The sequence below is a fragment of the Rhodococcus sp. IEGM 1372 genome (assembly GCF_030056835.1).
GTDB lineage: Bacteria > Actinomycetota > Actinomycetes > Mycobacteriales > Mycobacteriaceae > Rhodococcoides.
The window spans coordinates 286135-342833 of sequence record NZ_JASHKS010000002.1; the positions used below are offsets into that span (position 1 = coordinate 286135).

The following is a 56699-nucleotide window of genomic DNA, read 5'->3' on the forward strand; positions in this document are numbered from 1 at the left end:
CGTTGCCCGTCGGCCACTGCCGGAAGCACCAGCAGCACAACCAGAATCACGATGACCGGAAGCAGCGGGAAGAGAATTGCGGAGGCAACGGCCACAAGAGTCAGCACCACGCACCACACCAGGACGCGCGGCCGTCGCCATGCCCGACCCCACACACCGCGGACGTTGCCGTCCACCACATCGAGTGCCGTCGACGCGGTGATCCACAGTGCCAGCACCACGGTGACGGCCGAAACGACGACCAACGCGGCGAAACCGAGAGACGCCGTCGGCACCGGATCCCCGGCCACAGTCAGCGCCTGAATCAGAGCCGATACGACGACTACGGCAACAAGAACTGCACTTCCTCTCACGGTGCACCGACCGTCGAGTTGCGGTCGAGCACGTCCTGCACGGAGCCCGAGTACAGGACGTTCGTGCCGACCCTCACCTCGACGGTGCTCGCGTCGTCCGACGTGGCCGAACCGGTGATCGTCTCGTTGTCGGTGGTCTTCCCGACACATTCGATGTCGGCTCCGGTACCCGAGCACACCGGCGCGACCAGTATCTCGATTCCCTTCTCGAACAGGACGTCGTTGACGGCGTAGCGGAGGTCCCCGAGTTCGGCACCGCCGACCGGCGCGAGCGCAGCAGTCTGCGAGCACCCCGCGCTCGCCACCAGGACCGCACACACCAGAAGAACTTTCCCGCGAAATCCGCTCATCGGCCCTGCCTCGTCTCGTAGGCGATCAGTCGCGCATGCTCGTCCAGGTGCTGCTGCTCGAGGGCGGCGTCGGTGATGGCACTCAGATCGAACGGTGCCGGCAAGAGCAATTCGGTGTTGCGATCCAGACGCGACCCTCGACGCATCAACGGATTCTCGGCCCAGTCGTTGGCCGCCAGTTCGCGACTGCGCGACGCCAGATCCAGGTAGCTGCCACTGTTTCCGGGTGTGATCGGCGACGCGTGATCGAGCACCGTGGTGAACAGCGACAGAGTTCCGTCCCGATTGTCGACGATCTCGACCACCTGCTGCTGCTGCGGGAAATCTATGCACGACGCGGTGGTGATCTCCCAGAATCCGCGTCCGCCGCTCGAATGCGCCAGAATCTGGTTCTGATGGGTGTGGCCGTTGAGCCAGCCGATCACCACGGGATACTTCAACATCAGATCGATGAATTCGTCTGCGCCGTAGAGCTTCACCGATTGCCCTGGCCTCTGTGCTCGGTTCTCCAGCGTGAGACTGTTGTGATGGGTGTAGATCAGCACGAGCTTGCGCTCGGCCTGCGCTTTCTCCAATTGCTGAGTGAGCCAGTCGAATTGATTCTCGGGCACCGCACCGTCGGGGCCGGCGACGGCGTTGCAGGTGTCGAGTCCGAACGTTCGGATGTTCGGGGTGGGGTCTGCCGCCCACCACGTCTCACCGGAATCGAGATTGTGCTGGGTGAAGCCATGACCGATCGGACCCGGCGTCGGAGTGGTCTCGAAATGCTCCTGCATGAACTCACGTTGCTCGAACAGGTACCGTGCCGGGTCGGCCGACACCGCCCGAAACCCCGATCGCGCACCCGATCCCACGCCGAGCGCATCGACCATCCGCTGCAGTGGACTGGCAGTCGAGGCATAGCCGGCGAGGGCCGAGGTGGCCGTCGCCTCGAGGGTGTACGCCTTGCGACCCCCGACGGCGAGCGCATGCAGTTGCGCGGACAGATCGAATGTGCCGAGCAACAGCGTGTCGTGGTTGCCGTAGACCGAGTACCACGGCACGGGCAGCCCCACCGATTCGACGGTTCCCGACATCGCCTGGGTGAGAAGGTCGGGAAGCGTCGGGAATCCGTAATCGCCGAACGACCCTCCCGAAGGATCACCGGGTCGGTAGGCCCACTGCGCCTCCGGCCAGGCCTGAACACCCTCGAAGATGTCCGCGGCCCCACTCGTCGGCCGGACCGGTACGCCGTCGAGAACGTCGATGTACCAGCGTAATTCGAGGTGCGAATGCATGTCGGCACTGTCCCCGGTGACCACGGCAGCCCCCATCGGTGCGCCGGTGACCGGGCTGATCCGCGCGTCCGCGAATGCCTTCACCATCGCCGCGGTGACGTGCACGGTCAGCGGGTCCTGCGGATGGAACGCCGAACCCCAAGCGGCGTGGTCGGAGACGATCATGGGCTCGATGCGGCCGGGCGATTGGGCGTCGATGACGTGCATGTCCGACAGGTGCCCGAGGTAGAGCAGCGACCGTCGCGACTGCACCCTCGACGGGTTCGGCGCTCGTCCGAGAACGTCGAGGCGTGCGACGTACGGCTCCCCCGGACCGGCACCGAGCACGCGGTACTTCCCCGGCCCTGTCGAGGATCGCAGGATCGTCTGCGCGAGAGTTCCGGTTCCGCCCGCGTCCACGGGCTGGGCGTGCGCCGCAAGAGCCTGACCCAGCACGTGGGGTGCGATCCCCCACACCGCCGCGAGTGTCCCCACTCTCGCTACGAATTGTCTACGCGACAGCCCGGTCATGGAACTCCTCGGATCCGAAAACGGCACCACGTGCGCCTCGCATCCGACGAGGTGACTGCCTATTTTTACAGGGCAGACCGCAGATCGGCTCGATTTCGCCGCGTTCAGGGCACGACGGTCACCGGCCACCGTCCCGCTTTGACCAATCGCACCGCCACCGAGCCGGCGATTCGGTGTCCGGCAGTCTCGGACGCCCCCACCACGACGGCGTCGGTACGCAATTGCTCTGCCACGGCGATCAGCCCGTTGTACGGGTCGCCCTGTGCGGTTCGGAACTCCCACCGCACGTGCTCCCGATCCCCGAACCGGGCGGCCGACGTTCTGATGTAGTCGAGCAGTTCGTCGGCTATCTGTTGACCGGTTTCGACAAGTGAAATGCCTGCCTGGCCCCACGAGGCCGTCGCAATGGGTTGCACGTACACCAGCACCAGCAGCGACCGCTGCCTACGGGCGAGCCCTGCCGCATAGGCAGCAGCGCGCCAGGACGAATCGGACCCGTCGACGCCCACCACGATCGATTTCGGTCCGTCGTGGCCGTACTCGAACCCGGTGGACTCCTGCGCATCGCTCACGACCTGAGGCTACTGCCGAGACCCGACTGTTCGTACCCCCAGCCGCCTGGCGGTACGGTAAGGAGCACCTACGCCCGGTTATCGGGGAGACGGTTCCACACGCGACGGGAGAAGCAATGAACGACGACCGACAGTTCGACGCCCCGTCCACCGACCCGGCTACTGTGTTCGCGGCCCTGGCCGACATCGTGTACCGAGGCACCACCGCCGAAGAGGTCTACACTGCACTGTGCAATGCGGCCACGCTGTTGGTCCCGCATTGTGACCACGCCAGCTTGATGTTGATGCGCCATGGAAAGGCTGTCACGGTCGCAGCCTCGGACGACATCGCGCGTGTCGTCGACGATATCGAGCGCGCTACCGGCGAAGGACCGTGCCTGGACGCGATCACCAGCGAGGCAGCCCAGCTCGAAGCCGACTTCCGCACTCCCACCCAGTGGCCGGCGATGGCTCGCGGTGTGTTGAACCGGACGCCGGTACGAGGCGCGATGGGATTTCGGCTCAAGGTCGACGAACAGAAGGTGGGCGCGCTCAACCTGTTCACCGATCGTCCCGGCGTCTTCGGCTCGGACAGTGTGGACAAGGCAGTCATTCTGACGGCTTTCACCTCCATCACCGTCGCCGCCGTCATGAACGGCGAAGAAGCGTCGACGCTGCGCGCCGGCCTCGAGAGCAACCGTGAGATCGGCAAGGCGATCGGCTTGATCATGGCCCTGCACGACGTGAACGGCGACGAGGCGTTCGCGTTGTTGCGCAAGTCTTCCCAGGATCTGAACGTCAAGATTGCCGATCTCGCGTCCACCGTGGTCGCGCGACACAGCAAAGGCCTGAAGGGCTGATCGGCAGCGCTCAGTGTGCGCCCTGAACCTTTTTGGGAAGCGCGAAGACCAACGCCAGCGCAATCACACTGAACGCTGCGCTGACAGCCATTGCCATGGCTGCTCCGTGTAGAAAGCCCGACCCGACGGTGTCGGGCCCGGTGATCTCGAGCGACCCGAACAGCACGCTGCCGATCACTGCGATGCCGATCGCCGAGCCGACGCGCTGCATCGTGGAAATGACGCCGCTCGCGGCTCCCGCGTCGTCGCGATCGACGGTCGCGACGATGAACTGCGCGTTGGGTGCGATGAACGCACCGTTGCCGAGACCCGCGATGAACAGTGGCACCATCAGCGTCCAGTGCGAGATCGTGTCGGCGGAGCTGGTCGCGAGGATGATCCACAACCAGATGAGCCCGATCGAGACGAGGGACGCGCCGAGTATCAGAACGGTACGCCCGAGTCGGATCGTCAGCCTGTTGCTCTGCGAGGCGGCGATGATGCTGCCGATCGCGAAGGGTATGGACACCAGGCCCGATGCCAGTGCCGTGTTGCCGAGTCCGGTCTGCCACAGCAACGAGATGGTGAAGAAGATGCTCGTGAAGGCAGCGAAGTAGACGAGCGCGAGGATCACGCCTCCGGTGAACGCCGGACGGGTGAACAATCGCGGTGGTACCAGCGGATTCTGTCCGCGGCCCGTCCGAATCACTTCCCACCAGCCGAACAACGCGATCAGACCGAGTCCCGCTGCGATCGTCAGGTAGGTCCACAGGGGCCAGCCCAGTTCCTGGCCCTCGATCAGCGGAACGAGCAGCGCGATGAGACCCGCGGAGATGAGCACCAGTCCGAGCCAGTCGATTCCTGGGCGCGCAGCCGGTTCGGTATCGGTCTTGCCCGGAAGTAGCACTGCAGCCGCGACGAGACCGACGATCCCGATCGGCAGGTTGACCCAGAACACGAGCCGCCAGCCGTTCTCGTCGCCGAAAGCCTGGATGATCAGGCCGCCGGCGATGGGACCGAGCGCGGTCGACACTCCGATGACGGCACCCATGATGGCGAAGGCCTTGCCCCGCACCGGCCCTGGGAACAACAGCTGGATGAACGCGGTGACGGCGGGAACGAACATGCCGCCCGCCAAGCCCTGAACGACTCGCGCGACGACCAGTTGCAGATCGTCCTGAGCCAGCCCGCACGCGAAACTCGCGAGGGTGAAGAGTGCCAGACCGGTGAAGAAGACCCACTTGTGACCGATGCGGTCGCCTACCTTGCCCGCCGGGATGAGAGCCAATCCGAACGCAAGTGCGTACCCCGAGATGATCCACGACAGAACCGATTCCGACGCTTCCAACGTGGTGCTGATCGTCGGCAGTGCCACGTTGACGATGGTGGTGTCCAGCAGCGCCATGAACATGCCCAACAGCAGGACCACGAGCGCTTTCCAGGCACGTGCGGGCACCTCCGTCGAGGGTGGTGTTGCTGAGGCAATGCTGTCGGTCACAGTGCTGTCCTTCGTCGTTGTCGCCGAGCAGTATCGGCCGACCGATTCTCGGTCACTGTCCGATCATTGCCGACGCGACGAAGACCCACGACAGTCCTGTGGCCAGAACCACGAACCCCGATGCCACTATCCGGCCGCCCCACACTGTCTCCACGAGAGCAGTCTCCGCGTGAGCGGTCACCCCTGCCGTACCCGTAGGTGTCATGATCTGTTTCCCACTCTGCATCCGCGACTCTCGCCATTTCCGGCCGGTGGATACCCCGGGAACCCGCACCGAAACTACGGTGCTGCGACAACCGCCTCCACCGCGTCCAGAAAGGGGTGCTGGGAGGCGAGCAGTTTCGTTCTCGCCTGCGCCAGCGGAAACCACTCGACGCGATCGACCTCGGGAAACGACTTCATGAGACCGGATTTCGGCGGCCATTCGATCTCGAATGTGTTGCTCACCGCATTCGAGACATCCAGATCGGCCTCGACGCCGAACGCGATGACGATCTTGCCGCCGCGCTGCCTGACGGTGCCGAGTTCGATGTGTTCTCCGGCCGGCACATCGACACCGACTTCCTCTCGGAATTCCCGTCGGGCCGCCGTCCAGGGGTCTTCACCATCGGTGATCAGCCCCTTGACGATGGACCAGGCTCCGTCGTCCTTACGCGCCCAGAACGGTCCTCCGGGGTGAGCGATCAGGACTTCCGGACCGTCGACACCGACGCGATACAACAGAATTCCTGCACTGGTGTGGACCATCGCCTCAGCCTGCCATCAATTCGGAGGGAGAAGTCCTTCGCGCCGTCGTGCCGCGAACCCGGGTAACAGTTATTGTCTACCGATGCAGGAGCGTGCAGCGTCCACCAGGCAGGCCGTACTCCAAGGAGCCGCCGCCAGTTTCGAGAAGTTCGGTTACGGCACAGCAAGTTTGAGCACGATCATCGCCCATGCCGGGGTCAGCAAAGGCGCGATGTACTTTCACTTCTCGTCCAAGGAAGATTTGGCGCAGGCAGTTATCGACGCGCAACTGTCCATGGCGGCGAGCGCGAGTGCCCTCATCATGGAGCGGACGCCGAAGGCATTGGATGCCTTGATCCTGGTGAGCAAGGAATTGGGACGCCAACTGCAGACCGAATCCATCGCCCGCGGGGGTATGCGGTTGACGCTGGAGTCGGCCATCGCCGACAGCCCCAATGCGCGCGCATTCGAGGACTGGATCGGCAAGATGGGTGATCTGGCCGCACGTGCTCAGGCCGAGGGCGACATCGTCGACGGTATCGACGCGCACACGCTCGGTCGATACATCGTCGCCTCGTTCACCGGCGTACAGACGGTGTCGGAGATGTTGACCGGACGCGCCGATCTACAGCAGCGGCTGACCGAGATGTGGCAGATGTTGCTGCCCTCGGTGGTGCCGCGCCGACGCCTCCCGCGCGTGATGACAGTCGCCGAAGACGCCCTTATCGACTGGAGCGATCGGTAGGGGCCAACCACGGTTCGGACGTCACCGTGACGGACATCGCCGACAGCACCTCGCCGTCGTGCTCGAACTGAATACGAAAGACGCCGTCGGTGGAGTCCGTGTCGACGATCACCGTGCACGGGTTGGTCCACTCGGCGAATCCCATGAATCTCACCTCGCAGGAGGTGAAATCCAACGTCGGTGTTTCGGTCGCCAGACGCAGAGCCTGACGGGCCGCCTCGAGCATCGTCACTCCCGGCAGATACTCGACCGAATGGTCGAACATCGCCAGGTTTCGCGGATCCGGCGCGACGACGATGGTGCCGTCGGATGTGTGCCGTGCCAGCACCACGTCGGACGGATCGAGACGGCCGACGGAGGACGCCGGGACCACCTCGGTTCCGGCCGGCAGGAAACGGAAGTGGGGGTCGGCAACGGTCGACTTGCGGAACTGCGAATACACCTCGGGTCCGATGGTCCGCACAGACGCCGTCCCCGACGCGACGAGGTGGGTGCCGTTCAGTAGTCGGGCAGACAGCTTCATGTTGTCCAGCGACTCGTTCTCGAACGTCACGTCGGTCGTGATCGACTCTGCGACAAGCGAATCGTCGATGTCGTCGACCGAGAGCGGGTCCAGGATCTCGAAACGGGAGTGCTCGATGAACACCACGTGATCGAGTGGCACCCCGTGGTTGACGTGGCAGAAGAGGCTGATCGCTTGGCGCAGAGCCTCGGCCACCATCAACGAGTCGTGGGTTCGGCGCACCGGCGCGAACATGCGATGCGACGTGGGGAACTGAACGGCCGCCCGATGGGTTCCCTCGACGGTCTCGTAATCGGTCAATAGAACGTCGCCCGGCGACCTCCGATGCACGAGGTGCCGTGGAACTGTTGCTGCGTAACTCAAACTCATGAAGCCCCTTAAAACCGACCGACCCGGCTTTTTATAGCACTGTTGAGCCACCGGGATCGCTCGTTCAGTATGTCGCGGGAGACCGACAAAACTGGCATCGGTCGAAGGGATTCATTCAATCGATATACAGAAATAACCGTCACGATCTGTTAACTAACTCGAACTCTCGGTACCACTTGTTTCGGTACGTTCACGAGCAGTGCCGGGCGGCTCGTGCGGCTCACTCCGGACAGCAAAAATCCCCGCCCGGGCGAACCGAACGGGGACTGCGCTCCCCCACCTGGACTCGAACCAGGAACCCTTCGATTAACAGTCGAATGCTCTGCCAATTGAGCTATGGGGGATTACCACGCGGCGTCACACTCTCGTGCGAGCCGTTGGAAACAATAGCGCACACCCCCTGCCGAGTACCAAATCGCCCTGCTCGAGGTTCGTCGGGCAAGATGGAAGAACAGCCGCACGCTCTATGGAAGGACCTACTGATGATTCGTTTGGTACTGGCGGCTGGAGCTGCTTATGTGCTCGGCGCCAAGGCAGGACGGGGCCGGTACGAGCAGATTCGCAAGACTGCGAACGCCGTTGCGTCGAGCCCCGCCACCAAGAAGGCGATCGAGGTCGGCCGTCAGAAGCTGTCCGATTCCCTGAACACGCAACCGCGGCTCGAGCCGATGCAGCCGATCGACGACGAGACCCAGGTCTTCGTTCCCCGCGATCAGCTGCGGCGCTAACCGACCTCGGCCACACTTCCGACGGCGAGCTCGAGCAGACTGCGGCGGTACTGCTCGAGGGCGATGAGGTCGCCGAACAGCGCGTTGTAGTCGTCGGGCTTCTCCACCGGTGACATGCGCTGCAGTTTCGATTTCAGTTCGGCCACCTGTTGGCCGACCCACACCTCCTGCAGCCGTGCGAGTACGCCCGAGATGTAGCGGGTGAGAGCGTCGTCGGCCACGCGCATCGGGTCGACGGCCAACTCGGTCACCAACGACACGACAACGGCGTCCTTGGCTTGTTTGGCCACGGCGTCGACCCACTCCCCTCCGCCCAGGCCTGCAGCGGTGCCGCCGGCAGCGGCCACCGCGTCGCGCACGGCCGAGTACGCCGGGTGATGAAAGCTTTCCGGCGGGAGCGAATCGAAGACCGTGCCTGCCATCGCAGGCATCTGCAGTACCGCCTTGAGGGCTTCGCGCTGCGGCCACAGAGACGGATCGGTGGGGTTGGGACGTGGAGGTCCCGTGGGGGCCTCCACGGGAGCAGCCTGACGCTTCTCGAACGGGACGCGTTTGCCGCTCGTGTCGCCCCTGGCACCCTTCTTCGCCTCGTCGCGCACTCGGGCGAGCACCATTGCGGTGTCGTCCCAGCCGGTCCACCCGGCCAACTGCCGGGCGTACTCGTCCCGCAACGACGCGTCCTTGATGCGGGCGACCACCGGGACGGTTCGCTTCAACGCCTCGACGCGTCCCTCTGGCGTGTCCAGATCATGCTCTCGCAGAAGTGATTTGACCACGAAGGCGAACATCGGGGTACGCCTGGCGACCAGATCGCGAACGGCGTTGTCGCCGGACTTCAGCCGTAGGTCGCACGGGTCCATTCCGTCCGGGGCGACTGCTACGAACGTCTGACCCGCGATCTTCTGATCACCCTCGAACGCCTTCATCGCGGCGGCCTGGCCGGCTTCGTCGCCGTCGAAGGTGTAGATCACTTCGCCGCGAAAGTAGCTGTCGTCCATCATCAGTCGACGCAGCATGGCCAGGTGGTCCTCGCCGAATGCGGTTCCACAGGACGCCACCGCAGTCTTGACGCCTGCCAGATGCATCGCCATCACGTCGGTGTAGCCCTCGACGATGACGGCCTGATGGGACTTCGCAATTTCCTTGCGCGCAAGATCGAGGCCGAACAACACCTGAGACTTCTTGTACAGCATGGTTTCCGGGGTGTTGATGTACTTACCCGGCATCGTGTCGTCGTCGAACAGCTTGCGCGCACCGAAGCCGATGACGTCGCCGCTCTGGCTGCGAATGGGCCACACCAGCCGGCGCCGGAAGCGGTCGATGGGCGTTCCGCGCTTGCCGGGTGTGGCCAGCCCGGCGTCGACGATCTCCTTGGCCTCGAAACCCTTGCCCAGCAGATGTTTGGTGAGGGTGTCCCAGCCGTCGGGTGCGTACCCACAGCCGTAGGCCAGGGCAGCGTGCCCGTCGAAGTTGCGTTCGGTGAGGTAGTCCCGAGCGGCCTGGGCGTCGGGACCGCTGAGCCTGCCTGCGTAGAACTCCTGCGCTGCCGCGTTGGCGGCGATCAGGCGCGCGCGGGTGCCGCGGTCGCGCTGAACCGACGGACCTCCGCCCTCGTAGGAGATCGAGTAGTTCAGCCGGTCGGCCAGTTGCTCGACGGCCTCGACGAACGATATGTGCTCGATCTTCTGCAGGAAGGAGTAGGCGTCACCGCCTTCGCCGCAGCCGAAGCAGTGATAGTGACCGTGATTGGGGCGAACATGGAACGACGGGGATTTCTCGTCGTGGAAGGGGCACAGCCCCTTCATGGAGTCGCCGCCCGCGCGCTTGAGCGAGACGTAGTCGCCGACTATGTCCTCGATCCGTGTGCGTTCGCGAATGGCGGCGATGTCGCGTTCAGGAATTCGGCCGGCCACGAAGGGCAGTCTAGTCCCGATCCGGACCTACCCACATTCGGTCGGCGGAGCGATCAGCCCCAGCTGGCCTGAGCTCCGAGTGACCGCTTGTCGATCAGTTCGAGTCGACTTTCGGTGTACGAGGCGATCTGGTCGACGACCACACGAGTGCGTTCCGCATCGCTGTCGGCCCGCTGCCACGCAGGCACCAGAATGGGGTCCAGTTCGCCAGGAGCAGAGCGCATCAACCACTCGGCGACGCGGTGGATACGGTCGCGTTGGCGCTCCTGGCGGATCTTGTGTCCGGCATCGGACATCACGTACCGCAACGCCATCGTCTTGAGCAGTGCAACTTCCGAGCCGACGATCGACGGCACCACCAGATCGGCGTCGTATCGGCTCAGCGGCGCAGTGCCGTACTTCTCGTGGGTGCCCTCGATGGCGGCGGTGGCGAAGCGGCCTACCAGTTCGCTGGTCATGTGCTTGAGCGCCACGGACGCAGCGAGAGTGCCGTCGTAGCGTCCGACCGCAACCACGACGGGCATCCTGGACAGTCGATCTGCGGCCTCGATCAGTTCCTCCACGTCGAGTCCGCGGAATTCCGAGACGCCGAGTTCGGCGAGGGCGCGTCGCTCGATCGGATCGGACAGCGCCCGTAGGTCGATGCGGGCGTCGATCACACCGTCCTCGACGTCGTGCACCGAGTACGCCACGTCGTCGGACCAGTCCATACTCTGCGCTTCGAGGCACTTGTGCTTGTCCGGAGCGCCGTCACGTACCCAACCCAAGATGGCGGAGTCGTCGTCGTAGGCACCGAACTTCGCGCCGGGGGCGGGCCTGATCCATGGATACTTGGTAGCGGCATCGAGCGATGCCCGGGTCAGGTTGAGTCCTGCGCTGCGGCCGTCGGAGTCGAGGATCTTCGGCTCGAGACCGGTCAGGATGCGCAGATTCTGCGCGTTGCCCTCGAACCCACCGCAATCCTGAGCCACTTCGTCGAGGGCGCGTTCGCCGTTGTGTCCGTACGGCGGGTGGCCGATGTCGTGCGCCAGCCCGGCGAGGTCCACCAGATCCGGATCGCTGCCGAGCCCCTCGGCGATACTGCGGCCGATCTGCGCGACTTCGAGCGAGTGCGTCAATCGCGTGCGCGGGGTGTCTCCGTCTCGAGGACCGGTGACCTGAGTCTTGTCGGCGAGCCTGCGCAATGCGGCGCAATGCAACACGCGCGCTCGATCACGTGCGAACGCGCTTCGATGCGAGGCGTTGTCTGCCCCGGCCCGCAGTCCCGCAGTCTTCGGGGGTTCGGTGACGAATCGTTCGACGTCGTGCGCCGAGTACGTGCCGGTCATCTACTGGCCCGCCGTGTAGGAGAAGTCCGCGGTGAAGTGGGTCAGCTGATACCACAGCAGAGCGCCTGTCTCTCTGGCGATCCCGTGCGCCTGCGATTCTCTGGTGTAGACCGCGGGCCCGGTGCGCGTGGGCGAAGTCCAGGCATCGAGACCGGCGTCGCGCGCCATGGTTCGGGTGCGTAGTGAATGCCACGGATCGCTGACCAACACCACCGACGAACTCCCCTGCTCACGCAAGACGTTGCTCACCGCCTCGATGCTCTCGAGGGTGTCCGAGCCGGTCTCGACGGCAATGATGGCGTCGGCAGGAACTCCCTGATCGATCAGATAGTTGCGGCCCGACGCGGCCTCGGTGAACAGGTCGCCCTCCTGCTTGCCACCGACGGTGACGATCTCGGGGGCGATTCCCTGCTCGTACAGCGACGCGGCCTGGGACAGTCGTGCCTCGAACACCGTCGAGGGCGTGCCGCTGTACTGCGCAGCGCCGAGTACGACGATGGCGTCGGCCTTGGAATAGTCGTCGATGCGCGCCACCTGCCATACCCGCACCGCTGTTCCCGCGACCAGCACCAACGACATCAGTACCACTCCCGCGACCAGCCGACCGGTCCAGCGGCCGAGCGTTCCGAAGAAGCCGAGGCGCTCGGGACCTGGGTCCGGGGCATACCGGTCGTCGTACGGATCGCCGTACGAATCTCGGTCGAGAGTTGAATTCACTCCTCGAGTTTGCCAGGCCCAGGCATCGGAACCGTCACGGCGCGCCTCGAACGACCTACAGCCACCCTCGATCCTCGGCCACCCGGACCGCCTCGGCCCTGGTACTGGTGCCGGTCTTTCCGATCGCCGACGACAGATGATTGCGCACCGTGCCCTCCGAGAGGTGGACCTGAGCAGCGATGGACCCAGCGGTCCCGCCCCTGGCAGCCGCGCGGAGAACCTCCTGCTCTCGGGCCGTCAGCGGAGACACGCCATCGGTGAGGGTTTCGGTCGCCAGCGTCGGATCGACGACGCGAAGCCCCATGTGTACGCGACGAACGGCGTCGGCCAGCTGCTTGGCGGGAGTGTCCTTGACCACGAAACCCGACGCACCCGCATCGATGGCGCGTCGCAGGTAGCCGGGTCGCCCGAACGTAGTGACGATCAGCACCCTCGACTGCGGGGCCACGAGCGCCAGTTCGGCGGTGACCTCGATACCGTTCTTGCCGGGCATCTCGACGTCGAGCAGGACGACGTCGGGTCGATGTTCGAGAACGGCGGCGGCAACTTCGTCTCCACGTCCCACCTCGGCGACGACCTCGAGATCGTGTTCGAGCCCCAGCAGGGCCGCAAGTGCGCCGCGCACCAGGGCCTGATCGTCGGCCAGCAACAACGTGATGGTCATCGCGCCTGCGTCCTATTCACCGTGTACCTCCACCCTGAACCCACCGGTCGGCACCCGGGCGATCGTCAGTGAACCACCCGCTGCCGTCACCCGTTCACCGAGACCGCGCAGACCGTTGCCGCCGGACTGCTGGTCTGCCGGTCCCACCCCGTCGTCGACGATGGAGATGCTCGACGCCGTCAGCGTCACCCGGCACTGCCGTGCACGCGAGTGTCGAACCACGTTGGTCACCGCTTCCCGGAGCACCCAGCCGAAGAGTTCTCGATGCCGCAGCGGCACCACGTCGGCGTCGCAGGGCAGATCTGCTTCGATCCCCGCCGCGGTCAAAGCCGTTCGTGCACTGGCCAACTCGGATCCGACGTCGACCTGGCGCATGCCCCCGACGGTACTGCGCACATCGGCGAGCGCTTGCCGAGCAAGGGTTTCCAACTCGGCGATCTCGACGGCCGCGCGGGCGGGGTCGATCTCGATGAGCCTGCCCGCCAGTTCGCTCTTGACGGTGATAACGGTCAGCGAGTGGCCCAGGATGTCATGCACGTCCCGGCTCATGCGCTCGCGTTCGGCCACGATGGCCAGATCGGCCAATTGTTGCCTGGCGACGGCCAATTCGTGATTGCGTTGGAAGACCTGCGTGATCCCCCACGCCGCGGCCGCGCTGATCAGCAGCTGAAATGCGAAGAAGGTGTCGGGCTCCCAGGACGAGATGAAGCGTGGCACCGCTTCGACGAGCGCGACCATCACCAACACCAAAACCCACGCTTGCCTGACCGGCAGGGTCATCATGGCCAGTACTGCGATGTAGACGGTCGCGCCGAATGCGGTAGTTCCGATCCATACGCTCATGAACACGGTCAGCGTGATCATGACTCCGAGCGCGATCCACGCCTGGGAGACCGGCAGCGGCTTTCCTCGGCGGTGTCCGTTGCGAAAACGCCAGAAAGTGGACGTGAACACGGCACCGAAGGCAACGATCGTCATGACCCCGGCAACCTTCGCCGGCGTGTATTCCAGAGCGAGGATGTCGTTCAACGGATAGATCAGGTACACCAGCCAGATGGCACCGAACATCCAGCCGAACCGCCAGATCCGTCCCTCGGGAAGGTCGGCGGTGAACGTGGTCATGTCGCCCACGGTATCTCTGTGGACGACATGATCAGCGGTTTCGGTCTCACGCACGCTTGGTGTCTTTCCGGAACAGTAGCGCCGCTCCGGCGACGAACACCGTCGCCCACACCACCAGGTTCACCACGGCGATCACCAGGGTGCCGGTGTCGGCCGAGGTGAACGGTGCCCTGGACACGGTCGCCAGGCCGTAGAGCGGGGTGAACTGGGCCAGCATCGGAAACCAGCCGCTGTCACCGAGCGGGACGAACAGTCCGCCGGCCAACGCCAGGAAAGCCAGCACCGGTCCGAGGATCTGCATGACGTTCTCCGAGGGCAGCAGGTAGCCCATGAACAGCCCGAACGCGGCGAACACTGCAGAGCCGAGCCACGCGATCACTCCGCAGCTGATCCACACCCAGATCGGCATGTCCGCTCCGAAGAACTTCGCGACGACGAACACCACGACGATCGCGGCGGCACCCATCGTCATGGCCACCAGGACCTTGGTGATGATGTAGGCCACGGGCTTCAACGGCGTCAGGCGGAGCTGCCTACTCCACCCCTGCGCCCGTTCGACCGACACCATCGCTCCCCCGCTCGTGGTCGCGAGCATCGCGCCGTAGACGGCCATGCTGATGGCGATGTAACCGGTGACGTTGCCGTGCGCGAACGGGTAGTTGGTCCGGTAGTCGGACTGCGTGCCGAAGATGACGAAGAACACCGGCGGCATCACCAACGTGAAGATCAGAGTTCGCTTGTTCCGGAAGAGCCTGCGGATCTCGAGTCCGAGGAAAGTCGGCGAGAATCCGCCCCAGGCAACAGCTCTGGCGGAGGTGCGGGTGGCTGCGGAGTGTGCGGTCGTGGTCATCGAATGCTCCCGGCGAGGTCGTTTGCGGCTGTGTCGTTTTCGGCTCTGTCGTTTTCAGAATCGGTGGTCAGGGCGAGGAATGCGTCTTCGAGGTTGCGCGAGACGATTTCCAGATCGGTCGCGTGCGCGTCGTTGAGTAGGTACCGGGCCACGGCGTCGGAGTCGCGTCCGTGCACGATCACCCGATCGCCACGTGTGTCGACGCGGTCCACCCCCGGCAGAGCCAGCAGCACCGACTGGTCGACGCCGGGCAGCGTGGCGGTGACGGTGCGTCCTGCCGCCAGGTTCTTCACCTCGGCGGCGCTGCCGTCGGCAACGATCTTGCCGTGCCGCACCAGCACGATGCGGTCTGCGTACGCGTCGGCCTCGTCCAGATAGTGCGTTGCGAACAGCACCGTGCGGCCGGTGCTGGCGTCCTGGCGAATGGCGTTCCAGAAGTCGCGGCGCCCCTCGACGTCCATGCCGGTGGTCGGCTCGTCCAGCACCAGCAGATCCGGATCGGGCAGCAGAGCGAGCGCGAATCGAAGCCTTTGCTGCTGACCGCCGGAGCATTTCGCCACTCGACGGTCTCCGATATCGGCGATGCCGGCCCGGGTGAGGACCTCCTTCACCGAGCGGGTGTGGGAAACAGCGCGGAGGTCAGCTCGACGGTTTCGCGGACGGTCAGATCGCGAAGCAGCCCACCGGTTTGCATGACGGCCGAGATGCGCCCCTGCGCGATGGCGTCGGCGGGCGTTCCCCCGAACACCGAGACCGTTCCGGTGGTGGGTGTCGCCAGGCCGAGCATCATGTCGATGGTGGTCGTCTTTCCCGCTCCGTTCGGTCCGAGGAATGCGACGACCTCGCCCGGTTCGATGGACAGGCTCAGCCCGTCGACAGCCCGGACCGAGCCGTAGGTCTTGGTGACGCTTCGCAGTTCGACTGCTTTCGTTGTGGTCATGGGAATCACTCTGCTGCGGCCGAGCGGCTCCGACCTCGTTCGGGCGTCACGATTGCGAGGTGACAACTGTCATGCATCCGGATCGACCTGCTCGATCTCACGGGCGCGCAGCCGGTAGATTTCAGGCCATGGCAGTCCAGCACCGGCGGCACACCAGCGCCCCAGTCGTTCGAGAAGCAATCCATCGATTTCGTCGTCTCGCCGCCGTGGGTGCTCTGACCCTCTTCGCCGCGGTCCTGCTCGCGCCGGGAGTTGCATCCGCCGAGGCTCCGTCGCGCCTGGCCACACAGATCACCGACAACGTCCAGGCCCTCGACCCGGATGCACTCGCCGAGGTGCAGACCACGATCGACGATCTCTACGGCAGCAGCCAGGTTCGGTTGTGGGTCACCTATGTCGCGGACTTCGACAACATGTCGGCGGCGAACTGGGCCGAGCAGACGTACCAGAGAAGTGACCTCGGTCAGCGCGACGTTCTGCTCGCCGTGGCCACCGTGGACCGTTCGTACTACCTCGCGGTGAACACCGGCCTGTCTCAGATCACCAGCTCCGAGCAAGATTCGATCCGCGTCGACGATGTCGAACCTGCACTGCGCGAGGAAGATTGGTCCGGTGCGGCCATTGCGGCAGCTGGTGCACTCGGCGACGCGTATGCCTCGAGCGGCAGCGGTGGCTCGTCGGCACCGCTGCTGATCGGCGTCGGCGCACTGGCCGTGGCAGGCGGCGGAGCCGTCGTCTACTCGTCGCGCCGCAAGAAGGCCCGAGTCGCGGCAGAGGTCGAGGCCGTGGCGAAGATCGACCCGAGCGACCCGGCCGCACTGGCCGCCTTCCCCATCGACGTCCTCGACACGCGGGCCAAGGAAATTCTGATCGAGACCGACAACGCGGTGCGCGCCAGCGAAGAGGAATTGAACCTCGCCCGTGGAGAATTCGGAGATTCCGCCGCCGCGCCGTTCATCACCGCCTACGACAACGCCAAGAAGGCCCTGGCCTCGGCGTTCGAGATTCGTCAGCGCCTCGACGACGCCATTCCGGAAACACCCGATCAGCGTCGCGCAATGCTCGTCGAGATCATCTCCTCGTGTGGCCAGGCCGATCGCGAGCTGGACTCGCGGGTGGAGGAATTCGACGGGTTCCGCGATCTTGTGATGAACGCCGACGCCCACCTCGACGAGCTGACCCAGGCTGTCGTCGGCTTGACGGTGAGAATTCCGCAGTCCGAATCGGTCCTTGCTCAGCTGCATTCGGACTTCTCCGAATCGGCGCTGAACTCGATTGCCGACAACGTCACGATGGCCAAGGAGCGCATGGCGCTGGCCGAGGAGAACATCGAGGCCGGACGCTCTGCGGCGGCACTCCCGCCCGGCAAGCAGGGGCCGGCGGTCACCGCGATTCGCACGGCCGAGCGAGCCGTCGACCAGGCCAAGACCCTGCTCGATGGCGTCGACCATGCCCGTGACGACATCAGGCATGCCATCGCAACCCTGCCCGACGCCATCGCGGACGTGCGACGCGACATCGAGCAGGCTCGTGGATTGGCCGAACACGGCGGGGCCGAACTGCAGGCAGCCATGACAGCCGCACAGACGGCATTGAAGAACGCGGAGACGGCGCAGTCCTCGGACCCTCTCGGCAGCTACACCGCCCTCGCCGAAGCCGATGCCGAACTCGAGAAGATCGTCGACGAGGCGTCGGCAGACAAGGCCGCCGAGGACCAACTTCGGGCCCGCCTGGATCGCGATATCGCGGCCGCTCAGGCGCAGATCACCGCCGCTGCGGACTACATCTCGACGCGCCGCGGCGGAGTGGGTGCCGACGCCAGAACGCGCCTGTCCGAGGCCGAACGACACCTCGGTGCGGCGCGTCAGCTCGAACCCGAAAACCCGGACGAGGCCCTCAAGCACGCGCACGCTGCCAGCCAATTGGCCTCGCGCGCATCGCAGATCGCCCAGTCCGACGTGCAGAACTGGGAGAATCGCCACGGTCCGCGCGGTGGCAGCAGCGGCGGCAACGTCGCCGGTGCAGTCCTCGGCGGCATCCTGATCAACAGTGTGCTGCGCGGTGGGGGTGGCGGCGGCTTCGGTGGCGGATTCGGCGGTGGCGGGGGCTTCGGCGGCGGTGGTGGCGGCGGCGGATTCGGCGGTGGCGGCGGCCGCTTCTAGTTTCTCGACAGACACACGACAGGGCCCGATCTCATCGCGAGATCGGGCCCTGTCGTATGTGTGAGGTTCCTACGCGCCGATCAGACGAGACGCGATGTAGCCCTCGACCTGATCGAGTGCCACACGCTCCTGCGCCATGGTGTCGCGCTCGCGGATGGTGACGGCGTGATCGTCGAGAGTCTCGAAGTCGACGGTGATGCAGAACGGGGTGCCGATCTCGTCCTGACGACGGTAGCGGCGACCGATGGCTCCGGCGTCGTCGAATTCGACGTTCCAGTACTGACGCAGTTGCTGCGCAAGATCTTTCGCCTTGGGCGTCAGATCGGCGTTACGCGAGAGCGGGAGCACCGCGACCTTCACCGGGGCCAGACGACGGTCGAGCTTGAGCACGACGCGCTTGTCGACGCCACCCTTGGCGTTGGGTGCCTCGTCCTCGGTGTACGCGTCGACGAGGAACGCCATCAGCGAACGCGTCAGACCGGCCGCCGGCTCGATGACGTACGGGGTGTAGCGGGTGTCGGTGGCCTGCTCGTAGTAGCTCAGATCCTGGCCCGACGCCTTCGAGTGCACCGAGAGGTCGTAATCCGTGCGGTTCGCGACGCCCTCGAGCTCACCCCACGCGCTGCCCTGGAAGCCGAACTTGTACTCGATGTCCACGGTGCGCTTGGAGTAGTGCGACAGCTTTTCCTTGGCGTGCTCGTAGAGCCGCAGGTTCTCCGGATCGATACCGAGGTCGGTGTACCACTTCATGCGGTAGTCGATCCAGTACTGATGCCACTCGTCGTCCTCGCCGGGCTTGACGAAGAACTCCATCTCCATCTGCTCGAACTCACGGGTGCGGAAGATGAAGTTTCCGGGCGTGATCTCGTTACGGAAGCTCTTGCCGATCTGGCCGATGCCGAACGGCGGCTTCTTGCGTGAGGTGGTCAGCACGTTGGCGAAGTTGACGAAGATGCCCTGTGCGGTCTCGGGACGCAGGTAGTGCAGGCCCTCTTCGTTGTCGACCGGGCCGAGGAAGGTCTTGAGCAGGCCCGAGAATGCACGCGGTTCGGTCCAGGAGCCGGGCTCACCGGTTTCCGGATCGCGAATGTCGGCGAGGCCGTTCTCCGGCGGGTGGCCGTGCTTTTCCTCGTAGGCCTCGATGAGGTGGTCGGCGCGGTACCGCTTGTGCGTGTGCAGCGACTCCACCAGCGGGTCGGAGAACGTCTCGACGTGGCCCGACGCCTCCCACACCTCGCGCGGCAGGATCACCGAGGAGTCCAGCCCGACGGTGTCGTCACGGCTGGTGATCATGTTGCGCCACCACTGCTTCTTGATGTTCTCCTTGAGCTCGACGCCCAACGGACCGTAATCCCAGGCCGACCTGGTACCGCCGTAGATCTCGCCGCACGGGTAGACGAGGCCTCTGCGCTTGGCGAGGTTGGCGACGGTTTCGACTTTGGACTTGGGTGCCACTGGCGGAGCTCTCCATCTTCGGTTACATCGTGTAAGAGGTGACGTGGGCGTTTTCGCCCTGATCAGACTATCTGGCTCGGCGGTCGAATCCGAACAGCGGTCGAGTGCGGAAGTTGACATGCGCACTTGTGCATATCACAATGAATACGATTTGCAATAACAACTACTGCACTAACCTGGTGCCATGACGTCGATCGTGCAGGGAGAGTCCGCCGGCAACGAACCGGCGGCCGAAGGAGCCGCAACCGTGTCCACGGACTCGACAGTGGAAGCAAGTTCGCCCCACCGGCAAGACCCCGAGCATCCGTTGCACTCCGGCGATCCGTTCGCCGACGCTCCCCCGGCTCACATTCCGCCGAAGGAAACTCTGGCTGCGGCAGGCGACATCCTGCGGGCACTGGCGGCCCCAGTACGCATCGCCATCGTGCTGCAGCTGCGCGAGTCCGAGCGGTGCGTTCACGAACTCGTCGTCGCCCTCGGTGTCACGCAACCGTTGATCAGCCAGCACCTTCGGGTACTCAAGGCAGCGGGTGTGGTGCGCGGAGAACGCAACGGACGCGAGGTCCTGTATCGGTTGGTCGACGATCACCTCTCCCACATCGTCGTCGACGCCGTGGCCCATGCCGAGGAAGGCCGGAACCTGTGACCGACAAGTCCACCGACACCGCCACCCCCAGACGACCCGTCGTCGTCGGGGTGCGAGCCACCAAGCAGCGCAGCGCGATCTCGGACCTGCTCGACACCATCGAAGAGTTCAAGTCAGCACAGGATCTGCACGACGAATTACGCAAGCGCGGTGAGGGTATCGGCCTCACCACGGTGTATCGCACGCTTCAGACCCTGGCGGACGCCGGGACGGTCGACGTACTGCGCACCGACAACGGGGAGTCCGTCTACCGGCGCTGCTCCTCGGGGCATCACCATCACCTGGTGTGCCGCTCGTGCGGCTTCACCGTCGAGGTGGAAGGTCCCACTGTCGAGAAGTGGTCGCAGAGCGTCGCCGAATCCAACGGTTTCAGCGACGTCAGCCACACGATCGAGATATTCGGCACCTGCAGTCAGTGCAGCGCTGCCGCTCGCTGAATCCGCTCAGGCGACGGCGTCGGCCACGCGAGGCACCACCGCGTCGATGGCGAACGGAATCGACAGCACCGAGTTGTACGTGATCGCTCCACGCTGATCGATGGACAACGGAACGATCGCATCGTTTCGGGCGGCTGTCAGCGTTCCGAAGATCGGGTTCTCGGCCACGACGTCGATGTCCTCGCCGGTACCGAGGTAGAGAACCACGTCGGCGTCGAGCTGCGAGATGTTCTCTGCCGAGACCGGAACGAAGAAGTTGGTGCCGTCGTCCTGGGCCAGAATCGGTTCCGGAATCTCGAAGCCCAGCGAGGTGACGAACGTGCCGCGGGCATCACCGGGCAGATATGCACCGAATTGGCCGTCGTACGGAAGCACCACGGCTGCAGTCTTACCCGCGAACTCCGGATGTGCGGCTCGCACCTGCTCGAGCGCAGCGGTGGTCTGCTCGTTCAGCTCCTCGCCGCGTTCTGATTCGCCCATCGCTCGAGCGATGGTGTCGGTGGCCACCTCACGATCGACGGCGTAGGCGGCCGATCCGGCCGGTCGAGCGACCGTCGGGGCGATGTCACTGAGCCTGGCGTACGTGGCCTCGTCGAAGCCCGCGTTGAGCCCGGTGATCAGATCCGGTGCCAGCGAGGCGATCAGCTCGAAGTTCGGCTCGGACTCGGAGCCCAGCAGCGTCAACGGTGCATCACCGACCAACTCGTCGGTCCACGGACCCAGTCCGGTCTCGTAGAACGTGTACCCGGCGTTACCGACGGGAACTGTGCCGAGCGCGATGACGGCGTCGGCGTCGGACACCCCGAGTGTGACGATGCGCGTGGGCTTCTCGGCGATGGTCGTGCTGCCGTAGATGTGATCGATGACGACCGGAAATACACCGTCAGCCGATTGCGTCGCCGTGTCGCCGTTGTCGGCAGTCGAACAAGCTGTCCCGGCCACACCGAGGGCGATCACCGCCACCACCGCCGTGAGCATTCGGGTCCACCGCACAGTCATCGCATCCGCCTCTACTGGGAAGTAAGTACAGGCAAACCTTAGCTGACCGATCAGGGAAGTAGGCCCTCACGCGCCTTTTCGACTCCGGCGAGCACCAGGATGAGCATCGTCAGCATGGCCTCGTCGTCCAGACCGTTCGCAGGAAAGGTGTAGCGCAACAGCACATCCGCGAGCTTGTCGTGGGTGTTGACCGAGATCGCGCCGAACTGCGAATCCGCATTGCGGTCGGCGACGTTCTTGTGCAGAGCCGGCTTCAACGGCCGGTCCCACGCCAGGACTGCGGTGAGCGAGAGAACCTCGAGCTCGGGCGAGAGTCGCACGGCACGCAGCGAGCACAGAGCACCCGCATAGTCGAAACCGAGAGAACCCTCGTCACCGAGTGTGACCGTCGCGAACTGCGAGAGCGCCAACTGGGCACGGGCCTGCAACGAAAGCCCCTCGTCCGGCGTCCCGTTCGCGGTGTCACTCATACTTGACTCCACCGAACCGTCGGTCCCGCGAGGCGTATTCGATACACGCCTCCCACAGATCCCGTCGGTCGAAATCCGGGAAGAGCTTCTTCTGGAACACGAACTCCGCATAGGCCGACTGCCAGAGCAGAAAGTTCGACGTCCGCTGCTCCCCCGACGGACGCAGGAACAGATCCACGTCGGGCATATCCGATTCGTCGAGGTACTTGGCGACGGTGGCCTCGGTGATCTTCTCGGGGTTCAGCTTGCCCGCAGCCACCTGCCTGGCGATTTCCCTTGTGGCATCGGCAATCTCGGCCCGGCCACCGTAGTTGACGCACATCGTCAGCGTCATCACGGTGTTGTGCTTGGTCAACTCCTCGGCGACTTCGAGTTCCTTGATGACACTGCCCCACAACCTCGGTCGTCGGCCGGCCCAGCGAACCCGAACGCCCATCTCGTTCATCTCGTCGCGTCGACGACGAATGACGTCACGATTGAAGCCCATCAGGAACTTGACCTCGTCGGGACTGCGCTTCCAGTTCTCCGTCGAGAATGCATATGCGGACAGCCACTGCACCCCGATCTCGATGCACCCGCAGACGGTGTCCATGAGTACCGCTTCACCCTGCTCGTGCCCTGCGGTGCGCGGCAGACCGCGATCCTGTGCCCACCGACCGTTGCCGTCCATCACCAGTGCGACATGGCGAGGAATCAGTTCCGGCTGCAGGATCGGCGGACGAGCGCCCGACGGATGCGGATCGGGAGGGCGCACCGTCGACTGTTCGTCAGGCCGAGGCCCCTGCTCTCGTCGTCGAATCACGGTCCCCATCCTGCCCGACGGTGTCGGCGAACACGGAGTCAGGTTGCGCCAGCGGTACCTGATGCGGGTGCGAGCGTTCGATGAGCGGAAGCGTGCGCAGCTGTCGTTCCAGATGCCATTGCAGATGAGCCGCCACCAGTCCACTGGCCTGCTTGCGGACCGCATCGGAAGTGGTGACGGTGTAATCCCACTCCCCCCGCTCGAGCGCGACCATCAGATCGAGAACCCCGGTAGACGGCGTCGCCGAACCCGGCGGTCGGCAGTGCACACACACGGCTCCACCGGCCGCGACATGGAACGCTCGATGTGGGCCCACCGCTGCGCACCGCGCGCAGTCGGTCAGTGCGGGAGCCCATCCGGCGAAACCCATCGCGCGCAGCAGGTACGCGTCGAGCACCAGCTCGGGAGGTCTGACGTGCTGCGCGAGGGCACGTAGGGCACCGACGGTCAACTGATGAAGCCGCTGCGCGGGTGCATGCTCCTCGCCTGCCAGCCGTTCGGCAGTTTCGAGAACCGCGCAACCGGTGGTGTAGCGACCGTAGTCGGCCACGATGTCTCCGCCGAACGCGTCGACCGTGTGCACCTGGGTGACGATGTCGAGGTTGCGCCCCGGATAGAGCAGAACGTCGATGTGCGCAAACGGTTCCAGCCGCGCACCGAACTTGGATTTGGTGCGGCGAACCCCCTTGGCAACGGCCCGCACGATTCCGTTCTCCCTGGTCAACAACGTGACGATGCGATCGGCCTCACCCAGCTTGTGCTGGCGCAGGACGACTGCGTTGTCACGGTATGGCCTCACGTCACCCAGTGTCCCACGCGGGCTGCGGCGGTGACCATTCCCGCGCTGACGAGGAGTCGATACTGTGCAGGCGTGGATTTCCATCGGTCGACTCTCGTCGCTCAGGCTACCGCTCTCGCGTCGGGTCGCATCACGTCGGTACAGGCGGTTTCCGAATCACTCGATCGCATCGAGAAGAGCCAACCCACGCTCAACGCGTTCCGCATCGTGCGCCGCGATGCAGCCCTCGCCGAGGCGGCCGAAGCGGATCGTCTGCGCGCCGCCGGCACCACCGCTCCCCTGCTCGGCGTTCCCGTCGCCGTCAAGGACGACGTGGACGTCACGGGCGAACCGACCGCCTTCGGATGCGCGGGCGACTTTCCACCTGCTACCGCGGATTCGGAGGTGGTACGCAGACTGCGTGCGGCCGGAGCCGTCATCGTCGGAAAGACCAACAGCCCGGAACTCGGCCAGTGGCCGTTCACCGGCGGCACCTTCGGGCACACCCGCAATCCGTGGGACCGTGAGCGCACCCCAGGCGGCTCCTCGGGTGGCAGTTCTGCCGCGGTGGCTGCCGAATTGGTCTCTGCCGCTCTGGGTTCCGACGGTGCCGGCTCGGTGCGGATTCCGGCCTCGTGGACCAATCTCGTGGGGATCAAGCCGCAACGCGGACGCATATCGTCGTGGCCGGAGCCCGAGGCGTTCAACGGCATCACCGTCATCGGCCCGCTCGCGCGCACCGTGGCCGACGCGGCACTGCTCCTCGACGTGGTCTCGGGCAGTCACGACGGAGATCTGCATCGTCCGACGCCGCTGACCGTCACCGATGCCGTCGGACGCAACCCCGGTTCGCTGCGGATCGCGCTGAGCCTGCGTAAGCCGTTCATTCCGACGCCTGCCCCGCTGGACCCGGAGATCGCCGGTGCCGCTTACCAGATGGCCGCGGTACTGCGGCTACTCGGGCACCGAGTGGTCGTCGACGATCCGGCATACGGAATGTTGTTGGGGCTCAACTTCTTACCCCGCTCGCTGGCGGGTGTGGCCACCTGGCTCGACCGTCTCCCCGATCCGTCTCTCGCCGACCCACGCACCCGAGCCAACGCCAAGACCGGCCGGGCTCTGGCCGGAGCGCCACTGCGCGCAGCGCGCGCCGCCGAACCTCGCATCGGGCGTCGTGTCGGCCGGTTCTTCGACGAGTACGACATCGTGCTCGCCCCGACGACCGCCACCCCGCCGCCCCGGATCGAGGCCATCGACGGCATCTCCAACGCCGACACCGATCGAGTCATCACCGAGCACTGTCCCTACACGTGGCCGTGGAACGTGCTGGGGTGGCCGAGCGTCAACGTGCCCGCAGGATTCACCGCCGCCGGCCTACCCATCGGCCTGCAGTTGATGGGCCACGAATCCTCCGAGCCACTGCTCGTTTCGGTTGCCGCTCAACTCGAGAACGTGCTGCAGTGGCACCGCAAGCGCCCCGATCCCTGGTGGACCCAGGTGAGCGAAACCTCGTAGCCCACTACGGGACAGGAGTGAAGCCTGCGGAACGACCGATGGGTCCAGCCGTGCACATGCGGCGAAGCCGCTCCAGGTCAGAACCCGAGCTTGCCCATTTGCTTCGGGTCGGTCTGCCAGTCCTTGGCGATTTTGACGTGCAGGTCCAGGTAGATCCTGGTACCGAGTAGCTTCTCGATCTGCAGTCGCGACGCGGTGCCGACCTCTTTGAGTCGCGAGCCACCCTTGCCGATGATGATGGCCTTTTGACTCGACCGCTCGACGTAGAGGATTGCGTGCACGTCGAGCATGTTGTCGTGGCCTTCGCGGGGCAAGACCTCGTCGATGACGACGGCAAGAGAGTGCGGCAGCTCGTCGCGGACGCCTTCGAGCGCGGCCTCACGGATGAGCTCGGCCATGAGGACTTCCTCGGGCTCGTCGGTGAGCTCACCGTCGGGGTAGAACGCCGGGCCCGGTGGCAGTTCCGACGCCAACAGGTCGACGAGCTTCTCGATCTGCTCGCCCGATTCGGCGGAAACCGGGATGACGTGAGAATTCTCGCCGAGCAGCTTCGACAGCGACATCAGCTGCTGTACGACGCGTTCCTTCTTGACCTTGTCGATCTTGGTGATGATTCCGATGAGCGTCGTCTTGGGCGCGATGTGCCGCACCTGTTCGAGGATCCACCGGTCGCCGGGCCCGATCTTCTCGTCCGCGGGGATGCAGAGTCCGATGACGTCGACCTCGGAGTAGGTGTCCTGCACCAGGTCGTTGAGGCGTTGCCCCAGTAGCGTTCTCGGTCGGTGCAGGCCGGGGGTGTCGACCAGGATCAGCTGCGCGTGCTCTCGGTGCACGATCCCGCGAATGGTGTGCCGCGTCGTCTGGGGACGCGAGGACGTGATGGCGATCTTCGATCCCACCAACGCATTGGTCAACGTGGACTTGCCGGTGTTCGGTCGGCCTACGAAACAGACGAATCCGGATCGGAACTCACCGTTGTTCTGCTCGGACAAGAGCACCTCCAGATTTCAGTGTTGACGAGTGGCCTCGGACGAGTCGTCGTCCTCGGTGGAATCTTCTTCGGGTTCGAGCTTTTCGACCAGGACCGTGGCGATGCGGACGCGCCCCTTGGGATCTGCGCCACCTTCTCCACGCAGCAGCAGGCCGTGGGTGATCACCTGCGAACCGGGCAACGGTACTCGGCCGAGTTCGTAACCGAGGAGTCCGCCGACGGTGTCGACTTCCTCGGATTCGATCTCGATGCCGAAGATCTCGCCGAGGTCTTCGAGCGGCACCCGCGAGGACAGCCGATAGCGTCCGTCGTCGAGTTCCTCGATGGGCGCGACTTCGTCGGAATCGTATTCGTCGGCGATCTCGCCGACGATCTCCTCGATCACGTCCTCGATGGTCACCAGCCCGGCGATGCCCCCGTACTCGTCGACGAGCAGGGCCATGTGGTTGCGATCGCGCTGCATCTCGGCGAGCAGACTGTCGAGTGCCTTGGAGTCGGGAACGAAGACGGCCGGACGCATCAGGTCGGACACCTGCACTCCGCGGCCGCCGTCGGTGGAGTAATACGTCTGCTGCACAAGGTCTTTGAGGTACACGACGCCGACGATGTCGTCCACGTTCTCGCCGATCACCGGAATGCGGGAGTGGCCGCTGCGCACAGCCAACGAGGTGGCCTGTCCTGCTGATTTGTCGGACTCGATCCACACCATCTCGGGGCGCGGGACCATGACCTCGCGGGCGGAGGTGTCACCCAGCTCGAACACCGATTGGATCATTCGCCGTTCGTCGTCGGCCACGACGCCGCGCTCGCGGGCCATGTCCACCAGTTCCCGGAGTTCGATCTCGGAGGCGAAGGGGCCGTTGCGAAATCCCTTACCGGGGGTGATCGCGTTGCCGATGAGGATGAGCAGTCTGCTGATCGGTCCGAGGAGCCACCCGAGTGCACGCAGGGGCAATGCGGCCGCCAACGCGATCGAGTACGCGTTCTGCCGACCGAGGGTTCGCGGACCGACACCGATCACGACGTAACTGACCAACACCATGGCCACCGCGCTGATCACCAATGCGGTGGTCGAGTCGATCAACTGCGTCAGGCCACCCGCGAGCAACACGGTGCCGCCGATCTCGCACAGAATGCGCAGCAGCACCATCAGATTGACGTATCGCGGGCGGTCACCGACCACGACGACGAGGCCGGTGGCACCGGGGCGCTCGTCCTTGACCATGTCGTCGATTCGCGCACGTGAGACCGTGTTCAGCGCGGAATCGACGGCAGCGAACAGGCCGCCGAGAGGCACGAGAAGGACAGCGAACACGATGAGCGCAACAGCACTGCTCACGCGCTAGGACCCCACACTTGCACCTGTTCGACGACGCAGATCATCGGTCGAGTCCGTCCACGAAACCGGCCTTGCCGAGTAGCCTGGCGTCGCGGGCGGCCTGTTCGGCGGCCTCCTCCGCACGCCTGGCGTCCTCGTACCATTCGGCCAGCAGCCGGTTCTGCAGCTCGAACATTTCCTTCTCTTCGTCCGGCTCGGCGTGGTCGTAACCCAGCAGGTGCAGCACACCGTGCACGGTCAGCAGAGCGAGCTCGTGTTCGAGCGAATGCCCCGCTGCGGCAGCCTGATCCGCGGCGAACGACGGGCACAACACGATGTCGCCGAGCATCGCCGGCCCGGGCTCGGGCGCATCGGGACGACCGCCCGGCTCGAGCTCGTCCATCGGAAACGACATCACGTCGGTCGGGCCGGGCAGATCCATCCACCGCATGTGCAGATCTGCCATCGTTGCCGAATCCACCAGCACCATCGACAGTTCCGCAGCGGGATGCACGTCCATGCCGGCGATCGCGAACCGCGCGACCGAGACCAGCTCGGGTTCGGAGATGTCCATCCCCGACTCGTTGGACACTTCGATACTCATCTAGCCACTACCCACGCTCTCGTTGCCTGCATCTGTCGGTCCGTATGTCTGAATCATCTTCTCGCCGAACGCGGTCCACCGGTGCGGCGTTGCGCCCTGTTGGGAATGACGCCTTCCGATGTCGACTCGAACCGCTCGTACGCGTCGACGATCTCCGAGACCAGGCGGTGGCGCACCACGTCGCTGCTGGTGAGCTGCGCGAAGTGGATGTCGTCCACGTCGGTGAGGATCTCCGAGGCTGCCCGCAACCCCGATCGCGCACCTCCGGGAAGGTCGACCTGGGTCACGTCGCCGGTGACGACGATCTTCGACCCGAATCCGAGTCGGGTCAGGAACATCTTCATCTGCTCGGCGGTGGTGTTCTGCGCCTCGTCGAGAATGATGAATGCATCGTTGAGAGTGCGTCCGCGCATGTAGGCGAGCGGGGCGACCTCGATGACCCCGGCCTGCATCAGCTTCGGAATCGCCTCGTCGTCCATCATGTCGTGCAACGCATCGTGCAGCGGCCGCAGGTAGGGGTCGATCTTCTCGTGCAGCGTTCCTGGAAGGAAGCCGAGCCGTTCCCCCGCCTCCACTGCCGGACGCGTCAGGATGATGCGGCTGACCTGCTTGGTCTGCAATGCCTGCACGGCCTTCGCCATCGCCAGGTACGTCTTGCCGGTGCCGGCCGGGCCGATGCCGAACACGATGGTGTTGGCGTCGATCGCGTCGACATAGCGCTTCTGGTTCAGCGTCTTGGGCCGGATCGTCTTGCCGCGGCGCGAGAGGATGTCCAGGCTCAGCACCTCGGCCGGTGAATCCGAGACGCCTTCGGTGAGCATGGCGATCGATCGGCGCACTGCATCGGGAGTCAGTGGCTGAGCGCGCTTGGCCAGCGCGGCCAACTCGGAGATCACCCGTTCGGCCAGCGCCACATCGGCCACTTTTCCGGTGAGCGTCACGGCGTTTCCTCGTACGTGGATATCTGCCGTCAGCATCTGCTCGAGCGCCCGCAGGTTCTCGTCGGACTGTCCCAGCAGTGGCATCACTGCTTCGGGGGCGAGTTCCAGGGTGGACCGAACCTCGCGCTCGGCGGGAAATTCGCTGTGTTCACTCACGTGGTGGCTATGGCCTGCTCTCTGGTGTCGGCTTCTCGGACGTGCATTGGGTATGGATCGAGTTTAACGCCGCAGCAACGATGCGCATTCCCATTACTCGCTGGTGGCACCGAGCACGGCGTCGAGCGAGAGCGCCCAACACCGGGAATCGGGATTCAGGAAAGCGAAGTGATCTTCCCCCGGCACGATCGTCAGTCGCGCGTCGTCTCCGGCAGCGCGCGCCAACGCTACGTACCTCTCGCTCTGCGCCGCGGGCACCTGGATGTCCTCGGATCCGTGCAGGGCGATCGTCCGGATGCCGATGGGCGTGCGGGCCGCGGGCGAGGCCGACCGGTACAGCTCGGGGTCGTCCTCGTATCGGGCCTGCAACAGCGCCTCGACCGCCGGGTTCGTCCGTCCCGACGCACCGCGCGGCTCGAGATCGAGAACTCCGGCCTGCGAGACGATGCGCGACGGGCGGACCTTCGTGCCGGTCTCGCCGCCGAGCCACACGGCCAGGTGACCGCCGGCGGAGTGGCCGATGACGCGGACGTCGTCGATCCCGACCGGAGCATGGTGCTGCAGTTCCCCGGCAACCACGTCGAGTGCCGCAGTCACATCGGACTGCATCTCCGGCCAGTGCCCACCTGCGCCGACGCGTCGGTACTCGATGTTCCACGCCACCGCTCCGGCTGCGGCGACTGCGCGGGCGAACTGAGTACCCAGACTGGACCCGAACTGTCCGCTCCAGAACCCGCCGTGCACCACCACGACCACCGGCGTCCGGTGATCCATCGACTCCGCCGGCAGGTAGAGGTGACCGAACTGCTCCGGATGATCGCCGTACGCGATCTTGATCCGCGCGCTCATGCGTTCTGGAAGTCGGGCGGGAGTTGGGTCCACCGCGAGGTCAGGACGCCCAGCGCGCCCAGAGCCACAGCTCCTGCCGTGGAGGTCCGCAGCACCGTCGGGCCCAGCACCACCGGCGTCGCACCCGCCTCGGTGAGAGCGGCGACCTCCCTGTCGTCGAGACCACCCTCGGGTCCGACGACGATCACGACCTCGGGAACCGAGTCGAACGGCAGGTCCCGGAACGCCGAAGTAGCCGCCTCGTGCAGCACGGCGACGATTCCGCCGCGCTCCACGACGCCGCGTACGAAGGCGTCGACCTCCCGCGAATCGTGCAGCTCGGACACCTCGGGGATGTATGCCCGACGCGACTGCTTGGCTGCTTCCGCCGCGGTGCTGCGCCACTTCGCGACGCCCTTGGCTGCCTTTGGGCCCTCCCACCGTGCGACGCATCGCGCGGACTGCCAGGGCACCACAGCATCGACGCCCGCTTCCGTGGCCAGCTCGACGGCGAGCTCCGATCGGTCCGCCTTCGGCAATGCCTGCACCAGCGTCACCACCGGAGTGGGGCGCGGCATCTCACTGCGCGATTGCACGGTCAGTTCGAGCCGGTTCTTCTCCGCTGCGGCGACGACCGTGTCGGCCAGGCCGCCCGCTCCGTCACCGAGCAACACCCGCTCGCCCACCCGGATGCGCCTCACCGTCGCGGCGTGGTGCCCTTCCTTGCCGTCGAGCACCGCGAGCTCGCCGACGTTCGGTAGAGGCGAGAGGTAGAAGACCGTGGGGGCCATCGATCAGCGACCGCTGAACGCTTCCCGCAACCGCGAGAACAGGCCGCCGCTGTGCGCCGAACCGGTGGTGACGACCTCCGCCGAGTCGCGGTCGCGCATCGACCTGAGCTGTTCGAGCAGATGGGTCTGCTTGCTGTCGAGCTTGGTCGGCACGATGACCTCGAGGTGCGCGTGCAGATCGCCGCGAATACCGGACCGCAGCTTGGGCATACCGTGACCGCGCAGCACCGTCGTCGAATTCGGTTGTGTGCCTTGCTCGATCGAGATCTCGGTGGGTCCGTCGATGATCGCGTCGATGTTGACCGAGGTGCCGAGAGCAGCGTCGACCATCGGAACACGGACGGTGCAGTGCAGGTCGTCACCGTCGCGCACGAACACCTCGTGCTGCTGTTCGACGATCTCCACGTACAGGTCTCCCGCGGGTCCGCCGCCGGGACCGACCTCGCCCTGAGAGGCCAGTCGAATGCGCATGCCGTTGCTCACGCCGACGGGCACCTTGACCGAGATGTCGCGCCGCGACCGGACGCGACCGTCGCCGCCACACTTGCGGCAGGGGTCGGGAATGGTCTCGCCTGCGCCGCGGCAGGTGGGACACGGACGGCTGGTCATGACCTGGCCGAGGAACGAGCGCTGCACCGACTGCACTTCACCGGCACCGCCGCAGGTATCGCAGCGAACCGGCTTGGAGTCACCGTTGGTGCCCGAGCCCGTGCACAGGTCGCAGAGAATCGCCGTGTCGACGGTGATGTGCTTGGTCACGCCCGTCGCGCACTCGTCCAGGGTGAGCTTGGTACGCAACAGCGAATCCGCTCCCGGCTGGACGCGCCCCTTGGGCCCGCGCTGGGATCCGCCCGCGCCGCCGCCGAAGAACGCCTCGAACACATCTCCCAGGCCGCCGCCGAACCCGGCACCACCGAATCCACCACCGCCGCCGCCTCCACCGCCCTGCTGCAGCGGGTCGCCGCCGAGGTCGACGATGCGACGCTTCTCCGGATCGGAGAGCACCTCGTATGCGGTGGAGATGTCCTTGAACCGAGCCTGCGCGGCCTCGTCCGGGTTGACGTCCGGGTGCAGCTCTCGCGCCAGCTTGCGGTAGGCGCGCTTGATCTCCTGGTCCGTCGCCTGCTGGCCGACGCCCAAAGTCCCGTAATAATCCCGTGCCACGTCGTCTCTTTCGTCCTAGAAGATGAATCTCGTTCGGTGAAGCTGTGTGCCGGCCGTCCGTGCCCCCGCCGCCGGCGTTCGATCGGTTCTCGCTCGTCTCAGCGCTCGGCCAGGACCTCGCCGATGTACCTGGCAACCGCGGCGACCGACGCAATTGTTCCTGGGTAGTCCATTCGGGTCGGCCCGAGAACACCCATTCCTCCGAGGACCATGCCAGCCGACCCGTACCCGGTGGAAATCACCGATGTCCCGCGCATTTCCTCGACCTGCGTCTCCTCGCCGATCCGCACCGTAACGGTGCGGGTGTCCTGCGTCACTGCGAGCAGCTTGAGGACGACCACTTGCTCTTCCAGCGCCTCGAGTACCGCCCTGAGCGATCCGGGAAACCCCGCGTCGCCGGCGAAATCGGCGGCATTGCGCGTCAGGTTCGCCGTCCCGCCGAGAACGAGGCGTTCCTCGGGGTGTTCGACCAGCGATTCCACCAGTACCGTGGCCGATCGAATCATCGCGTCGCGTAGCGCAGGTGGAGCGTTCTCGGCGAGTTCGGCCACCGCAGCCGATGCCGCCGCCAGACGCTTGCCCTCGAGTGCACCGCCGAGAAGACGCCGCAGCTGCGCAAGATTCTCGTCGTCGATGACGTCACCGAGTTCGACGATGCGCTGATCGACTCGCCCGGAGTCGGTGATGAGCACCAACAGCAGCCGGGCAGGGGTGAGCGCCACCACTTCCAGGTGGCGAACCGAGGACGCCGACAGCGTGGGGTACTGCACCACGGCAACCTGCCGGGTCAACTGAGCCAGCAATCGGACGCCGCGTCGCAGCACGTCGTCCAGGTCGACGCCGTTCTCGAGGAACTCGAGGATGGCGCGGCGTTCGGCCGCGGACAGCGGCTTGACGTCCGCTATTCGGTCGACGAACTGCCGATAGCCCTTGTCGGTCGGCACCCGACCGGAACTGGTGTGCGGCTGCGCGATGTACCCCTCGGCCTCGAGCACGGCCATGTCGTTGCGCACCGTTGCACTGGACACCCCCAGATTGTGGCGTTCGACCAGGGCACGTGAACCGACGGGTTCCTGAGTGGACACGTAGTCCGCCACGATCGCTCGTAGAACCTCGAACCGCCTGTCGTCGGTGCTCGACATCGGTGCCCACCTCCGTTCTCGTTTCCAATCGTCGCTCGAGTCTAGTAGCCGGCGAACGCATGCTCGTGCAAGGCCTTACTGTGGTCCGAGTGGAAACGTTCTTTCGATTCGGTCCAGCGGCTCGAGGCTCGCGATGATCTTCAAGGGTGTGCGTGACGGAAAGCCGTACCCCGAGCACGGTCTGTCCATCAGGGACTGGTCGAGAATCCCGCCACGCCAGCTGCGTCTGGACGAGATCGTCACCACCACCAAGGTGCTCGAGCTGGACAGATTGCTGTCCGAGGACTCCACCTTCTACGGCGATCTGTTCCCCCACGCGGTGCAGTTCCGCGGCGTCATCTACCTCGAAGACGGCTTGCATCGCGCAGTGCGTGCGGCACTGCGCAATCGAACGGTGTTGCACGCCAGGGTGTTCGACTACGACGCACTGAGCGCCTGAAACAGACTGTTCAGGCGGCAGCGATGGTGCGCACCACCGCGTCGGCCAGCAATCGGCCCCGGTCGGTGAGCACAAGTCGTTCTCCGCGGCGCACCATCAACCCGTCTGTGACGGTCTGTTCGGCAGCGGCGCGCTCGGCCGGCCCGAGCAACCTCATCGGCACTCCCGAGCGGAGTCGGACGGTCAACATCAGCTCTTCCAGGTGTCGATCCTCGGCGCTGAGCAATTCGCTGCCGTGCACCGGTAGGTGTCCTGCGGCAAGGCGATCGGCGTACGCGGCCGGGTGTTTGACGTTCCAGAACCGAGTGCCGCCGATGTGGCTGTGTGCGCCGGGCCCAGCGCCCCACCAGTCGCCGCCGTCCCAGTAGCCGATGTTGTGGCGGCACTGCGCGTCGGCGTCGGTGGCCCAGTTCGACACCTCGTACCAGGACAGCCCCGCGGCGTTCATCGCCGTGTCGATGCGTTCGTAACGGCTCGCCAGCACGTCGTCGTCGGGTGCAGGCAACTCACCGCGGCGAACCTTGCGGGCCATGGCGGTGCCGTCCTCGACGATCAGCGCGTAGGCCGAGACGTGGTCGACACCGGCCTCGAGCACTGCCGCGAGGGACTGGTCCAGATCGCTGTCTCGCTCGCCGGGAGTGCCGTAGATGAGGTCGAGATTGACATGCTCGAAACCGGCCGCGCGCGCTTCCTTTGCCGCGGCGACCGCTCGACCGGGCGTGTGGGTGCGATCGAGGACGGCAAGCACATGTGGTGCAGCGGACTGCATTCCGAGCGAGATGCGGGTGAAGCCAACGTCACGGAGCCGGTCGAAGAATTCCGGGGACGTCGATTCCGGGTTGGATTCCGTGGTCACCTCGCCGCCGTCGGTCAATCCGAAACTGGACCGGACCGCACCCAGGACGTCGGCCAGACCGTCGCCCCCGAGCAGTGACGGGGTGCCACCGCCGACGAAGACGGTGTCTGCCGTCGGAACGCGACCCGTGCGGGACTTCATCAGCCCCGCGGCGGTGTCCAACTCACGTCGCAGACCCTCCAACCAGGACTGCGGCGACGCCGATGTGCCCAGCTCACCCGCCGTGTAGGTGTTGAAGTCGCAGTACCCGCACCGCGTGGCGCAGAACGGAACGTGCACGTAGATCCCGAACGCGCGGTCCCCCACTCCGTCGAACGCCTCGGTCGGCAACTCGAAGGTGGACGGGACGGGTACGACGGTATTCACGCCCTCCAGTGTCCCAGAGTTCGGGCTTACCCGATCCCACCCGCCCTGCCAGCCTATTTACCTCGAAATCGGGGTAAATAGCCGCCGCGGTCGTCCATCGCCCCGATGACGTGGCACAATGACTCCCGTGACCGACTCAGGAATTCGACTCGTGGCGCGCCGCCATGTCGATCTCGGCCGTGTCTGCAGCGCGTCGTGTCGATACACGACCGGCTGCTGACCAGCCCTCCTTCGAGCACGTCCATTCGATCCACCGGTTACCCACTGTCGTCGAGCGAGCACTGATCTGCGCTCCCGTACCGGGTACCGGCCAGCACAAAGATGCAGGAGCAATGCATGTCGTCGACCAGCGACGCGACCACCGACGCTGCCTCCGTCACACCACGGGAGCGCACGCCGCGGCCGACCAAGCGTCGAGCCGAGGGACAGTGGGCACTGGGGTACCGGGAGCCACTGAACGCCAACGAGCAGTCCAAGAAGGACGACAACCCGCTCAACGTGCGAGCCCGCATCGAGAACATCTACTCCAAGCAGGGTTTCGACAGCATCGACAAGGGCGATCTTCGCGGCCGCTTCCGCTGGTGGGGCCTCTACACCCAGCGTGAGCAGGGCTACGACGGCACCTTCACCGGTGACGACAACATCGACCTCCTCGAGGCGAAGTACTTCATGATGCGGATCCGGTGCGATGCCGGTGCGCTGAACCTCGAGCAACTGCGCACTCTGGCGCAGATCTCCCAGGAGTTCGGTCGCGACACCGCAGACCTCTCCGACCGTGAGAACGTGCAGTTCCACTGGGTCGAGGTGGAGAACGTCCCCGAGATCTGGCGTCGAATCGAAGCAGTCGGCCTGAAGACCACCGAGGCGTGCGGCGACTGCCCCCGCGTGGTGCTCGGTTCCCCGCTCGCCGGCGAGGCCGTCGACGAGATCCTCGACCCCACCTCCGCCATCGACGAGATCGTCGAGCGCTACATCGGCAAGCCCGAGTACTCCAATCTGCCGCGCAAGTTCAAGACGGCGATCTCGGGCCTGCAGGACGTGGTGCACGAGATCAACGACTGCGCGTTCGTCGGCGTCGTGCATCCCGAGCACGGGCCCGGACTCGACCTGTGGGTCGGCGGCGGCCTGTCCACCAACCCGATGCTCGCGCAGCGAGTCGGCGTCTGGGTTCCGCTGGAGGACGTTCCCGACGTGTGGGAAGGCGTCGTCTCGATCTTCCGTGATTACGGCTACCGTCGGCTTCGTACCAAGGCGCGCCTGAAGTTCCTCATCAAGGACTGGGGCATCGAGAAGTTCCGCCAGGTCCTCGAGGACGAATACCTGCACCGCAAGCTCATCGACGGCCCGGCTCCCGAGAAGCCCGCTCGACCCCGCGATCACGTCGGGATCCAGAAGCTCAAGAACGGCCTCAACGCCGTCGGGGTGGCACCCATCGCGGGCCGTGTCTCCGGCACCATCCTTGCCGCCGTCGCCGACGCCGCCGAGAAGGCCGGGTCGGATCGCGTGCGATTCACGCCGTACCAGAAGCTGATCGTCCTCGACGTTCCCGACGACACGCTCGAGCAGCTGATCTCGGACCTCGATGCATTGGGCCTACCTGCCCGGCCCTCGCACTGGCGCAAGAATCTGATGGCGTGCAGCGGCATCGAGTTCTGCAAGCTCTCGTTCGCCGAAACCCGCAAGCGCTCACAGGTTCTCGTCCCCGAGCTCGAAGAGCGCCTGTCCGACATCAACAGCAAGCTCGACGTTCCGATCACCATCAACATCAACGGCTGCCCCAACTCGTGCGCGCGGTCGCAGATCGCCGACATCGGGTTCAAGGGCCTGCTGGTCGACGATGGGGACGGGAATCAGATCGAGGGTTTCCAGGTTCATCTCGGAGGCAGCCTCGGCCTGGACAGTGCGTTCGGCCGAAAGTTGCGCCAGCACAAGGTCAACAGCTCCGAGCTGGGAGATTACATCGACAGAGTGGTGCGCAATTTCGACAAGCACCGCGAGGACGGCGAACGGTTCGCTCAGTGGGCCGTGCGAGCAGACGAGGCGGATTTGCGATGAGTACCAGGCTGAATTTGACGGTAGATCAATTGAAGGACATCGCCGAGCGCGGTGCCCGCGAACTCGACGGGGCGAGTCCGCTGGAGTTGTTGCAGTGGACCGAGGACAACTTCGGTGACGACTTCATCGTTGCCTCCAACATGCAGGACGGGGTGCTCGTTCACCTCGCGGCACAGGTTCATCCCGGTGTGGACGTGCTGTTCCTCGACACCGGCTACCACTTCGCCGAGACCATCGGGACGCGCGACGCCGTCGAGTCCGTCTACGGCGTCCGGGTCGTCAACGCCCGAGCCGAGAAGACTGTCGCAGAACAGGATGCGATCGACGGCAAGGACCTGTTCGCCCGCGAGCCCAATCGCTGCTGTGCGATGCGCAAGGTCGCCCCGCTGAAGAAGGAACTGGCGAACTACAGCGCCTGGGTCACCGGTATCCGCCGGGTCGAGGCCCCCACCCGTGCCAACGCCCCGCTCATCTCGTTCGACGACGCCTTCGGTCTGGTCAAGATCAACCCGATCGCGCCGTGGTCCGACCAGCAGATGCAGGCCTACATCGACGAACATTCGATTCTGGTCAATCCCCTCGTCGACGAAGGCTATCCGTCCATCGGGTGCGCACCGTGCACCGTCAAACCTGCCCCCGGAGCCGACCCGCGTAGCGGTCGTTGGGCCGGCAAGGCCAAGACCGAATGTGGGTTGCACGCCTCATGACACTCGATCTCACCTCGGCCACCGTCGGTCGGACCCATCTCGACGCAGATCGGTTCGACACCCTCGACGCACTCGAATCCGAGGCCATCCACATCTTCCGTGAGGTGGCGGGCGAGTTCGAGCGCCCCGTCATCCTGTTCTCCGGCGGCAAGGACTCGACAGTTCTGCTGCACCTGGCGATCAAGGCGTTCTGGCCCGCTCCCCTGCCGTTCGCACTGCTGCACGTCGACACCGGACACAACCTGCAGGAGGTACTGGACTTCCGCGATCACGTGGTCGCCAAGTACAACCTGCGCCTGCACGTGGCCAGCGTCGAGGAGTATCTCGCCGACGGACGCCTCACCGAGCGCCCCGACGGCATCCGCAACCCGCTGCAGACCGTGCCCCTCCTCGACGCGATCTCCGAGAATCGGTTCGACGCCGTCTTCGGCGGTGCCCGACGCGACGAGGAACGAGCTCGTGCCAAAGAGCGAATCTTCTCGCTGCGCAACGCATTCGGCCAGTGGGAGCCCAAGAAGCAGCGACCCGAACTGTGGAACCTGTACAACGGCAAGCATTCCCCCGGCGAGCAGGTGCGCGTGTTCCCGCTCAGCAACTTCACCGAACTCGACATCTGGCGCTACATCGCCCGTGACGACGTGGAACTGGCGAGCATCTACTACGCTCATCAGCGCCCCGTCTACCAGCGTGACGGCATGTGGATGACGCCCGGCGTCTGGGGCGGACCGGCCGAGAACGAGGAGCTGCAGACCCTGTCGGTGCGCTACCGCACCGTCGGCGACGGATCCACCACCGGCGCAGTGCTGTCCGAGGCCGCCGACAACCAGGCAATCCTCGCCGAGGTGGCCGCGTCCAGGCTGACCGAACGCGGAGCCACCCGCGGCGACGACCGCGTCTCCGAGGCTGCCATGGAAGATCGCAAACGAGAAGGATACTTCTGATGAGCAGCACAGGAACGCAGCTTCTTCGCCTCGCCACCGCGGGAAGCGTCGACGACGGTAAGTCGACGCTCGTCGGACGGCTCCTCTACGACACCAAATCCGTTCTGGCCGACCAGATCGATGCCGTCACTCGGGCTTCGGTGGACAAGGGGCTGGCCACACCGGACCTGTCCCTACTGGTCGACGGCCTGCGCGCCGAGCGTGAACAGGGCATCACCATCGATGTCGCCTACCGCTACTTCGCGACGCCGCACCGCTCGTTCGTACTGGCCGATACTCCCGGCCACGTGCAGTACACCCGCAACACCGTTTCCGGTGCGTCGACGGCCCAGCTCGTCATCCTGCTGGTCGACGCCCGGAAGGGTGTCATCACTCAGACTCGCAGGCACGCAGCGGTTCTCGCTCTGCTCGGCGTTCCGCGTCTGGTGCTCGCGGTCAACAAGATCGATCTGGTCGAGGACCCCGCAACGGTGTTCGCCGAGATCTCGGCCGAGTTCAACTCGCTGACCTCCTCGCTCGGCTGGTCCAGCGAGGACGTCATCGAGATCCCGGTGTCCGCATTGCACGGCGACAACGTCGCGGTGAAGTCGGACAAGACCCCGTACTACGACGGACCCACCCTCATCGAACACCTCGAGTCGGTTCCGGTCGACGCCGAACCGCACCGAGTCGGTCTGCGATTCCCCGTGCAGTACGTGATCCGGCCGCGCACAGCGGAGTTCCCGGACTACCGAGGATACGCCGGCCAAGTCGCGGCGGGCTCCGTCGACGTCGGCGACGAGGTCGTCATCCTGCCCTCCGGCACCCGAACGACAGTCGAGCGCATCGATACCGCGGACGGCGAATTGCGTACCGCTCATGCCGGACGCAGTGTCACCCTCGTCCTCGCCGACGATGTCGACGTCTCGCGCGGCGACACCATCGCCTCCCCGCAGGACGCACCGGAGCCTATCGGCGACTTCGAGGCCACGGTGTGCTGGCTCGCCGAGAAGCCGCTTCGCCCGGGCGCTCGCCTGCTGCTCAAGCACGGCACTCGCACCACCCAGGCCATCGTCGGGACACTGATCGATCGATTCGACGAGCAGGAGCTCACCGCACACGAAGGTCCGGAGTCGTTGGAGCTCAACGAGATCGGCCGAATTTCGGTGCGCGTCGCCGAACCCATCGTGGCAGACGACTACGCCGTCAACCGGCACACGGGCAGCTTCCTGCTGATCGATCCGGCCGGCGGCAACACGTTGGCTGCCGGGCTCGTGGGCAACGCTCTGGCTGCCGTCGAGCTGGGGTCGGCAGTTCCCGCGTGAGCGCACTGATCGCGGTTGCCCACGGCAGCCGTGACCCGCGCTCGCGCGCCACGATCCACCGCGCCGTCGACGCCCTGCGTCGGCGGCGACCGGATCTGGACGTGCGCGTGGCGTTTCTCGATCTCTCCGAGCCCGGCGTCGATCAGGTGGTCGACGACCTGGCCGATGCCGGACACGGACGCATCGTCGCAGTTCCGATGTTGCTGGGCAAGGCTTTTCACGCAAAAGTCGATTTGCCCGAGCTACTGCAGGCCGCGAGAACGCGACACCCGCACGTCTCGATAACGCAAGCCGACGTTCTGGGAGACGACCGACTCCTCATCGACGCAGTCCGCGACCGCATCACCGACACCGGTGTCGCAGTAACCGATTCGACGGTCGGAATCGCTCTTGCCGCGGTCGGCTCCTCGGTGGCACCGGCGAATCAGCGCACCCGGGTGATCGCGCAGAAACTGCTCGCCGGAACAAACTGGGCTGGAGCTGTGACCTGCTTTGCGACCTCGGTATCCCCGTCCCCCATCGATGCAATCGCACAGCTGCGCGCGCTGGGAGCCGGCCGCATCGTCGTGGCACCCTGGTTCCTGGCCCCGGGACTGCTCACCGACAGGATCGAAGCCTCGGTCGCAGGCCTACCGAACGTGGTGCACGCCGAGGTCATCGGAGCACATCCAGCGCTCGCAGATCTGGTGTCGCGGCGCTACGACTCCGCAGTCTCGATGGGTCGTTCCGCAGGCTCCACTCCTGCGGCACGAGCTGGTGCGACTCCGGACCCGATCGCGCTACCGCACCGGTTCAACGAACCGGTGCACCAGCAATCGCGTCGGCGTCGCTAGCGTCTGCGATTTTCGGCACCCGAGTCGCTCGCACGTACACCGTCTCGCCCTCGCGCAAACCGAGAGCCTCGCTGTCGCCGCGGGTGATCTGCGCCGCGAACAGTTCACCGGTGGCCGCATTCTTCAATTCGACCTTCACCTCGAAGCCGAGGTGCACCACCCGCTCGACGACGGCCCGCGTCACACCGGCCGATTCGGCCGTTCCGCTGGCCTGAGCCTGCGCCAACGACGGATCGCGTCCGACGCGAATGTCGTGCGGCCGCACCAGAAGTCCGTTCAGTTTGGCGACCTGCCCCAGGAACGACATCACGAAGTTGTTGGCCGGGCGATCGTAAAGATCTTCCGGGCTACCAACCTGTTCGATGCGGCCCTTGTTGAGCACCGCGATCCGATCGGCGACGTCGAGCGCCTCCTCCTGATCGTGGGTCACCAGCACGGTGGTGACGTGGACCTCGTCGTGCAGTCGACGCAGCCACGTGCGGAGATCGGCACGCACCTTGGCGTCGAGCGCGCCGAAGGGCTCGTCGAGCAGCAGCACCTGAGGGTCGACGGCGAGTGCACGGGCCAACGCCATGCGCTGCCGCTGTCCACCGGACAGCTGCGCCGGGTACCGACTCTGGAACCCGGCGAGCCCGACGATCTCGAGCAACTCGTCGACCTTCTTGGCGATCTCGGTCTTGGGCCGCTTGCGAATCTGCAGGCCGAAGGCGACGTTGTCACGCACTGTGAGGTGTTTGAACGCCGCGTAGTGCTGGAAGACGAATCCGATCTCACGGCGCTGCGGGCTGACCCATGTCACATCCTGGCCGGCGAGGACCACCCGACCGGAGTCGAGTTGTTCGAGGCCGGCGATGGAGCGCAGCAGAGTGGACTTGCCCGAGCCACTGGGCCCGAGCAGCGCCGTCAACGATCCCTTGGGGATGTCGATGCTGACGTCGTCGAGCGCTGCGAAGTCGCCGTAGTGCTTGTTGGCACCGACGACGGAGATCTCGATCTCGGGGGATGTCTCGGTCATTACTTCGTCCTCTTCTTGTCGAGGGCCGTCATCAGCAGCAGCACGACGACGGCTATCGCCATCAGTAGCGTGGACGCGGCGTACGCGCCCTGCTGATTGAAGTCCTCGTACCGTGAATTGACCAGCAGCGTGAGCGTTTGAGAGATACCGGGCAGATTGGTCGAGACCATGATCACCGCACCGAACTCGCCGAGCGACCGTGCGACGGTGAGTACGACGCCGTACGTCAACCCCCATCGGATCGCCGGAAGAGTGATGCGCCAGAACGTCTGCCACGACGACGCACCGAGCGTCGAGGCGGCCTCCTCCTGCTCCTCACCGATCTCGTACAGCACGGGTTCGACCTCGCGAACCACGAACGGCAGCGTGACGAAGATCGTCGCGATGACCATGCCGGGAAGCGCGAAAATCACCTTGAAGCCGAGGCTTTCGACGCCGCCGAACCATCCGTTGGCACCCCACAGCAGGATCAGCGCAACGCCGGTGATGATCGGCGACACCGCGAACGGCAGATCGACGATGGCTTCCAGGACACCTTTGCCGCGGAACCGTCCTCGTACGAGCGCCAGTGCGGTGACCACACCGAACACGATGTTGATCGGAACCACGATGGCGACGATCAACAACGACAGCTGCAGTGCCGACTGCGCAGCCGGGGTGGTGATCTGCTCCCAGAAGGCGACGACGCCGTCCTCGAACGTGCGAAACAGGATGGTGGCGAGTGGAAAGAGCACCAGAACGGCGAGATACAGCAGAGCTACGGTGCGCAGCGTCAGCTTGATCGGCAGACCGATTTTCACGAGATCTGCTCCTCACGTCGGGCCAGGCGATTGCCCACCACGCGAAGGACGAACAGCACTGCGAACGCGATCGCCAGCAGCACCACGGAGATCGCCGCCGCATCGGTTGGGCGGTCGTACTCGATGAGCTCACGGATGTACTGCGACGCCACCTGTGTGTCGTTGGGGATGTTGCCGCCGATGAGCACCACCGACCCGAATTCACCGATGGCGCGCGCGAAGGCGAGCCCCCCACCGCTGAGGATCGCCGGCAGCAGGACCGGCAGGACGATGCGACGGAAGATGGTCCAGTTGTTCGCGCCGAGCGAGGCCGCGGCCTCCTCGACGTCCTTGTCGAGCTCGATCAGCACCGGTTGAACCGCTCGCACCACGAACGGCAATGTGACGAACAGCAGCGCGACGATCACCGCGGGCTTGGTTGCGTTGAACACCAACCCGACCGGACTCGCCGGACCGTACAGCGACAGCAGAACCAGGCTGGCCACGATGGTCGGCAGTGCGAACGGCAGATCGATCAGGGCGTTGACGAATCGCTTGCCCGGGAACTCGTCCCGCACCAGGACCCACGCGATGAGGGTGCCGAGAAAGAGGTTGACCACGGCCGCCGCCACCGACACCTGCAACGTCACCTTGAACGTGGCCAGCGCGCGTTGCTCGGTGACCGCGTTCCAGAAGCCGGTGAGACCGTCGTCGAACGACTGGACCGTCAACGCCGCCAGAGGAAGCAACACGATGACGCTCAGCCACAACACGGCGACCCCGAGACCGAGTGGCCCCACCGACCCAGGGCCCCTGAACTTTCGGCCTTCCCGCCCGGCACGAAACCGAGGTCTCGTACCGGGCGGGACTGGCGAATCCGCAGTTGCGGCTTCGGTGGTCGAAGATGGCATCGATCTCTACCGAGTACTTTCCTGATAGATCGTGGCAATTGCGCCGGTGTCGCCGAACAGGTCCGCGTCGACCTGCGTCCAGCCACCGAGATCATCGATGGTGTACAGCTTTTCGGGGGTGAAGAACTTGTCCGAGTACTCCGAGGCGATGTCCGGGTTCGTCGGTCGGAAACCGGCCTCCGCCCAGATCTTCTGGCCCTCGTCGGTGTAGACGAAATCGTTCAGCGCATTGGCGCGATCGAGATTGGCGCTGTCGTTGATCACTGCCACGGGATTGTCGATGCGGAATGTGACGGGAACGTCGACGTGCTCCACGTTCTGTCCCTGCTCCTCGATCAGGAGTGCTTCGTTCTCGTAGCTGAGCAACGCGTCACCCTGGCCCTGCAGGAAGGCTTCGGTTGCGGCGCGGCCGGATTCGGGCTGAACCGGGAAGTGATCGGCGACGAGTGTGCGAACGAAGTCGAGACCGGCCTGCTTGTCCTGGCCGCCGTTGCTCTTCGCCGCATAGGGAGCGAGCAGGTTCCACTTGGCCGAGCCCGAGCTGAGCGGGCTGGGGCTGATGACCTGAACGTCGGGCTTGATCAGATCGTCCCACGTACGGATGTTCTTGGGGTTGCCCTCGCGTACGACGATGGTCACCACGGAGCCGAACGGCACTCCGCCGTAGGCATTCTGATTCCAGTCCTCGTCGACCTTGCCTGCCTGCACCAGACGGGTGATGTCGGGTTCGACCGAGAAGTTGACGATATCGGCAGGCGCGCCGTCGGCAACCTTGCGCGACTGATTGCCCGATGCGCCGTAGTCCGCGTTGATCGCCGTTCCTTCGCCGTCTTCGGTTGCCGCGAATGCCGGACCGATTGCGTCCCAACCGTTCTTGGGGACGGCGTAACCCACGAGGGTCAATGCGGGGCCGCTCGCGGTATCCGGCTCACCGCCGACGACGTCACTCGATCCACCGCCGCAAGCAGTGAGTAGAAGGGTTCCCACGGCCGCGAACGTGGTCAGCAGGTATCGAGAGCTATGCCTCATCGAGAAAAGGCCTTTCATGATGGTGTGCAGTGAGTGCGAGCTGGGCAGAGTCGACATTCCCGAGGTCGAACCGGAGCACCACCGTGGCCGCGAGTCATCGCGAGATCACCGTGAGCGGCAGAAAGTACGTCGTGAACCGCCCGACCGCGAGAAGTAGGCGCGTGGGCAACGGATCGACGGAACCGATTCGACGAAGGAAAGAATCAACAACAGTCGATATCGGCGACTGCCAGCATGCCGACAGCGATCAACGCCAACTGATGGCGGACGCGGTACTCGGCGGCAGAAGACACGGTCAGAAATCTAGCAGAGGTTCCGGACCGACTCTAATCGGCTATCGAGTGAGCAACCAGGCGATGACGACCAGCACCAGTAGCGCGATGAGCGCCAACGTGACCCGAGACCGTGGCATTACTGTCCATCCTTCGTCGTAGTGGTGGCCGCACCCGTCGGCTCCGCGTCGCGAGCAGCTCGTGCATCACGCCCGAGCACGTGCAGAACCACCGCGAGCACGCGGTCGAACACGCGTGCCAGCAGGAACGCGGTAGGCACGATGACCAGCAGCACGACTACCGACTGTGGCACGAACGGCAAACCCGTCACCCACAGTTCGACGCCGTCCCACCAGCGTGCGATCGATTCCACCCTCGCAGCTTAAACCAGCTCGTTCCGCTCTCACGCCACGCCGATCGACGACCAGCAGTGGACGCATGCCATCTATCGGTCGATGATTACGCCATGACGGCATACGAAGATCTTTCGCCAGTGCCCCCGGTGGCCGACGAGCCCGCCATGGGGTCGGGGCATCCAGGGTTGGGCGGGGTCGAGGTCCAGGGAGCGTTGGGCAGCACCGACGCACCGGTGTCCACCCTGACGTCCTACCGGAGCGCCTTTCCGCCGATCGACGACTATGCGTTCCTTTCGGACTGCGAGACGACCTGCTTGATCGCTCGAAACGGATCGGTCGAGTGGATGTGCGTGCCTCGGCCGGACTCCCCCAGCATCTTCGGTGCGGTTCTCGATCGCAGTGCAGGCCATTTCCGTGTCGGGCCGTACGGTCAGTCGGTGCCCGCGGCACGGCGGTATCTGCCCGGTGGCCTGATCGTCGAGACGACGTGGCAGACCGAGACCGGTTGGCTCATCGTCCGCGACGCACTCGTCATGGGACCGTGGCACAACACCGATCAGCGCTCTCGCACCCACAAGCGCGCGCCGAGCGACTGGGACGCCGAACACATCCTGCTGCGCACCATCAAGTGCGTCAGCGGCACAGTCGAACTCGAGATGAGCTGCGAGCCTGCCTTCGACTACCACCGCGCGCCGGCGAAGTGGGAGTACACCGGCAAGGTGTACGAGGAGACCACCGCCACCTGCGAGGCCAGTGCGGGCGGCGATCAGCCCACGTTGAAGCTGACCACCAATCTCCGCATCGGCATCGAAGGACGTGAAGCCCGCGCCCGCACTCGAATGACGGAGGGCGACAACGTGTTCGTCGCTCTGTCCTGGTCGGATCTGCCTGCGCCGCAGACGTTCGAGGAGGCCGCGGACAAGATGTGGCGCACGTCCGAATGCTGGCGGCAATGGATCACGATCGGCCGGTTCCCCGATCACCCGTGGCGGGGTTACCTGCAGCGCAGTGCCCTGACACTCAAGGGACTGACCTACGCCCCCACCGGCGCACTGCTGGCAGCGTCGACCACCTCGCTTCCGGAAACGCCGGGTGGAGAACGGAATTGGGACTACCGCTACACGTGGGTACGCGACTCGACGTTCGCACTGTGGGGCCTCTACACACTCGGACTCGACCGTGAGGCCAACGACTTCTTCGCGTTCATGTCCGATGTGGCGACAACGGCGAACGGCGAGGTCAATCCGCTCCAGGTCATGTACGGCATCGGCGGCGAGAAGACACTCGACGAGAGCGAGCTGCCGCACCTGTCCGGATACGACGGCGCACGTCCGGTACGTATCGGCAACGGAGCCTACGACCAAGAGCAGCACGACATCTGGGGCACCATGCTCGACTCTGTCTATCTCCACGTCAAGTCGCGAGAGCACGTCCCCGAATTCCTGTGGCCCCTGCTCAAGCGACAGGTGGAGGAGGCGATCGCCAACTGGCGCAAGCCCGATCGCGGCATCTGGGAGGTGCGCGGTGAACCGCAGCACTTCACCTCCTCGAAGCTCATGTGTTGGGTCGCACTCGACCGCGGGGCCAAGCTCGCCGACATCCACGGCGAGAAGGAGTATTCGGCCAAGTGGAACGAGATCGCCGACGAGATCAAGGCCGACATTCTCGAGAACGGCACCGATTCTCGGGGTGTACTCACTCAGCGCTACGGTGACCCGTCGCTGGATGCATCATTGCTGCTCGCACCGCTGCTTCGATTCCTGCCTGCCGAGGACGAACGCATCCGTGCGACGGTACTCGCCATCGCCGACGAGCTGACCGAGGACGGCCTGGTCCTGCGCTACCGAACCGACACCACCGACGACGGTCTGGCCGGCGAGGAAGGGACGTTCACCATCTGCTCCTTCTGGCTCGTATCGGCGCTGGTCGAGATCGGTGAGCTCCCTCGGGCCAAGCACCTCTGCGAGCGTCTGCTGGGATACGCGAGCCCACTCAAGCTCTACGCCGAGGAGATCGACCACCGCACCGGCCGTCACCTCGGTAACTTCCCGCAGGCATTCACCCACCTCGCACTCATCAACGCGGTGGTGCACGTCATCCGCGCCGAGGAAGCTCAGGTGGCAGGGCACTTCCAGCCCGCCCACTCCAACCCCTGAGAAGGAGGGCTCAGCGGCCGAGTTGCCTCGCCCATTCGGCGATCAGCTCGGCCGCAGGCTTTGCCTGTGCCCGGCGAAAACCGGTGCCCGCCCACATCGACAGTCCCGACGGATCGCCTGCCGCCGCGGCCTTCGCTCGCATCGGCGCGGTCAGGTAGTGGAGATCGGGATAGGCCAGCGGCGCGGCGTCGGAGTTCTCGCGCATGAATTCGTTCACCAGACCCCGCGCTGGGCGGCCGGAGAATGCCCTGGTCACCGCGGTGTCGGGAGCGAGCGTCAGTTGCTCGCGGTGTACGAGTTTGGTGCCGGCCTCGGGTGTGTTCAACAACGCCGTACCGAGCTGAGCCGCGTGCGCAAGACCCGAATCGAGCAGTGGCGCAATGTCGTTGCCGTCCATCAGTCCCCCCGCGGCGATTCGCGCTAGGTCGGATGTCTCACGCACTGCGATCAGCAGTTCGGTCAGTGGCTCGTCCGGGGCCGACCCGTCGAACGTGCCTCGGTGCCCGCCCGCTTCGGGTCCCTGCACCACGAGCGCGTCCACCCCGTTCGCGGTGGCCACCGATGCGTCCGACGCGGTGGCGACGGTGGCCCACACCTCGGTTCCCACGGCGTGCAACTGGGCGACCTCGTCCGCGTCGAACGTCGCGAACGTACTCGACACCAGCGGTACCGGGTGTGCCACCAGCCAGGCGAACTTATCGGCGTAGAAGTCGTCCCGGCGCACCAGCTCTCCCGGCTCCGCGTCGAAACGCTCGAACCAGGACGTCAGGTGCTCGGCATAGGACGCCACATCCGCACCCGATGGCTCCTCCGGCAGAAAGAGATTGACACCGAACAGCAGACTGCGCACCGAATCGATCTGCGCCGCAAAGGCTTCGGGTGTCAACAGCGCACCGGCGATCATGCCGAGTCCACCTGCCTCCGACACCGCACGGGCGAGTTCGGGAGTACTCGGGCCGCCTGCCATCGGCGCACCGACAACGGGAACACGCAGCTGCTTCAGAATCGGCGTCGTCACAGGTTCGAAATGTACTCGCCCGCCATGTGCGACTGGAGGTGGTGGGGACCGCGCGCCCTCACTGACAACTGCGCGCCCCGGCTCCGATGCGAGCGGGGGCGTGCAGTCGACAGAAAGGGTGTGAGGTTACTTCTTGGGCTTGTCCGACGAGGATTCCGAGGACAGTGCGGCAACGAAGGCTTCCTGCGGCACCTCGACGCGGCCGATCGTCTTCATCCGTTTCTTGCCCTCTTTCTGCTTCTCGAGCAGCTTGCGCTTACGGCTGATGTCGCCGCCGTAGCACTTGGCCAGCACGTCCTTGCGGATCGCGCGGATGTTCTCGCGGGCGATGATGCGAGATCCGATGGCGGCCTGGATCGGCACCTCGAACTGCTGGCGCGGAATCAGTTCCTTGAGCTTGGTCGTCATCTTGTTGCCGTAGGCCGCGGCGTTGTCCTTGTGCACGATCGCCGAGAACGCGTCGACGGCCTCACCCTGCAGCAGGATGTCGACCTTGACCAGCGCACCGGCCTGCTCGCCGATCTCCTCGTAATCGAGGCTGGCGTATCCGCGTGTTCGGGACTTCAGGATGTCGAAGAAGTCGAAGATGATCTCGGCCATCGGAATGGTGTACCGCAGCTCGACGCGGGTCTCGGACAGATAGTCCATGCCCCCGAGTTCTCCGCGTCGTCCCTGGCACAGTTCCATGATGGAACCGATGAACTCGCTCGGCGAGATGATGGTGCACTTGACCATCGGCTCGAACACCTCGCGCGCTTTGCCCTCGGGCCAGTACGACGGGTTGGTGACGATGTGCTCGGCACCGTCTTCCATCTCGACGCGGTAGACCACGTTCGGCGACGTCGAGATCAGGTCCAGGTTGAACTCTCGCTCGAGCCGCTCGCGGGTGATCTCCATGTGCAGCAGACCGAGGAAGCCACAGCGGAAACCGAAGCCGAGAGCCACCGACGTCTCCGGCTCGTACGTCAGTGCCGCGTCGTTGAGCTGCAGCTTCTCGAGAGCGTCACGCAGGTCGGGGTAATCCGAACCGTCGAGCGGGTAGAGGCCCGAGTACACCATCGGACGGGGCTCGCGGTAGCCGGTGAGCGGCTCGGTCGCACCCTTGCGGAAGGTGGTGACGGTATCGCCGACCTTCGACTGACGGACGTCCTTCACACCGGTGATGAGGTAACCCACTTCGCCGACGCCCAGGCCCTTGGTCGCCTTCGGATCGGGTGAGACGATCCCGACCTCGAGCAGCTCGTGCGTCGAGCCGGTCGACATCATCGTGACCTTCTCGCGCGGATTCAGCGCACCGTCGACGACGCGAACGTAGGTGACGACGCCGCGGTAGGTGTCGTAGACCGAGTCGAAGATCATCGCGCGGGCAGGCCCGTCCGGGTTGCCGACCGGGGCCGGAACCAGCTTGACGACCTCGTTGAGAAGTTCCTCGACGCCCACACCCGTCTTACCGGACACGCGGAGCACGTCGTCGGCCTCGCACCCGATGATGTGGGCGATCTCGGCGGCGTATCGGTCCGGGTCGGCGGCGGGCAGGTCGATCTTGTTCAGCACCGGGATGATGGTGAGCTCTTTGTCGAGAGCGAGGTACAGGTTCGCGAGCGTCTGCGCCTCGATGCCCTGCGCGGCGTCGACGAGCAGCACTGCACCTTCGCAAGCCTCGAGGGCGCGCGATACCTCGTAGGTGAAGTCGACGTGGCCGGGCGTGTCGATGAGGTGCAGCACGAATTCCTCGCCGTCGACGACCCACGGGAGCCGGACGTTCTGCGCCTTGATGGTGATGCCGCGCTCGCGCTCGATATCCATCCGGTCCAGGTACTGAGCGCGCATCGACCGGTCGTCGACGACGCCCGTGAGCTGCAACATCCGGTCGGCCAGCGTCGACTTGCCGTGGTCGATGTGGGCGATGATGCAGAAGTTCCTGATCCTGGACGGATCGGTGAACGTCGTGTCGGCGAAGCTGGGCACTCGTATCCTTCGGCTGGCGTGTTCGAAATGAGCGAACGGGTTTCCCTATCGTCCCACGCCGAGAACGGTGCGCCGTCCCCGGCTGTCCGACTCGGGTGTTCTCGTCGCCGCGGTTCGGGCGATGAGCAGCAGAGTCTGCATCGCTACACTCGCCGCATGGCTGGCAACTGGAGCAGATTCGGCAAGGAACTGAGCAAGATCGCGATGCGCGAGGGTCCCCGACTGCTGCGTCAATTACAGAAGTCCGGAGCCCTGCAGAAGGGCAAGGACGCGATCAGCGGGACGGCCACACGCACGTCTGCTCCGACTCCTCGTCCTGGCCGACCGGTGGCGTCGCAGACCAGGCCCACGGCGCAACGCGCCCGCACCATCGAGTACTCCCCCGACCTGGACGGCAAGGCCGACCCCGGCGAAATCGTCTGGACCTGGGTCACCTACGAGGAGGACGCCAGCCAGGGCAAGGACCGCCCGGTCCTGGTCATCGGCCGCGAGGGCAACGATCTGCTCGGCCTGATGTTGTCGAGTCAGAGCAGCCGCGACGGAGACCGTGACTGGCAGTCGATCGGGTCCGGTCCGTGGGACGCCGAAGGCCGACCGAGCTGGATTCGTCTGGATCGAGTGCTCGACGTGCCCGAGGACGGCATCCGACGCGAGGGTGCGATTCTGAGCAAGCCCCAATTCGATTCCGTCGCACAGAGATTGCGCCGCGACTTCGGCTGGAACTGATGGGTGCGCGTTGTGCGCCCATGAACGGGCGCACAACGCGTACCAGGCTCACGCCAACCGGGTGATCTCCACGACCACGTCGAGAGCCGTCGAACCGCCGCCGGAGAAGATGCCCTTGAGCGGCGGCACGTCGGCGTAGTCGCGGCCGAGTCCGACCGAGACGTGCTGCTCGTTGACGGCGATGGCGTTGGTCGGGTCGTAGCCCCACCACGCACCGGTCCAGGCCTCGATCCACGCGTGGCTCTGACCCTCAACCGTCGCACCGATCGCGGCCTGTTTCTTGGGATGCAGGTAACCCGAGACGTACCGGCTGGGGATGCCGATGCTGCGCAGCATCAGCAGCGTCAGATGGGCGTAGTCCTGGCAGACGCCCTTCTTCTCCGACCACGCTTCCACGGCCGAGGTGTGCACGCCGGTGGTTCCCGGCACGTAGGACATCTCCTGGTTGACCCAGTTGGAGATCTCCACCACCGATTCCTGTGGCGGTAGGCCCTTCGACAGCTTCTTCGCCACCGATGCGAGTTGCCTGTTCTTCGGCACGTATTCGGTGTTGTCGAGGACCTCGTTGAAGCGGTCGATGACCGGCTCGCTCGCGAGTTCCTCCCAGGAGGCGTTCTCGTCCGGGTAGACGAAGGGATCGGTCTCGACCACCGACGATCCGGTGACCTCCAGCTCGGTGTGCGGTGCGTGCAGATCGAACGCCGTCACCGCTGTGCCCCAGTAGTCGGTGTAGCGGTAGGAACGCGTCACCGGGTTGGTCTCGACTCGGTTCAGAATCACGTTCTGCCGATTGTCACTTCGCGGCGTCAACCGAGCCTCGTTGTACGACGACGTCACCGGTGCGTCGTACTGATAGCCCGTGGTGTGCACGACACGCATACGCCAGCTCACAGTTCACCTTCCAATTGATCTTCGAATGTTCCGGAGCCGGCATCGGTCCACGCGACCCACGGAGCGGCGTGGAAATACTGCTTGGAGATCGCGTCACCGAGTTCACGGCAGGTTTCCTGCAGCGAGAGCAAGCGCTCCTGCAGATCGTCGAGAATTTCACCGGGACGGAGGAATTCGAGTTCGCTACGAGCGCGACCGAGTAGGCGCTGAGCCTCGGCGCGCGCACCGACTCGACTGTTGGGCTGATGGTCGAGCTGATCGAGCGAACGTTCCGCCTCGTTGAGTGCGTAGAACACCGATCGCGGAAAGAGCCTGTCCAACAACATGAATTCGAGAACTCGCTGCGCGTCGAGCGCGCCGCGGTAGGTGCGCAGGTAGGTGTCGTGTGCACCGGCGGAGCGAAGCACGGTGACCCACGCCGGCGACGACGGCCGGTCACCGGCTCGCGAGAGCAACAACCGCACGATCATGTCGATGCGCTCGACCGAGCGACCGAGCAGGAGGAAGCGATAGCCGTCGTCGTGACTGAGGGTGGAGTCCGCGAGACCGGCGAACATCGCGGCACGCTCCTCGATGTAGCTGAAGAACTCGGCCGGGCCGGTGCGCTTGGACGCCTTGATGCGCTCGTTCAGCCCGTTGTACGTGGTGTTCAAGCATTCCCACATCTCACTGGACGTCACTTCACGCGCACCACGGGCGTTCTCACGGGCACTCGACAGCGAGTCCACGATCGAACCCAGTCCGTCGCGGCTGAAGGCGACGACCTCGGTCAGAGACCACACGTCGAGCGAGACATCGGGCTCGTGCTTGAACCCGAGTACTCGCAACAGCACTCGCGAAGTGTGGTCGGGATCGACCGTGGCGTCTTCGAGTAGCTGGTGGACGGTGACATCGAGAATGCGGGCAGTGTCGTCCGCTCTCTCGACGTACCGTCCGATCCAGTAGAGCGACTCTGCGTTGCGCGCGAGCATTTACTGTCCACCGCCGTTCGAGTCCGAGTTCGTTGCCTGCTGTTGTTGCTGCTGTTGCTGTTGCTGCTGATTCATCTGCTGGTCCATCGTCAGCTCCGGGCCCTGTTCGGCCATCGGTGACTCCGGCGGAACGCTGACGATCTCCTCGCCGGCAAGTTCCTGCTCCTCCTGAGAGGTTCGGGTGGCGAGCACCCAGGTGTCCTTGCTGCCACCGCCCTGGCTTGAGTTGACCACCAGGGATCCCTCCGGCAGCGCCACGCGGGTCAGGCCGCCCGGCAACACCCAGACGTCGTCGCCGTCGTTGACGGCGAACGGACGCAGGTCGACGTGGCGGGGTACCAATCGGTCACCGATCTTGGTCGGCACCGTCGAGAGCTGCACGACGGGTTGGGCGATCCAACCGCGCGGATCTGCGCGAACCTTCTTGCTGATGGTGGCGAGTTCCTTCGGCGAGGCGTCGGGTCCGAAGACGATGCCGTAGCCGCCCGAACCTTCCACCGGCTTGATGACCAGTTCGTCGATGCGGTCGAGGACTTCCTCGCACTCGTCGTCCAGCCAGCACCGGAACGTGTCGACGTTGGCCAGCAGCGGCTTCTCGCCCATGTAGTAATCGATGATCGTCGGAACATAGGTGTAGACGAGCTTGTCGTCGCCGACGCCGTTTCCGACGGCACTCGAGATGACGACGTTGCCTGCGCGGGCAGCGTTGACCAGACCTGCCACTCCCAGCACCGAGTCGGGCCGGAACTGCATGGGGTCGAGGTAGTCGTCGTCGATACGCCGGTAGATGACGTCGACCTGACGCTCGCCCTCGGTGGTGCGCATGTAGACGATGTTGTCTCGACAGAACAGGTCCCGTCCCTCGACGAGCTCGACGCCCATCAGTCGCGCGAGCAGCGAGTGCTCGAAGTACGCCGAGTTGGCCACGCCGGGAGTGAGAACCACCACGGTCGGATCGGCCTCGTTGAGGGCGGCCGATGCGCGCAGTGCTCGCAGCAGGTGCGAGGCGTAGTCGCCGACGGCGCGGACGCGATGGCTGGCGAACAGGTCGGGGAACACCCGGGCCATCGTGCGCCGGTTCTCCATGACGTAGGACACGCCCGACGGCGACCGCAGGTTGTCCTCGAGCACTCGGAAGGTGCCCTGGGCGTCACGAACCAGGTCGATGCCGGCGACGTGGATGCGCACACCGTTGGGCGGTGTGATTCCGACCGCTTCGCGGTGGAAGTGCTCGCAGGAGGTCACCAGCCGCTTCGGTACCACGCCGTCGCGCAGGATTTCCTGGTCGCCGTAGATGTCGGCCAGGAACATCTCGAGGGCTTTGACGCGCTGCTTGATTCCGCGCTCGAGTCGTGACCATTCACCTGCTGCGATGACGCGGGGAACCTGGTCGAGCGGGAACGGGCGTTCCTGGCCCGACAGGGAGAACGTGATGCCCTGGTCGATGAAGGCGCGTCCCAGCGCGTCGGATCTCGCGTCCAGGTCCACCGCGTTCGCCGGGGCGAGTGCAGTGTGGATGCCCTTGTACGGAGTTCGGGTGCGCCCGTCCGCGTCGAACATCTCGTCGAAGGCGAGACTGTACTTGCCGACGTCGGAGTATCCCCCGAACACCCCGTCGAGCTCGGGTTCGACGCGATCCGCTGTCTTGGTTCTGGTCGCTTTGGCCTTGGTGGCGGCATGCGTTGCCGATCGCGGACTCATTCTGGCCATGTTGCTACAGAGACAGGAGTTAGGCGCGGTGGAAGCGTTAAATTCTTGAAACGGTGTTCGGGGAGAGTCCGAATTGGGTTCTGCCCAGCGGTACTGGTATTCTCGATCTTCGGCGCAGGGCTCCAACGCTCAGCAGCAGACTTCGGGCATTCCAGCATGGATCGCCCTGACCGGAATACCGACGAAGACGACAAGGATTTTACGCGTGGCCAATATCAAGTCCCAGAAGAAGCGGATTCTCACCAACGAGCGTGCACGCCTGCGCAACCAGTCGGTGAAGTCCTCGCTTCGTACCGTCATCCGCTCGTTCCGCGAGGCACAGGCTGCGGGCGACAAGGACAAGGCTTCCGAGATTCTTCTCGATGCAGGCCGCAAGCTCGACAAGGCCGCCAGCAAGGGCGTCATCCACAAGAACCAGGCCGCCAACAAAAAGTCGGCACTGGCTCTCGCAGTCAACAAGCTCTGATCCATCACTGAGCTCGATCGAGCCCGCCGCATCCGGTCAGGATGCAGCGGGCTTTTTCGTGCTCTCTGCACTCTGCCGACGCTACCTACCCAGTGATGCGACCTCGGCCACTGCTTTCTCCACCGCATAGTCCGCGTCCGCTGCTTGACCTTTGACGTCTGCATTGAGCTGCGCCACCACGCGCAGCGCCTGGGCTATGGATCGGCCGTTCCAGCCGCGCGCCTGGCCCTGCGCCTTCTTGATCTTCCACGGCGGCATCCCCAGCTCCCCTGCCATTCGGAACGGGTCTCCGCGGCCCGCCGAACCCACCAACGCAATGGTGCGGATGGCATCGGCCAACGCGTCGGCGAGCAGCACGTGCGCCACGCCCCGGTGCATCGCCCAGCGCAGAGCCTCCAGAGCGCCGGCTCGGTCTCCTATCACCGCTTTGTCCGCGACGTCGAATCCGGAGACCTCGGCCTTGCCGGAGTAGTACCGACGCACCGCGGCGAGGTCGACCTTGCCCCCGGTATCGGAGACCAACTGCGAACAGGCCGAAGCCAATTCGCGAAGTTCGTTGCCGACGGACTCGACGACCGCCTCGATCACGTCGCCACTCACCCGGATGTCGGCGGTACGGAACTCTCCGCGCACGAAGTCGATGCGTTCGGCGGGCTTGGTGAGCTTGGCGCACTCGTGCACATGTGCGCCGCATTTCTGCAGCGCTCCGACCATCGCCTTGGCCCGGCCGCCGCCGGAGTGCATGACGACCACCACAGCACCCTCGGGCGGATCGGTAGCCGCGTCGAGTACCAGCGCTGCGGCGTCCTTACCTGCCTCGGCGGCGGCCTCGAGCACGAGAACACGGTCCTCGGCGAACAGCGAGGGACTGAGCAGTTCGGCGAGCTCCGGAGCGCTGGCATCGCCGGTGCGCAACCGCGTGACCGGCAGGTCCTCCCCTGGAATCGCAGCATTCGCACGCACCTGAGCCACGATCGCGGCTACCGCGCGATCCATCAGAAGTTCCTCGTCGCCGAGAACCAGATGCAGAGGAGCCACACTCGAAGTCACGACCATGATCGTGCCATGCGCGGCCGACACACTCGGCATCCGCTTCGTCCGAGCGGTCACCACAGAACGTGTGCCGTCCACATCGCGAGTGCCGCTATCGCCACCGCCGCGGCCAGCCAACGAAACACGGTGAAACGTAACGCCGTCAGCAGCGCGACCGTCGAGAACGCCGCGAGTGCTGCGCCTCCGACGCCGTCGGGGACGACGATGCCCGCGCCCGGCACCGACGCGGCCCTCTCCGCCACCGTGATCAACCACCACAGCGGTGCGGACGCCAGCTGCGCGACCAGTTCCGCCAGCGAGCCGCTGACGGCAGCGATCACTGCCGTGACGATCCCCACCACCGTGATCGGAGCGACGACAGGTGCAACCAACACATTCGCCGCCACTCCCACCACGCTGAACGTTCCGGCCATGGCCGCAACCACCGGTGCCGTCACCGCGTGCGCCGCCGCGGCTACGGCCACCACCTCCGCTGCCGCTCTGGGCCAGCCGCGCGCTCTAAGCCAGTCGACCCAGATCGGCGCGACGAGCACGAGCCCTGCGGTGGCGAACACCGACAGCACGAATCCGACATCCACCGCCAACCTCGGCCACCACGCGAGCAAACCCAACACCGCTCCGCACAGCGCCGGTACCGCCTGCCGCCGTCTGCCGGTGACGAGGGCGAGCAGGCCG

58 protein-coding genes, 1 tRNA gene and 1 pseudogene (2 of these 60 only partly in view) are annotated in these 56699 nt (G+C 65.2%); 16 read left to right on the forward strand and 44 right to left on the reverse strand.

Annotation, left to right across the window (positions count from 1 at the left end):
- The 4 genes from QM590_RS03850 to QM590_RS03865 all read right to left on the reverse strand — a co-directional run.
- Positions 1–353 carry the 5' portion of a hypothetical protein gene (locus QM590_RS03850; protein WP_269593822.1) on the reverse strand. The gene continues 232 nt to the left of window position 1, outside the view, so only the first 353 of its 585 coding nucleotides appear in the window; its start codon is at positions 351–353; the stop codon falls past the left edge of the window.
- Positions 350–703, reverse strand: coding sequence for a hypothetical protein (locus QM590_RS03855; RefSeq protein WP_269593821.1), 354 nt, complete (start codon positions 701–703; stop codon positions 350–352). Before QM590_RS03855 ends, QM590_RS03850 begins: the two co-directional genes overlap by 4 nt.
- Positions 700–2490 carry a TIGR03767 family metallophosphoesterase gene (locus QM590_RS03860; RefSeq protein WP_269593820.1) on the reverse strand — a complete coding sequence of 597 codons (1791 nt, stop codon included), beginning with the start codon at positions 2488–2490 and terminating at the stop codon, positions 700–702. The genes QM590_RS03855 and QM590_RS03860 overlap by 4 nt, the downstream gene beginning before the upstream one ends.
- 104 nt (positions 2491–2594) lie before the next feature.
- A complete protein-coding gene (locus QM590_RS03865; protein WP_068052281.1) occupies positions 2595–3062 on the reverse strand; it encodes a universal stress protein in 468 nt (155 codons plus the stop codon).
- Positions 3063–3178: 116 nt separating this feature from the next.
- On the opposite strand from QM590_RS03865, the gene QM590_RS03870 reads away from it, so the two are divergent.
- A complete protein-coding gene (locus QM590_RS03870) occupies positions 3179–3901 on the forward strand; it encodes a GAF and ANTAR domain-containing protein (RefSeq protein WP_269593819.1) in 723 nt (240 codons plus the stop codon).
- A gap of 10 nt (positions 3902–3911) precedes the next feature.
- Here QM590_RS03870 and QM590_RS03875 read toward each other — a convergent pair whose 3' ends face one another.
- The 3 genes from QM590_RS03875 to QM590_RS03885 all read right to left on the reverse strand — a co-directional run bounded on the left by QM590_RS03875 (position 3912) and on the right by QM590_RS03885 (position 6125).
- A complete protein-coding gene (locus tag QM590_RS03875) occupies positions 3912–5378 on the reverse strand; it encodes a DHA2 family efflux MFS transporter permease subunit (RefSeq protein WP_269593818.1) in 1467 nt (488 codons plus the stop codon).
- Between the two features lie 52 nt (positions 5379–5430).
- Positions 5431–5583: a hypothetical protein gene (locus QM590_RS03880; protein ID WP_156516304.1), complete on the reverse strand. Its 153-nt coding sequence runs from the start codon at positions 5581–5583 to the stop codon at positions 5431–5433.
- Between the two features lie 74 nt (positions 5584–5657).
- Positions 5658–6125 (reverse strand): NUDIX hydrolase, encoded by a 468-nt coding sequence (locus QM590_RS03885; protein ID WP_269593817.1) that lies wholly within the window; start codon positions 6123–6125, stop codon positions 5658–5660.
- 82 nt (positions 6126–6207) lie between these two features.
- Between QM590_RS03885 and QM590_RS03890 the strand changes: the two genes are divergently transcribed.
- On the forward strand, positions 6208–6849 hold the full coding sequence (locus tag QM590_RS03890; RefSeq protein ID WP_269593816.1) for a ScbR family autoregulator-binding transcription factor: 642 nt from the start codon (positions 6208–6210) through the stop codon (positions 6847–6849).
- Here QM590_RS03890 and QM590_RS03895 read toward each other — a convergent pair.
- On the reverse strand, positions 6827–7741 hold the full coding sequence (locus QM590_RS03895) for an AfsA-related hotdog domain-containing protein (protein ID WP_094640179.1): 915 nt from the start codon (positions 7739–7741) through the stop codon (positions 6827–6829). The genes QM590_RS03890 and QM590_RS03895 overlap by 23 nt on opposite strands.
- Before the next feature lie 271 nt (positions 7742–8012).
- Positions 8013–8085 (reverse strand) — tRNA-Asn (locus tag QM590_RS03900).
- Positions 8086–8223: 138 nt separating this feature from the next.
- Between QM590_RS03900 and QM590_RS03905 the strand changes: the two genes are divergently transcribed.
- Positions 8224–8469 (forward strand): hypothetical protein, encoded by a 246-nt coding sequence (locus QM590_RS03905; protein WP_068052299.1) that lies wholly within the window; start codon positions 8224–8226, stop codon positions 8467–8469.
- On the opposite strand, the gene dnaG is transcribed toward QM590_RS03905, so the two are convergent.
- From dnaG to QM590_RS25925, 8 genes and pseudogenes are all read right to left on the reverse strand, one after another.
- Positions 8466–10382: a DNA primase gene (dnaG, locus tag QM590_RS03910; RefSeq protein WP_037193018.1), complete on the reverse strand. Its 1917-nt coding sequence runs from the start codon at positions 10380–10382 to the stop codon at positions 8466–8468. The two genes, QM590_RS03905 and dnaG, sit on opposite strands and share 4 nt — an antisense overlap.
- Positions 10383–10435: 53 nt before the next feature.
- Entirely contained in the window at positions 10436–11710 is a 1275-nt protein-coding gene (locus QM590_RS03915; protein WP_269593815.1) for a deoxyguanosinetriphosphate triphosphohydrolase, read from the reverse strand.
- On the reverse strand, positions 11711–12427 hold the full coding sequence (locus QM590_RS03920; RefSeq protein ID WP_269593814.1) for a YdcF family protein: 717 nt from the start codon (positions 12425–12427) through the stop codon (positions 11711–11713).
- A 55-nt stretch (positions 12428–12482) separates the two neighbouring features.
- Complete coding sequence (locus tag QM590_RS03925; RefSeq protein ID WP_037193024.1) at positions 12483–13091, reverse strand: response regulator transcription factor; 609 nt, start codon at positions 13089–13091, stop codon at positions 12483–12485.
- A 12-nt stretch (positions 13092–13103) separates the two neighbouring features.
- Positions 13104–14213 (reverse strand): sensor histidine kinase, encoded by a 1110-nt coding sequence (locus QM590_RS03930; protein WP_269593813.1) that lies wholly within the window; start codon positions 14211–14213, stop codon positions 13104–13106.
- Between the two features lie 46 nt (positions 14214–14259).
- The gene (locus QM590_RS03935) at positions 14260–15063 is read right to left on the reverse strand and encodes an ABC transporter permease (RefSeq protein ID WP_149406193.1); all 804 of its coding nucleotides are present in this window, start codon (positions 15061–15063) and stop codon (positions 14260–14262) included.
- Complete coding sequence (locus tag QM590_RS25920) at positions 15060–15572, reverse strand: ATP-binding cassette domain-containing protein (protein ID WP_502942408.1); 513 nt, start codon at positions 15570–15572, stop codon at positions 15060–15062. The genes QM590_RS03935 and QM590_RS25920 overlap by 4 nt, the downstream gene beginning before the upstream one ends.
- A gap of 15 nt (positions 15573–15587) precedes the next feature.
- Positions 15588–16003 (reverse strand): annotated as a pseudogene (locus QM590_RS25925) (ATP-binding cassette domain-containing protein); the annotation flags it as partial.
- Between the two features lie 128 nt (positions 16004–16131).
- Here QM590_RS25925 and QM590_RS03945 point away from each other — a divergent pair.
- Positions 16132–18165, forward strand: coding sequence for a TPM domain-containing protein (locus tag QM590_RS03945; protein ID WP_269593812.1), 2034 nt, complete (start codon positions 16132–16134; stop codon positions 18163–18165).
- A 69-nt stretch (positions 18166–18234) separates the two neighbouring features.
- Here QM590_RS03945 and QM590_RS03950 read toward each other — a convergent pair whose 3' ends face one another.
- Positions 18235–19620, reverse strand: coding sequence for a glycine--tRNA ligase (locus QM590_RS03950; protein WP_094640185.1), 1386 nt, complete (start codon positions 19618–19620; stop codon positions 18235–18237).
- Positions 19621–19804: 184 nt separating this feature from the next.
- Here QM590_RS03950 and QM590_RS03955 point away from each other — a divergent pair, with 184 nt between their 5' ends.
- Entirely contained in the window at positions 19805–20266 is a 462-nt protein-coding gene (locus QM590_RS03955; RefSeq protein ID WP_306437454.1) for an ArsR/SmtB family transcription factor, read from the forward strand.
- Positions 20263–20703 carry a Fur family transcriptional regulator gene (locus QM590_RS03960; RefSeq protein ID WP_037193030.1) on the forward strand — a complete coding sequence of 147 codons (441 nt, stop codon included), beginning with the start codon at positions 20263–20265 and terminating at the stop codon, positions 20701–20703. Before QM590_RS03955 ends, QM590_RS03960 begins: the two co-directional genes overlap by 4 nt.
- 6 nt (positions 20704–20709) lie before the next feature.
- Here the strand turns inward: QM590_RS03960 and QM590_RS03965 are convergent, their stop codons facing one another.
- From QM590_RS03965 to recO, 4 genes are read right to left on the reverse strand one after another with little or no spacing between them, the layout of a single operon-like run.
- On the reverse strand, positions 20710–21702 hold the full coding sequence (locus QM590_RS03965) for an iron-siderophore ABC transporter substrate-binding protein (RefSeq protein WP_269593811.1): 993 nt from the start codon (positions 21700–21702) through the stop codon (positions 20710–20712).
- 50 nt (positions 21703–21752) lie between these two features.
- Positions 21753–22172, reverse strand: a complete 420-nt coding sequence (locus QM590_RS03970) for a hypothetical protein (protein ID WP_269593810.1) — start codon at positions 22170–22172, stop codon at positions 21753–21755.
- Positions 22165–22983, reverse strand: coding sequence for an isoprenyl transferase (locus QM590_RS03975; RefSeq protein ID WP_068052326.1), 819 nt, complete (start codon positions 22981–22983; stop codon positions 22165–22167). The genes QM590_RS03970 and QM590_RS03975 overlap by 8 nt, the downstream gene beginning before the upstream one ends.
- Positions 22940–23773: a DNA repair protein RecO gene (recO, locus tag QM590_RS03980; RefSeq protein WP_068052329.1), complete on the reverse strand. Its 834-nt coding sequence runs from the start codon at positions 23771–23773 to the stop codon at positions 22940–22942. The genes QM590_RS03975 and recO overlap by 44 nt, the downstream gene beginning before the upstream one ends.
- 72 nt (positions 23774–23845) lie before the next feature.
- On the opposite strand from recO, the gene QM590_RS03985 reads away from it, so the two are divergent.
- On the forward strand, positions 23846–25267 hold the full coding sequence (locus QM590_RS03985) for an amidase (protein WP_269593809.1): 1422 nt from the start codon (positions 23846–23848) through the stop codon (positions 25265–25267).
- Positions 25268–25344: 77 nt separating this feature from the next.
- Here QM590_RS03985 and era read toward each other — a convergent pair whose 3' ends face one another.
- The 8 genes from era to hrcA all read right to left on the reverse strand — a co-directional run bounded on the left by era (position 25345) and on the right by hrcA (position 33202).
- The gene (era, locus tag QM590_RS03990; RefSeq protein WP_068052356.1) at positions 25345–26259 is read right to left on the reverse strand and encodes a GTPase Era; all 915 of its coding nucleotides are present in this window, start codon (positions 26257–26259) and stop codon (positions 25345–25347) included.
- Positions 26260–26274: 15 nt separating this feature from the next.
- A complete protein-coding gene (locus QM590_RS03995; RefSeq protein WP_094669150.1) occupies positions 26275–27597 on the reverse strand; it encodes a hemolysin family protein in 1323 nt (440 codons plus the stop codon).
- Positions 27598–27637: 40 nt separating this feature from the next.
- Positions 27638–28180: an rRNA maturation RNase YbeY gene (gene ybeY, locus QM590_RS04000; protein ID WP_068052336.1), complete on the reverse strand. Its 543-nt coding sequence runs from the start codon at positions 28178–28180 to the stop codon at positions 27638–27640.
- A 53-nt stretch (positions 28181–28233) separates the two neighbouring features.
- Complete coding sequence (locus QM590_RS04005) at positions 28234–29277, reverse strand: PhoH family protein (protein ID WP_269593808.1); 1044 nt, start codon at positions 29275–29277, stop codon at positions 28234–28236.
- A gap of 93 nt (positions 29278–29370) precedes the next feature.
- A complete protein-coding gene (locus QM590_RS04010; RefSeq protein WP_269593807.1) occupies positions 29371–30126 on the reverse strand; it encodes an alpha/beta hydrolase family protein in 756 nt (251 codons plus the stop codon).
- Positions 30123–30896, reverse strand: a complete 774-nt coding sequence (locus QM590_RS04015) for a 16S rRNA (uracil(1498)-N(3))-methyltransferase (protein ID WP_269593806.1) — start codon at positions 30894–30896, stop codon at positions 30123–30125. Before QM590_RS04015 ends, QM590_RS04010 begins: the two co-directional genes overlap by 4 nt.
- A 3-nt stretch (positions 30897–30899) precedes the next feature.
- A complete protein-coding gene (dnaJ, locus tag QM590_RS04020; protein WP_094669153.1) occupies positions 30900–32060 on the reverse strand; it encodes a molecular chaperone DnaJ in 1161 nt (386 codons plus the stop codon).
- Positions 32061–32158: 98 nt separating this feature from the next.
- Positions 32159–33202: a heat-inducible transcriptional repressor HrcA gene (gene hrcA, locus QM590_RS04025; RefSeq protein ID WP_027497502.1), complete on the reverse strand. Its 1044-nt coding sequence runs from the start codon at positions 33200–33202 to the stop codon at positions 32159–32161.
- A gap of 133 nt (positions 33203–33335) precedes the next feature.
- On the opposite strand from hrcA, the gene QM590_RS04030 reads away from it, so the two are divergent.
- Complete coding sequence (locus tag QM590_RS04030) at positions 33336–33641, forward strand: type II toxin-antitoxin system VapB family antitoxin (RefSeq protein WP_032379172.1); 306 nt, start codon at positions 33336–33338, stop codon at positions 33639–33641.
- 10 nt (positions 33642–33651) lie between these two features.
- Here QM590_RS04030 and hemW read toward each other — a convergent pair whose 3' ends face one another.
- Entirely contained in the window at positions 33652–34863 is a 1212-nt protein-coding gene (hemW, locus tag QM590_RS04035; RefSeq protein WP_269593805.1) for a radical SAM family heme chaperone HemW, read from the reverse strand.
- 336 nt (positions 34864–35199) lie between these two features.
- On the opposite strand from hemW, the gene QM590_RS04040 reads away from it, so the two are divergent.
- Genes QM590_RS04040 through QM590_RS04060 form a run of 5 tightly spaced genes read left to right on the forward strand, consistent with a single transcriptional unit; the run spans position 35200 to position 40703 of the window.
- Positions 35200–36918, forward strand: a complete 1719-nt coding sequence (locus tag QM590_RS04040) for a nitrite/sulfite reductase (protein ID WP_269593804.1) — start codon at positions 35200–35202, stop codon at positions 36916–36918.
- Positions 36915–37625, forward strand: coding sequence for a phosphoadenylyl-sulfate reductase (locus QM590_RS04045; protein ID WP_269593803.1), 711 nt, complete (start codon positions 36915–36917; stop codon positions 37623–37625). Before QM590_RS04040 ends, QM590_RS04045 begins: the two co-directional genes overlap by 4 nt.
- The gene (cysD, locus tag QM590_RS04050) at positions 37622–38566 is read left to right on the forward strand and encodes a sulfate adenylyltransferase subunit CysD (RefSeq protein ID WP_037193075.1); all 945 of its coding nucleotides are present in this window, start codon (positions 37622–37624) and stop codon (positions 38564–38566) included. Before QM590_RS04045 ends, cysD begins: the two co-directional genes overlap by 4 nt.
- Entirely contained in the window at positions 38566–39870 is a 1305-nt protein-coding gene (locus QM590_RS04055; RefSeq protein WP_269593802.1) for a sulfate adenylyltransferase subunit 1, read from the forward strand. Before cysD ends, QM590_RS04055 begins: the two co-directional genes overlap by 1 nt.
- On the forward strand, positions 39867–40703 hold the full coding sequence (locus tag QM590_RS04060) for a sirohydrochlorin chelatase (protein ID WP_269593801.1): 837 nt from the start codon (positions 39867–39869) through the stop codon (positions 40701–40703). Before QM590_RS04055 ends, QM590_RS04060 begins: the two co-directional genes overlap by 4 nt.
- Here the strand turns inward: QM590_RS04060 and QM590_RS04065 are convergent.
- From QM590_RS04065 to QM590_RS04085, 6 genes are all read right to left on the reverse strand, one after another.
- The gene (locus QM590_RS04065) at positions 40663–41718 is read right to left on the reverse strand and encodes a sulfate/molybdate ABC transporter ATP-binding protein (RefSeq protein WP_269593800.1); all 1056 of its coding nucleotides are present in this window, start codon (positions 41716–41718) and stop codon (positions 40663–40665) included. The genes QM590_RS04060 and QM590_RS04065 overlap by 41 nt on opposite strands.
- On the reverse strand, positions 41718–42518 hold the full coding sequence (gene cysW / locus QM590_RS04070) for a sulfate ABC transporter permease subunit CysW (RefSeq protein WP_269593799.1): 801 nt from the start codon (positions 42516–42518) through the stop codon (positions 41718–41720). Before cysW ends, QM590_RS04065 begins: the two co-directional genes overlap by 1 nt.
- Positions 42515–43408: a sulfate ABC transporter permease subunit CysT gene (gene cysT, locus QM590_RS04075; RefSeq protein ID WP_262498381.1), complete on the reverse strand. Its 894-nt coding sequence runs from the start codon at positions 43406–43408 to the stop codon at positions 42515–42517. Before cysT ends, cysW begins: the two co-directional genes overlap by 4 nt.
- A gap of 6 nt (positions 43409–43414) precedes the next feature.
- Positions 43415–44437 (reverse strand): sulfate ABC transporter substrate-binding protein, encoded by a 1023-nt coding sequence (locus QM590_RS04080; RefSeq protein WP_269593798.1) that lies wholly within the window; start codon positions 44435–44437, stop codon positions 43415–43417.
- Between the two features lie 203 nt (positions 44438–44640).
- Positions 44641–44730 carry an Ms4533A family Cys-rich leader peptide gene (locus tag QM590_RS25835; RefSeq protein WP_310180897.1) on the reverse strand — a complete coding sequence of 30 codons (90 nt, stop codon included), beginning with the start codon at positions 44728–44730 and terminating at the stop codon, positions 44641–44643.
- Positions 44731–44848: 118 nt separating this feature from the next.
- On the reverse strand, positions 44849–45082 hold the full coding sequence (locus QM590_RS04085) for a hypothetical protein (protein WP_068052375.1): 234 nt from the start codon (positions 45080–45082) through the stop codon (positions 44849–44851).
- Between the two features lie 147 nt (positions 45083–45229).
- Here QM590_RS04085 and QM590_RS04090 point away from each other — a divergent pair, with 147 nt between their 5' ends.
- Positions 45230–47221 (forward strand): glycoside hydrolase family 15 protein, encoded by a 1992-nt coding sequence (locus tag QM590_RS04090; RefSeq protein WP_373454812.1) that lies wholly within the window; start codon positions 45230–45232, stop codon positions 47219–47221.
- A 10-nt stretch (positions 47222–47231) separates the two neighbouring features.
- Here the strand turns inward: QM590_RS04090 and QM590_RS04095 are convergent, their stop codons facing one another.
- Positions 47232–48239 (reverse strand): nitronate monooxygenase, encoded by a 1008-nt coding sequence (locus QM590_RS04095; RefSeq protein ID WP_269593797.1) that lies wholly within the window; start codon positions 48237–48239, stop codon positions 47232–47234.
- Positions 48240–48365: 126 nt separating this feature from the next.
- Positions 48366–50213: a translation elongation factor 4 gene (lepA, locus tag QM590_RS04100; RefSeq protein ID WP_371829190.1), complete on the reverse strand. Its 1848-nt coding sequence runs from the start codon at positions 50211–50213 to the stop codon at positions 48366–48368.
- A gap of 150 nt (positions 50214–50363) precedes the next feature.
- Between lepA and QM590_RS04105 the strand changes: the two genes are divergently transcribed.
- Positions 50364–50933, forward strand: a complete 570-nt coding sequence (locus QM590_RS04105; protein ID WP_269593796.1) for a type II toxin-antitoxin system PemK/MazF family toxin — start codon at positions 50364–50366, stop codon at positions 50931–50933.
- A gap of 48 nt (positions 50934–50981) precedes the next feature.
- On the opposite strand, the gene QM590_RS04110 is transcribed toward QM590_RS04105, so the two are convergent.
- From QM590_RS04110 to QM590_RS04120, 3 genes are read right to left on the reverse strand one after another with little or no spacing between them, the layout of a single operon-like run.
- The gene (locus QM590_RS04110) at positions 50982–51812 is read right to left on the reverse strand and encodes a transglutaminase family protein (protein ID WP_094671346.1); all 831 of its coding nucleotides are present in this window, start codon (positions 51810–51812) and stop codon (positions 50982–50984) included.
- Positions 51813–51820: 8 nt separating this feature from the next.
- Positions 51821–52795, reverse strand: coding sequence for an alpha-E domain-containing protein (locus QM590_RS04115; RefSeq protein WP_068052387.1), 975 nt, complete (start codon positions 52793–52795; stop codon positions 51821–51823).
- Positions 52796–54355, reverse strand: a complete 1560-nt coding sequence (locus QM590_RS04120) for a circularly permuted type 2 ATP-grasp protein (RefSeq protein ID WP_255183248.1) — start codon at positions 54353–54355, stop codon at positions 52796–52798.
- Between the two features lie 355 nt (positions 54356–54710).
- On the opposite strand from QM590_RS04120, the gene rpsT reads away from it, so the two are divergent.
- Positions 54711–54971: a 30S ribosomal protein S20 gene (rpsT, locus tag QM590_RS04125; RefSeq protein ID WP_027497522.1), complete on the forward strand. Its 261-nt coding sequence runs from the start codon at positions 54711–54713 to the stop codon at positions 54969–54971.
- An 81-nt stretch (positions 54972–55052) separates the two neighbouring features.
- On the opposite strand, the gene holA is transcribed toward rpsT, so the two are convergent.
- The gene (holA, locus tag QM590_RS04130) at positions 55053–56021 is read right to left on the reverse strand and encodes a DNA polymerase III subunit delta (RefSeq protein WP_502942407.1); all 969 of its coding nucleotides are present in this window, start codon (positions 56019–56021) and stop codon (positions 55053–55055) included.
- Between the two features lie 56 nt (positions 56022–56077).
- A protein-coding gene (locus QM590_RS04135) for a ComEC/Rec2 family competence protein (protein ID WP_269593794.1) crosses the window boundary here: on the reverse strand, positions 56078–56699 show its end. The gene runs 971 nt beyond the window's last position; the window shows 622 of its 1593 coding nt (coding positions 972–1593); the start codon falls outside the window, past its right edge; it ends in the stop codon at positions 56078–56080.

What these genes read in the sequence shown, in the direction of transcription:
- QM590_RS03855 (WP_269593821.1), bottom strand. Translation starts at nt 703, where the DNA reads ATGAGCGGATTTCGCGGGAAAGTTCTTCTGGTGTGTGCGGTCCTGGTG.
- QM590_RS03860 (WP_269593820.1), bottom strand. Translation starts at nt 2,490, where the DNA reads ATGACCGGGCTGTCGCGTAGACAATTCGTAGCGAGAGTGGGGACACTC.
- QM590_RS03870 (WP_269593819.1), top strand. Translation starts at nt 3,179, where the DNA reads ATGAACGACGACCGACAGTTCGACGCCCCGTCCACCGACCCGGCTACT.
- QM590_RS03880 (WP_156516304.1), bottom strand. Translation starts at nt 5,583, where the DNA reads ATGACACCTACGGGTACGGCAGGGGTGACCGCTCACGCGGAGACTGCT.
- QM590_RS03885 (WP_269593817.1), bottom strand. Translation starts at nt 6,125, where the DNA reads ATGGTCCACACCAGTGCAGGAATTCTGTTGTATCGCGTCGGTGTCGAC.
- QM590_RS03890 (WP_269593816.1), top strand. Translation starts at nt 6,208, where the DNA reads ATGCAGGAGCGTGCAGCGTCCACCAGGCAGGCCGTACTCCAAGGAGCC.
- QM590_RS03895 (WP_094640179.1), bottom strand. Translation starts at nt 7,741, where the DNA reads ATGAGTTTGAGTTACGCAGCAACAGTTCCACGGCACCTCGTGCATCGG.
- QM590_RS03905 (WP_068052299.1), top strand. Translation starts at nt 8,224, where the DNA reads ATGATTCGTTTGGTACTGGCGGCTGGAGCTGCTTATGTGCTCGGCGCC.
- QM590_RS03915 (WP_269593815.1), bottom strand. Translation starts at nt 11,710, where the DNA reads ATGACCGGCACGTACTCGGCGCACGACGTCGAACGATTCGTCACCGAA.
- QM590_RS03925 (WP_037193024.1), bottom strand. Translation starts at nt 13,091, where the DNA reads ATGACCATCACGTTGTTGCTGGCCGACGATCAGGCCCTGGTGCGCGGC.
- QM590_RS03930 (WP_269593813.1), bottom strand. Translation starts at nt 14,213, where the DNA reads ATGACCACGTTCACCGCCGACCTTCCCGAGGGACGGATCTGGCGGTTC.
- QM590_RS03935 (WP_149406193.1), bottom strand. Translation starts at nt 15,063, where the DNA reads ATGACCACGACCGCACACTCCGCAGCCACCCGCACCTCCGCCAGAGCT.
- QM590_RS03945 (WP_269593812.1), top strand. Translation starts at nt 16,132, where the DNA reads ATGGCAGTCCAGCACCGGCGGCACACCAGCGCCCCAGTCGTTCGAGAA.
- QM590_RS03955 (WP_306437454.1), top strand. Translation starts at nt 19,805, where the DNA reads ATGACGTCGATCGTGCAGGGAGAGTCCGCCGGCAACGAACCGGCGGCC.
- QM590_RS03965 (WP_269593811.1), bottom strand. Translation starts at nt 21,702, where the DNA reads ATGACTGTGCGGTGGACCCGAATGCTCACGGCGGTGGTGGCGGTGATC.
- QM590_RS03970 (WP_269593810.1), bottom strand. Translation starts at nt 22,172, where the DNA reads ATGAGTGACACCGCGAACGGGACGCCGGACGAGGGGCTTTCGTTGCAG.
- QM590_RS03975 (WP_068052326.1), bottom strand. Translation starts at nt 22,983, where the DNA reads ATGGGGACCGTGATTCGACGACGAGAGCAGGGGCCTCGGCCTGACGAA.
- ybeY (WP_068052336.1), bottom strand. Translation starts at nt 28,180, where the DNA reads ATGAGTATCGAAGTGTCCAACGAGTCGGGGATGGACATCTCCGAACCC.
- QM590_RS04010 (WP_269593807.1), bottom strand. Translation starts at nt 30,126, where the DNA reads ATGAGCGCGCGGATCAAGATCGCGTACGGCGATCATCCGGAGCAGTTC.
- QM590_RS04015 (WP_269593806.1), bottom strand. Translation starts at nt 30,896, where the DNA reads ATGGCCCCCACGGTCTTCTACCTCTCGCCTCTACCGAACGTCGGCGAG.
- hrcA (WP_027497502.1), bottom strand. Translation starts at nt 33,202, where the DNA reads ATGTCGAGCACCGACGACAGGCGGTTCGAGGTTCTACGAGCGATCGTG.
- QM590_RS04030 (WP_032379172.1), top strand. Translation starts at nt 33,336, where the DNA reads ATGATCTTCAAGGGTGTGCGTGACGGAAAGCCGTACCCCGAGCACGGT.
- QM590_RS04040 (WP_269593804.1), top strand. Translation starts at nt 35,200, where the DNA reads ATGTCGTCGACCAGCGACGCGACCACCGACGCTGCCTCCGTCACACCA.
- QM590_RS04045 (WP_269593803.1), top strand. Translation starts at nt 36,915, where the DNA reads ATGAGTACCAGGCTGAATTTGACGGTAGATCAATTGAAGGACATCGCC.
- cysD (WP_037193075.1), top strand. Translation starts at nt 37,622, where the DNA reads ATGACACTCGATCTCACCTCGGCCACCGTCGGTCGGACCCATCTCGAC.
- QM590_RS04055 (WP_269593802.1), top strand. Translation starts at nt 38,566, where the DNA reads ATGAGCAGCACAGGAACGCAGCTTCTTCGCCTCGCCACCGCGGGAAGC.
- QM590_RS04065 (WP_269593800.1), bottom strand. Translation starts at nt 41,718, where the DNA reads ATGACCGAGACATCCCCCGAGATCGAGATCTCCGTCGTCGGTGCCAAC.
- cysT (WP_262498381.1), bottom strand. Translation starts at nt 43,408, where the DNA reads ATGCCATCTTCGACCACCGAAGCCGCAACTGCGGATTCGCCAGTCCCG.
- QM590_RS04080 (WP_269593798.1), bottom strand. Translation starts at nt 44,437, where the DNA reads ATGAGGCATAGCTCTCGATACCTGCTGACCACGTTCGCGGCCGTGGGA.
- QM590_RS04090 (WP_373454812.1), top strand. Translation starts at nt 45,230, where the DNA reads ATGGGGTCGGGGCATCCAGGGTTGGGCGGGGTCGAGGTCCAGGGAGCG.
- QM590_RS04105 (WP_269593796.1), top strand. Translation starts at nt 50,364, where the DNA reads ATGGCTGGCAACTGGAGCAGATTCGGCAAGGAACTGAGCAAGATCGCG.
- QM590_RS04110 (WP_094671346.1), bottom strand. Translation starts at nt 51,812, where the DNA reads ATGCGTGTCGTGCACACCACGGGCTATCAGTACGACGCACCGGTGACG.
- QM590_RS04115 (WP_068052387.1), bottom strand. Translation starts at nt 52,795, where the DNA reads ATGCTCGCGCGCAACGCAGAGTCGCTCTACTGGATCGGACGGTACGTC.
- QM590_RS04120 (WP_255183248.1), bottom strand. Translation starts at nt 54,355, where the DNA reads ATGTTCGACGCGGACGGGCGCACCCGAACTCCGTACAAGGGCATCCAC.